Source organism: Kitasatospora sp. NPDC101801 (assembly GCF_044766665.1).
GTDB lineage: Bacteria > Actinomycetota > Actinomycetes > Streptomycetales > Streptomycetaceae > Kitasatospora.
Map to the genome: position 1 here is coordinate 1 of NZ_JBIWML010000041.1, position 57,671 is coordinate 57,671.

A 57,671-nucleotide genomic window follows, 5' to 3' on the forward strand; every position below is an offset into this window, starting at 1 on the left:
GAAAGTTGCACACGTGTCATGGAACACGGTCTACCGGATCAGGCCGTACCGCGAGGACAACTTCCCAGAATGATCACAACCGAATACGCACCCTAAGGGTGGTGGATGTCAGAGCCCTTACCCCGTAGGCTGTGGACCGCATGCCGGGCGACCGGCACGGTGCAGCTCCTTCCCGGATCGTCTAAGGGCAGGACAGCTGGTTTTGGTCCAGCTTATGGGGGTTCGAATCCTCCTCCGGGAGCGTCCGCGACAGCCCCCGGACCGCGACGGCGGTCCGGGGGCTGCCTGCTGTCCGGGCTAAGCTCGGGGCAGCCCGGGAGCGCGGCCGTGCGGAGTGCCGGCCTTCGGGCATCCCTCCCCTCCCTGCGCCGAACCGAGGAGCCTCCCGCGTGAGTGCCAACACCCCTGCTGCCGTGATCGTGCTCGCCGCCGGCGGCGGGACTCGGATGAAGTCCAAGAGCCTGCCCAAGGTCCTGCACCCGATCTGCGGCCGCACCCTGGTCGGTCACGCGGTGTCCGCCGCCCAGGAGTTGACGCCGGATCGGCTGCTGGTGGTGGTCGGTCACCAGCGCGAGCTGGTGCAGGCCCATCTGGCCGAGTGCCACCCCGGCGTACGGACCGCCGTGCAGCTGGAGCAGAACGGCACCGGTCACGCGGTGCGCATCGCGCTCGCGGCGCTGGCCGCCGAGGGCGGCGAGCCGGACGGCACCGTGGTGATCACCACCGGCGACGCCCCGCTGCTGACCGGCGGGACGCTGGCCGCGCTGGTCGCCGCGCACGTCGAGCAGGGCAACGGGGTCACCGTGCTGACCGCCGTGGTGCCGGACTCCACCGGCTACGGCCGGATCCTGCGGGACGACGCGGAGGCGGTCGCGGCGATCGTCGAGGAGAAGGACGCCACCCCGGCGCAGCGCGCGATCGCCGAGATCAACTCCGGGGTCTTCGCCTTCGACGCCAAGCTGCTGGCCGAGGCGCTGGCCAAGGTCACCACCGACAACTCGCAGGGCGAGGAGTACCTCACCGACACGCTCGGCATCCTCCGGACGGCGGGTCACCGGGTGGGCGCCGTGGTGGCGGCCGACTACCGGGACATCCTGGGGATCAACGACCGGGTCCAGCTGGCCGAGGCCCGCCGGATCCTGAACTCCCGGCTGACCGAGCGGGCGATGCGCGCGGGCGTCACCGTGGTCGACCCGGCCACCACCTGGATCGACGTCCAGGTCAGCTACGAGCCGGACGCGGTGCTGCTGCCGAACACCCAACTGCACGGCACCACCCACTTGGGCGAGGGCTGCCAGGTCGGTCCGAACTCGACCCTGACCGACACCCTGGTCGGCGCGGGCGCCACTGTGAGCAACACCACGGCGATCGGCGCCGAGATCGGCGAGCTGGCCGCCGTCGGCCCGTACGCCTACCTGCGCCCGGGCGCCAAGCTGGGCCGGAAGGCCAAGGCCGGCACCTACGTGGAGATCAAGAACTCCGAGCTCGGCGAGGGCGCCAAGGTGCCGCACCTGTCGTACATCGGGGACGCCACCATCGGCGAGCACAGCAACGTGGGCGCCGCCTCCGTGACGGTCAACTACGACGGTGTGAACAAGCACCGGACCACCATCGGGGCCCACTGCCGCACGGGTTCGGACAACATGTTCATCGCCCCGGTGACGGTCGGTGACGGTGCTTACACCGCGGCCGGTTCGGTGATCGTCAGCGACGTGCCGGCCGGTGCGCTCGGGGTCTCCCGGGCCCAGCAGCGCAACATCCCCGGCTGGGTGGAGCGCAAGCGTCCCGGCACCGACTCGGCGCGTGCGGCGGCCGAGGCGAACGGGGCCTGAGCGGCCCCCTGGGGATCTTGGGGAGTGGGCCCGGGGCGGACGCTTCGCGGCCCAGCGCGTAACCTGGAGTACATACGTGCGCCACTGGGCTCCCTGGCCCGTGTCTGGGCGTACTCCCCATCCCCGTTGACCACCGATCCCGGCCGAGCCGGGGTGCGGCGCAGCGGGTTCATGTGCGTCAGCAACACGAGGAGACGGTGCAGTGAGCGGGATCACGACGTCGGGTGAGAAGAAGCTCAAGCTCTTCTCCGGCCGTGCCCACCCCGAGCTGGCGGCCGAAGTCGCCGCGGCGCTCGGGACCGAACTGGTGCCCACCAAGGCGCTGGACTTCGCCAACGGTGAGATCTACGTCCGCTTCCTGGACTCCGCCCGTGGTGCGGACTGCTTCGTGATGCAGAGCCACACGGCTCCGATCAACCAGTGGATCATGGAACAGCTCATCATGATCGACGCGTTGAAGCGGGCCTCGGCCCGCAGCATCACGGCGATCCTGCCGTTCTACGGCTACGCCCGGCAGGACAAGAAGCACCTGGGCCGCGAGCCCATCTCGGCCCGTCTGGTGGCCGACCTGCTGGCCGCGGCCGGCGCCGACCGGATCATGGCGGTGGACCTGCACACCGCGCAGATCCAGGGCTTCTTCTCCGGCCCGGTGGACCACCTGTTCGCGCTGCCGCTGCTGGCGGACTACGTGGGCCGGAAGGTCGACCGGTCGAAGCTGACCATCGTCTCGCCGGACGCCGGCCGGGTGAAGGTCGCCGACCAGTGGTCGGACCGCCTCGGTGCGCCGCTGGCGATCATCCACAAGCGCCGGGACATGACCCAGGCCAACACCATCCTGTCCGCCGAGGTGGTCGGTGACGTCAAGGGCCGGGTCTGCGTCCTGGTCGACGACATGATCGACACGGCCGGCACCATCTGCGCCGCGGCCGACGCGCTCTTCGACAACGGCGCCGCCGACGTCATCGTGGCCGCCACCCACGGTGTGCTGTCCGGTCCGGCGGCCGACCGCCTGAAGAACTCCCGGGTCAGCGAGTTCGTGTTCACCAACACCCTGCCGACCCCGCAGGAGCTCCAGCTGGACAAGGTGACCACGCTCTCGATCGCCCCGTCGATCGCCGCCGCGATCCGCGAGGTCTTCGAGGACGGCTCGGTCACCAGCCTCTTCGAGGGTGTGCACTGACCCCGCGTCAGCTGTGATCCGGCCCCGGTGCTCAGTCGAGCGCCGGGGCCGATTTCGTGGTTGACGAGCCGTACGGTTAGACTCGTGAGACTGCTCGGCGAGGGATGCTGTGCGCCCATTCGGTGCCGTCTCCGTGATCGACGCGCTGCTGAAAAACCTTCAGCCGTCGTCTGCCGTCGAGCGAACCCCCAGGTATTTGAGGGTGTGGCTTCGGCGGTTTTCGCTTGTCTGCACCCGTTTTCCCCAAGAGGAGCAGACGTGTCCGAGATCCGCCTTGCCGCCGAGTCCCGCACCGAGTTCGGCAAGGGTGCCGCCCGTCGCGCCCGTCGCGCCGGCTTCGTCCCCGGCGTCGTCTACGGCCACGGCCAGACCCCGGTTCACCTGAACCTGCCCAGCCACGCCCTGATGATGGCGCTGAAGACCTCGAACGCCCTGCTGGTCGTGCCGATCGACGGCAAGGACGAGTACGTGCTGCCGAAGGCCGTCCAGCGTGAGGCCATCAAGCGCACCATCGAGCACGTCGACCTGCTGCTCGTGAAGCGCGGCGAGAAGGTCACCGTCGAGATCCCGGTCCTCACCGAGGGCGAGCTCGCCGCCGGTGGCAACCTGCTCGAGCACGTGCTGAACTCCCTCCCGGTCGAGGCCGAGGCCACCCACCTGCCCGAGTCGGTCACCGTCTCGGTCCAGGGCCTCGAGGCCGGCGCCTCCGTCCTGGCCAAGGACATCACCCTGCCGGCCGGCACCACCCTGGCCGTCGACGGCGACACCGTCGTCCTCCAGGTCATCGGCGCCCAGGCCTCGCAGGCCGACGCCGACGCCGAGGCCGCCGCGGCCCAGGCCTGAGCCGCACCCGTTGCCTGACCGCTGCCCCGGTCACTCCGTTCGGAGTGACCGGGGCAGCGGTGTGTCCGGGATGATGGCGGTATCCGAAGAAGGAGCGGTACATGAACGACTACGACGGTCCGTGGCTGGTCGTCGGCCTCGGCAACCCGGGCGACGAGTACGCCCGGAACCGGCACAACATCGGCTTCATGGTGGTCGACCTGCTGGCCCAGCGGATCGGTGCCAGGTTCAAGACCCACAAGAGCCGGGCCGGGATCGCCGAGGGACGGATCAGCGGGAAGCGGGTCGTGCTGGCGAAGCCGATGACCTTCATGAACCTCTCCGGCGGCCCGACCACCGCGCTGCGCGACTTCTACAAGGCGCCCACCTCGGCGATCGTCGCGGTGCACGACGAGCTGGACCTCGACTACGCCACCCTGCGGCTCAAGCTCGGCGGCGGCGACAACGGCCACAACGGCCTGAAGTCGATCACCAAGTCGCTCGGCCCCGACTACCACCGGCTGCGCTGCGGGATCGGCCGCCCGCCCGGTCGGATGGACGTCGCGGACTTCGTGCTCAAGGACTTCTCCTCGACCGAGCGCAAGGAGCTGGAGTGGTTCGTGGACCGCTCGGCCGACGCGGTGGAGGCCCTGCTCGCGGAGGGCCTGGAGCGGGCCCAGGGCACCTACAACTCCTGACGGCCCGTCAAGACGCCGCGCTGGGTTTGCACAACGGTCGTGCAACGCTTGCCCGATCGTTCCGGAAACCGTGTGGGAACGACCGGTCCGATCGGATAGCGTCAGCCGGGTACGCAGGGTTGAGGGGTTGGATCTGGGGGTAGGGACCGTGATTCGGTCACAGCGCGTCCGTGTCGGACGGGTGCTGGGTGGTACGACGCTGGTGCTGGTGGCCTCGGCGTTCGGGGCGACGGCCGCGCAGGCGGCCGACCCGACGGGGCGGCCCGCAGGGTCGCCGGAGCCGGCCGCCGCGCAGTTCCCCGCCCCGGAGGCGGGTGAGCTGGGCACCTCGTCCGGGCTGTACGCCGTGGGCGGCGGCCTGGTGGTGGTCGCGGGCGGGGCGGCGATGTGGCTGCGCCGCCGGAAGTCCGGCCGGGTGACGGTGCACTGAGCGGGCGTCGGCGGACGACGGAGGGGCGGTCCTTGCGGACCGCCCCTCCCCGCGTTCCGGCCGGGTCAGCCGGTGTTGCGCAGACCGGCGGCGATGCCGTTGACGGTCAGCAGCAGCGCCCGGGCCCGCAGCGGGTCCTCCTCGCGGCCCTGGGCGACCAGCTCGCGCTGGCGGCGGAGCAGCGCCACCTGGAGGTAGGAGATCGGGTCGAGGTAGGCGTCGCGGACCGTGAAGGTCTGCTTCAACACCTCGTTGTGCTCCAGGAGTTCGCTCTCGCCGGTGAGCCGGAGCACCTCCTTGAGGGTCAGCTCGTGCTCGGCCACGATCTGGTCGAACACGTGGTGCAGCTCGGCCGGGACCAGCTGCTCGACGTAGTGCCGGGCGATCCGCAGATCGGTCTTGGCCAGCGTCATCGCGACGTTGGACAGGAAGTTCTGGAAGAAGTGCCACTGGCCGTGCATCTCGGCCAGCACGTCACCCAGACCGGCCGCCCTGGCCGCCGCCAGGCCGGAGCCGACGCCGTACCAGCCGGGCACGATCTGCCGGGACTGGGTCCAGCCGAAGACCCACGGGATCGCCCGCAGACCGTCCAGGCCGGCGCCGGAGTCCGGGCGGCGGGACGGGCGGGAGCCCAGGTGCAGCGAGGCCAGCTGGTCCACCGGGGTGGCCGCGAAGAAGTACTTCGGCAGGTCCTCCTGCTCGACCAGCGCGCGGTACGCGGTGTGCGCGGCCTCGGAGACCTGGTCCATCACCTGGTCCCAGCGGGCCAGCTCCTCGGGCGCCTGGCGCGGGGCGGTGTGCAGCGCGGAGGCGGCCAGCGTGGCCGAGATGGTCAGCTCCAGGTTCTCCCGGGCCAGCGAGGGGAGCAGGTACTTGTCCGAGATCACCTCGCCCTGCTCGGTGACCTTGATCTCGCCCTCCAGGGTGCCCCAGGGCTGGGCCAGGATCGCCTCGTGCGAGGGGCCGCCGCCGCGGCCGACGGTGCCGCCGCGGCCGTGGAACAGCCGCAGCCGGATGCCGTACCGGTGGGCCACGTCGCGCAGCCGGCGCTGGGCCCGGTGGATCTCCCACTGCGAGGTGGTGATGCCGCCGAACTTGGACGAGTCCGAGTAGCCGAGCATCACCTCCTGGATGTCGCCGCGGAGCGAGACCAGCAGGCGGTAGGACGGGTCGGAGAGCATCTCGTCCAGGATCCGGTCGGCCTCCTGGAGCTCGTCGGTGGTCTCCAGCAGCGGCACGATGCCGATGGTGGCGATGCCCGCGTGCAGGTCGATCAGGCCGGCCTCGCGGGCCAGTACGGTGGCCGCGAACACGTCGTCGGCGCCCTGGCACATCGAGATGATGTAGCTCTCGACGATCTCGTCGCCGAACCGCTCGAAGCCCTCCCGGATGGTGTTGAAGACACCGAGCGTCTTGGTGCCCGCCGCGTCCAGCGGGGCCGGGGTGGGCGCCAGCGGGCGGCGCGAGCGCAGCTCCTTGGCGAGCAGCTTCTGCCGGTACTCGCGCGGCATGTCCGCGTAGCGCCACGCCTCCTCGCCGAGCCGGTCGAAGAGCTGGCCGAGCGCGTGGTGGTGCGCCTCGGCGTGCTCGCGGACGTCCATGGTGGCGAGCTGGAGGCCGAACGCCTCCACGGTGCGGATCGCCCGGGCCAGCCGGCCGTCGGCGATCAGCTCGCCCCGGTGGGCGCGCAGCGAGTCCTGAATGAGCTTCAGGTCGGCGATCAGCTCCCGGGTGCCCAGGTAGTCCCGGCCGGGGACGTGCGGGGTGCCGGCGGCGAGCCGCTCGCGGGTGTTCTCCAGCTTGAGCCGGACGCAGGTGGCCTTCAGCCGGTACGGCTCCTCGGCGTTCATCCGCTTGTAGCGCGGGCTCAGCTCGGGCAGCAGCTTGAGGTCGGCCTCCAGCGAGGCGAGCAGCTCCTCCGAGGCGCCGGCCAGCCGGACCGAGGTGGAGAGCGAGTTGCGCAGGTCGTCGACGGCGGCCAGGGCGTCCTTGATGCCGTACTCGTGCTGCAGGTTGAGCACGTCCCAGGTGACCTGCGGGGTGACGTTCGGGTTGCCGTCCCGGTCGCCGCCGATCCAGGTGCCGAAGGTCAGCGGGCGGACGCCCTCGGGCAGGCTCAGCCCGACCCGGGCCAGCTCCTCGTGCAGCTCCTCCAGCACCTCCGGGACGGCCTCGCGGTACAGCTCGTCCAGGTAGTAGACGGCGTTCCGGGCCTCGTCGGTGGGCTCCGGGCGGGCGATCCGCAGCTCATCGGTCTGCCAGAGCAGGTCGATCACCTCGGCGAGGCGGCGGTCGGCCTGCCGCTTGGCCGAGGAGTGCCGGACCGGGTCGGTGGTGGAGAGACCCGAGGCGGCGTGCTCGCGGTGGATCCGCTCCAGCAGCTCGCCGATCCGGCGCAGCTTGTTGAGCACGCTGCGGCGGGCGGCCTCGGTCGGGTGCGCGGTGAAGACCGGACGGACCGCCAGGTGCGCCAGCGTGTCGGCCAGGTGCTTCGGGTCGGCGTCGGCCAGCTGGTCGGCGGTCTGCGCCAGCAGCGAGCCGTGCTTGGCCCGGCGGGTGGCGAACTCGCGGCCGCGGTGCACCTGCTCGGTGACGTTCGCCAGGTGGAAGTAGGTGGAGAAGGCCCGGACCAGCTTGGCCGCCGTCTCCAGGTCGATCCCGGAGAGCAGCTCGGCGGTCGCCTCGCCGTCGGTCCGGCTGAGCAGGCGGACCTGCTCGACCAGGCCGAGCAGCTCGGCGCCCTCCTGGCGGACCAGGGTCTCGCCGAGCAGGTCGCCGAGGCGGCGGATGTCCGCGCGGAGCGCGGCGTTGTCGGCGATCGGCGTGGGGCTCTCCGCCGGAGTGGGGACCGGAGCGGTCACGGCTGGCTCCCTGTGGTGGTGGGGTTCGGCAACGGCTCTCGCCGCCTGGGTAGAGGCGGTGTGTGCGGACCGCGCTGTCCGACGCGACCAGCATAGGTGGCACCCGGTGCCGTCTCGGCGAGGTAACCGCATCGCGGACAGTCTTTAGGGGGTCCCCGGGGCTGCGCTGTAGGCAGGTGCTCGGGGTCCACGGTCCAGGGGCTCGGCGAACTGCGAGGAGATCTGGCGTTCGGGTCACTGCGAAAGTGCCTGACCACCTACGCACGCGTGACCTCTTCCGAGGCCGGCGTCGCAGTTCCCCGAGCCACCTGCAAAAGGGCGACGTCGCCCACGCGGCGGAGCCGCACACCAGCAGAGCCCCGAGCCCCTGACTCCGTAGCGGGCTGAGCACCTGCCAGAAAGCTGAGCACCTGCCGACGGTGCGGCGAAATGGCCCGTCGTGACGGCGGGCCGCTCGCATAGGCTGGCCTCCATGAGCAACTCGCCGGACGGGGGCGGGCCGGGCCGATCACTCTGGTGGTGGGGGCGGCGCCGCAGCGTGGTGCTGGATGTCGGACTGGCCGGGCTGGCCGGGTTGGAGTGTGCGTTCGGGGCGTTCTCGACCGTTCGGGTGCAGTTGGAGTGGGCGCTGCCGGTCGCGGTGCTGGCGGCGGTGCTGGGGGCGCTCTCGGGCGCGAGCCTGGTGGTGCGCCGCAGGTGGCCCGCCGTACCGGTGGTGGTGGCGCTGCTGTTCGTGCCGGGGTCGTTCGGCGTGGTGCTGCTGATGGTGTCGCTGTACACCCTGGCGGCGACCTGGGAGTGGCCGAGCCGGCGGTGGCGGGTGGTGGCGCTCTGGGCGGTGGCGTTCGTCGAGACCACCGTGGTGGTGCTGTTCTACATGTTCCTGCCGGAGGGCCGGACGGCCGATCAGCAGCTGCCGCCGACCTGGGTGTTCGTGGTGATGGCGGTGCTGATCGCGATCGGGGTGACCGTCCCGCCGGTGGTGACCGGGCTGTACCTGGGGGCGCGCCGTCGGCTGGTGGAGAGCCTGAAGGACCGGGCGCACGGCCTGGAGACCGAGCTCGACCTGCTGGCCGAGCAGGCGCAGGAGCGGGCCCGCCGGGCCCGGTTGGAGGAGCGCACCCGGATCGCCCGGGAGATGCACGACGTGGTGGCGCACCGGGTGAGCCTGATGGTGGTGCACGCCGGGGCGCTGGAGCGGGTGATCCCGAAGGACCCGGCAAAGGCCCAGCAGAGCGCCAAGCTGATGGGTGAGGTGGGCCGGCAGGCGCTGAACGAGCTGCGCGAGATCCTCGGGGTGCTGCGGATGTCGGAGGAGCCGGCGGCCGGCCCGGCCGGGCTGGCCGAGCTGACCCGGCTGGTGCAGCAGTCGGAGGCGGCCGGGATGCTGGTCACCCTGACGGTCAGCGGGGCCCGGCGGCCGTACGCCCGGGAGGCCGAGCAGACCGCGTACCGGGTGGTGCAGGAGGGGCTGACGAACGCTCACAAGCATGCCGGCGGGGCCCGGGTCTCGGTGCTGCTGGCGTTCGTGCCGAACGGTGTCCGGGTGGCGGTGCTGAACGACTGCCCGGGCGGCGGCGAGCGGGCGGCGGGTCTGCCGAGCGGGGGAAACGGGCTGGTCGGGATGCGCGAGCGGGTGGTCGCGCTGGGCGGCAGCTTCAGTGCCGGACCGGAGCCGGACGGGGGGTTCCGGGTGGAGGCGGTACTGCCGTCCCGGCTCGCGGTGCAGGACGGTCCGCTGGCGTAGCGTCAGGCGCCGGTGCCCGCCGCAGCAGCAGCCGGCCGACCGGCGGCTGCACCAGCGGGCCGAACAGCCGGACGCTGACCGGCAGGCTGAGCAGCACCGCGAGCCCGAGCGCGAACCCGCCGTAGACCGGCAGCGCCGTCCAGGAGTGCTGGAGCGAGCGGGCGTGGTAGACGCCGCTGGCCTGGAGCAGTTTGAGCGGCAGGCCGTGCAGCAGGTAGACGTACAGCGAGGCGGCGCCGAGCGAGGTCCAGCGCTGCCGGCCGGCCGGCAGCAGGGCCAGGAAGGAGGCGGCGGCGACCAGCGAGAGCAGGCCGAGGGCGGCCTTGACGGCCAGCCAGACCGGGTAGCCGACGCCGAGCTGGGCGGCGGTCTCGGTGTACTCGACCCAGGCGGTGTTCAGCAGCTTGGGGTAGGCCAGCCAGATCGTGGCGAACGCGGACAGCAGGCCGAACGGGGCAAGCGCGCGGACCGTCCGGTGCCGGAGCAGCTCGAAGTGCCGGGGCCGGAGCACCAGGCCGAGCACGAACCAGGGCAGGAAGCTCAGGGTGCGGCCGAGCGCGAGTTCGGCCGGGTAGGCGTGCACCGCACCGGAGCCGGCCGCGACCAGCACGGCGATCGGGAGTGGGTGGCGCAGCGCCGTCCAGAGCGGCACGCTGAGCCGCCAGATCAGCAGCGACAGCAGGAACCAGGTGAGCCAGCGCGGCTCCAGCAGCCGGATCGGCTGGAGGTCCCGTTCCAGGGCCATCCCGACCAGGTTGTAGAGGAGTTGGAAGACCAGGTAGGGCACCACGAGCTGGGTGATCAGCCGGCCGCCGTCGACCTGGGGGCGGCCGGTCCTGGGCCGGGAGAAGTAGCCGCAGAGCACGATGAAGACCGGCATCGAGAATGCCGCGATGGTCAGCACCACCGCGCCGACCGTGCGGTTCCGCTCCAGCAGCGGCATCCAGGTGTGGGCACAGACCACCAGCGCGACCGCCGCGAACTTGGCGTTGTCGAAGAGCGGTTGGCGTTCCAACGCGAATCCTCCTGCTGTTCCCCGCGAAAGCTCCACAATCGGGCTGGGGGTCAGTGTGGACTCAACGGGGGCTCAGCGGCAGTGGATTGGCGAAAGTGTCACGTGCCGGAGGGAGCCGTCAGACCGTGGGCGCGGGCAGCCGTTCGGGTTGCAGGCCGAGCACCAGGGTGGCCACCGCCTGGTCGACCGAACGTCCCAGGTACCACTCGCCGGTGTGGTCCAGGCTGTACACCCGGCCGTCCTCGTCGAGGGCCAGCAGCGCCTGGCCGTACGCCTCCTCGCCGAGCGGGGCGACCCGGCTGCCCAGCGCCCGGCCGAGGTCGGCCAGGGTGCGGGGCTGGTGCAGCCCGCAGCGCGGGTCGAGCAGGAAGGGTGTCCGGGCGATCTCCCGGCCGGCGCCGGTCAGTTCGACGGCCAGGCCGCCGAACTCGGCCCAGGCCTCGATCGCGGCCGGGAAGACCGCGTGCTGGACCCCGTCCGGAGCGCCGTGCGCGACCAGGGCGTCGGCCCACTCCTCGGCCTGCCGGATCTGCCACCGGCCCGGGTGCCAGCCGGCCTGCTTGAGCGCGGCGGCGACGTCGGCCGGGAAGCGAGGCTGGGTGCGGAGGGCGGAGTTCAGTGCGGGCTCCAGTCGTACGGGGTCGGGACGGGGGATGACGTGGTCAGGAGGCCGCGGGGCCGACCGCGACGCTGGCCACCTGGAGGTGGCCGAGCAGCGGCTCGCAGGAGCGGCAGGGTGGTGCGTGGGTGCCGTGCGCCGGGTCGCCCTCCTCCCGGATCCGGACGGTGGTCAGCCGGGAGCCCTTCAGCGCCTTGCGGGCGTCCGGCAGGGTGAGCGGCTTGCGGGCGGACCGCTTGGACCGGGTGGTGTCCACCTCGGTCAGGTACCGGGACAGCAGCTCCGCCTCGGGACAGCGGCCGACGAACCGCTCGCGCTGCTCGGCGGGCAGCCCGGCCAGGAAGTCGGCGACCAGCGGGTGCAGCTCCGGCACCAGGTCGGGCTTGTGCCCGGCCAGGGTGTGCACGGTGCCGTTCTTCAGGGAGAGCGCGGCCGCCACGGCGGGGAGCAGGCTGTCCCGGTGGTGGCGCAGCGCCGGAAGGGGCGACGGGTCGGTCTGCTCCATGGCGGCTGCTCCTCACCTGTGTCGACGGTCCGGCGGACGGTGCTGTCCGACGGTAGGGGTCAAGCCTGCCAAACGCCGCAGACATTGCCGAAACCGGGGGCTGATCGGGTGGCTGACCCGCCGTCCGCTGATCAGGCTTCACCATTCCCCCACGTTTTCCCGATTCGGCCCCCGCCCGCTGACGCCAGCCGATACCGTTCCGGCAGCAGGGCCGGGTCGACCGTGGGGGAGCGGGCGGAGTCGGCCGAATGCGGGGCAGCCGGCGGCGAAGGGGCCGCCGGTACCGAGCAAGGGGGGTCTTGCGATGACGTCGTCCGGAGCGGTCTCGTCCGACGCAGTGGCGCACGAGGCACCGGGTGAGCACGTACCGACGCCCGGGGTGCCCGAGCCCAGGGTGGCCGAGCGGATCGGCATGGCCGTGGTCGGCGCCGGGTACTGGGGGCCGAACCTGGTCCGGAACGCGCAGCAGACGGCCGCGCTGCGGCTGCACTGGCTCTGCGACCTGGACGAGGCCAAGTCCCGGCGGGTGCTGGGGGAGTACAGCACGGTCGGCTCCACCACCTCCTTCGAACAGGTGTTGGCCGACCCGCGGGTGCGGGCGGTGGCGATCGCCACCCCGGCGGCCGGGCACTACAAGCTGGTGCGGGCCGCGCTGGAGGCAGGCAAGCACGTCCTGGTGGAGAAGCCGATCACCACCTCCGCCGAGGAGGCCGCCGAGCTCTGCGAGCTGGCCGAGGCCCGCGGGCTGGTGCTGATGTGCGATCACACCTTCTGCTACACACCGGTGGTGCGCCGGATCAGGGAGCTGGTGCACGGCGGCGAGCTGGGCGACATCCAGTTCTTCGACTCGGTCCGGATCAACCTCGGGCTGGTGCAGCCCGACGTGGACGTGCTCTGGGACCTGGCCCCGCACGACCTGTCGATCCTGGACTTCGTGCTGCCGCCGGGCGTCGAACCGGTCGGGGTGAGTGCCCAGGGGGCCGACCCGATCGGGGCCGGCCGGGCCTGCGTGGCGTACCTGACGGTGCGGCTGAGCAACGGCGCGCTGGCGCACTGCCACGTCAACTGGCTCTCCCCGACCAAGGTCCGGACCACCATGATCGGTGGCTCCCGGCGCACCCTGGTCTGGGACGACCTCAACCCGCAGGCCCGCCTCGCGGTGCACGACCGGGGCGTGGACCTCACCCCGCCGGACGAGCTGACCGACGCGATCCGGCACCAGGCGCTGATCTCCTACCGGGTCGGCGAGATGGTCGCCCCCGCGCTGGTCGAGCAGGAGGCGCTGCGGAACGTGATGGCGGAGTTCGCGGCCGCGATCACCGAGGGCCGGGCCCCGCTCACCGACGGCCGGTCCGGGCTGCGGGTGCTGCGGCTGCTGCACGCCGCCTCGCGCAGCCTCGAACTCGGCGGCGCCACCGTGCCGGTGGAGACCACCGGCGACGTAGAACTGATCACTGCTCAGGAGAGGGCCACCGCCCGATGAACGCTGTCCCGATCGAGGGTTCCCGCTGTCTGGTCACCGGCGGTGCCGGGACCATCGGCTCGACCGTCGTCGACCAACTGCTGGTGGGCGGTGCCCGCGAGGTGGTCGTGCTCGACAACTTCGTCCGGGGCCGGATGGCCAACCTGGCGCACGCCGAGTCGATCGCCGCGCCCGGCCAACTCCGGGTGGTGGACGGCGACATCCGTGACCGCGCGCTGCTCCGCGAGCTGCTCGGCAGCGACACCGACCTGCTGTTCCACCTGGCCGCGATCCGGATCACCCAGTGCGCCGCCGAACCCCGGCTGGCCCTGGAGATCATGGTGGACGGCACCTTCGACGTGGTGGAGGCCGCCGCCGAGTGCGGGGTGCGGAAGGTGATCGCCTCCTCCACCGCCTCGGTCTACGGCCTGGCCGACACCTTCCCGACGCCGGAGACCCAGCACCCGTACCACAACGACACGCTGTACGGCGCCGCCAAGGTCTTCAACGAGGGTCTGCTGCGCAGCTTCCACGCGATGTACGGGCTGGACTACGTGGCCCTGCGCTACTTCAACGTGTACGGCCCCCGGATGGACGTGCACGGCCGCTACACCGAGGTGTTCATCCGCTGGATGGAGCGGATCAACGGCGGTGAACCGCCGCTGATCTTCGGCGACGGCGCGCAGACCATGGACTTCGTGCACACCGAGGACATCGCGCGGGCCAACCTGCTGGCCGCCGCCGCCCCGGTCACCGACCGGGTCTACAACATCGCCACCTCCACCGAGGTCTCGCTGCGCGGCCTGGCCGACGCCCTGCTGCGCGCGATGGACTCCGAGCTGGACGTCGAGCACGGCCCGGCCCGGGGCACCGCCGGTGGCGTGGTCCGCCGGCTGGCCGACATCTCGGCCGCCGAGCGCGACCTCGGCTGGAAGCCGGAGCTGGGCCTGGACGAGGGCCTGCGCCAGCTGGTCACCTGGTGGCGCGAGCAGTAGCGCCGCCCGTCGTCGTAGACCCCGGGGCAGCGAGCCCCGGGGTTCCGTACCGCCGCATCCGGGAGCAGCCCCGTGTCCACCATTCCCGTCATGATTCCCTGGCTCGGCGAGGAGGAGGCCCAGGCCGCGGCCGAGGCCGTCCGCTCCGGCTGGGTGGCCCAGGGCCCCCGGGTCGCCGCGTTCGAGCGGGCCTTCGCCGAGTACCTCGGGGTGCCGCACGCCGTCGCGGTCTCCTCCTGCACCACCGCGCTGCAGCTGGCGCTGATCGGCGCCGGGGTCGGCCCGGGGGACGAGGTGGTGGTGCCCTCGTTCTCCTTCGTCGCCACCGCCAACGCGGTCACCTATGTGGGCGCCGTCCCGGTCTTCGCGGACGTCGAGCTCGCCACCGGCAACCTGACCGCCGGGACGGTGGCGCCGCTGCTCACCGAGCGGACCAGGGCGGTGATCGCGGTGGACCAGGGCGGCGTACCGGTCGACCTGACCGCGATCGAGGCACTGGCCGGGCCGCGCGGCATCACCGTGATCGAGGACGCCGCCTGCGGGGCCGGGTCGCTGCTGCGCGGCCGCCCGGTGGGCAGCGGGGCGGCGATCGCGGCGTACTCGTTCCACCCGCGCAAGCTGCTGACCACCGGCGAGGGCGGCATGGTGACCTGTCAGGACGGTGAACTCGCGGCCCGGCTCAGGCGGTTGCGCGAGCACGGGATGAGCGTCTCGGCCGCCGACCGGCACGCCGCCAGTGGTGGCGCCGGGGTGGTCGAGACCTACGACGAGATCGGCTACAACTTCCGGATGACCGACATCCAGGCCGCGATCGGCCTGGTGCAGCTCGGCAAGCTGCCCGCGATGGTGGCCCGGCGGCGCGAACTCGCCGAGCGCTACCGGGCCCTGCTCGGCCCGCTGGGCGAGCGGCTGGTGGCCGACCCGGCGCACGGCAGCGGCAACTTCCAGGCCTGCTGGCTGCTGCTGCCCGAGGACGCGCCGGACCGTACCGAGGTGCTCACCCGGCTGGCCGCGGCCGGGGTGTCCGCCCGGCGCGGCATCATGGCGGCCCACCTGGAGGCCCCGTACAAGGACGCCGCCCGGGTGCCGCTGCCCAACACCGAGCTGCTGACCGGGCGTTCGCTGATCCTGCCGCTCTACCACACGCTCACCGAGCAGCAGCAGGACACCGTGGTCGGTGCGCTCCGGGTGATCCTCGGTTGACCGAGATCAGGCACCTCGGTCACGCGGGATTCGTGGTCGGGCACGCCGGTCTGCGCATCCTGATCGACCCCTGGTTCCACTCCGCCTTCCTGGACGCCTGGTTCCCCTACCCCGACAACCGGGAGCTGCTGCCCGAGGTGGTCGGGGGCCGGTACGACTTCCTGTACGTCTCGCACACCCACGAGGACCACTTCGACCGGCGGCTGCTCGGCCAACTCGACCGGGACGTCACGGTGCTGGTGCCGAGGTTCCGTTCGCAGGGGCTGCGCAAGCGGCTGAACCGGCTCGGCTTCGGCCGGCAGGTGCTGCTCGGCCACCGGGAGACGCACCGGCTCGGTCCCGACGCGACCGCCACCATGCTGCTGGACACCAGCCACAAGGAGGACAGCGGACTGCTGCTCGACCTGGGCGGTTACCGCTTCCTGGACCTGAACGACTGCAACACCCCGATGTCCGAACTCCCCGACGGCGTGGACCTGCTGGCCGCGCAGTACTCCGGCGCGATGTGGTACCCGAACGCCTACGACTACCCGCCCGAGGCGATGGCCGCCAAGACCGCCGCCGTCCGGGCCGACCTGCTGGACACCCTGGTCCGCAAGGTGAAGCTGACCGGTGCCCGGGCCTACCTGCCCTCGGCCGGCCCGGCCTGCTTCCTCGACCCGGAGCTGGACCGGTTCAACGACCGGGCGGCCACCATCTTCCCGCACTGGGAGGACGTGGCCGGGGCCTTCGCGGACGCCTGCCCCGACACCGAGGTGCTCCGGACCGCCCCCGGTGACCTGGTCGACTCCCCGTCCGAGCCCGGCGGTTGGGCCACCGACCCGGCCGGGTACCTGGCCGCGTACCGGGAGCGCCGCCGAGACGAGTGGGAGGACTACCACCGGGGTCCGGCCCCGACCGTGGACGCCGCCGAGGTGGCCGGGCACTTCGACCGCCTCCAGCGGCTGAACCGGCCGCTGCTCGCCGACTACCGGCGCGAGCTGCGGCTGGAGACCGACGGCACGGTCTGCGCCCTGCCGCTCGGTGAACTGGCCGAGCGGGTCGAGCTGGAGGAGGAGCCGGTCGACCCCGCCTACACCATCCGGGTCCCGGCCCGGGCGCTGCGCGCGGTGCTGGACGGCCGGGCCGGCTGGGAGGAGGCGCTGCTCTCCATGCGGCTCAGCCTGCACCGCGACCCGGACGTCTTCGACCTGACCCTGCTCAGCCTGCTCCGCTACGGCCACCAGCCCGCCCAGACCCGGCAGTTGGTCCGGGAGCGGACCGCCGCCGCCGAACAGCTGGTGGAGCGGGACGGCCTGCGGTTCCAGCGCCACTGCCCGCACGCGGGCGAGGACCTGGTGCACGCCGTGATCGCGGACGGCGTGATCGAGTGCCCCCGGCACCACTGGAAGTGGGACGCCCGGACCGGCCGCTGCCTGGCCGGCGGCTCCCTGCCCCTGCTCGTCGAACACCTCTCCCTGGAAGGGCCCGTCGGATGAACCCGATTCCGCTCGTCGACCTGCAAGCCGCCCACGCCGAGGTCGCCGAGGAGGTCCGGGCCGGTTTCGACCGGGTGCTCACCTCCGGCGCCTACATCAAGGGCCCGGACGTGACCGCCTTCGAAGCCGAGTACGCGGCCTTCTCCGGCGTCGCCCACGCGGTCGGCACCGCGAACGGCACCGACGCGATCGAGATGGCCCTGCGCGCCCTCGAACTCCCGCCCGGCGCGCGGGTGGTGCTGCCCGCCAACACCTTCGTGGCGACCGCCGAGGCGGTGGTCAGGGCCGGGCTGTACCCGGTGCTGGTGGACGTCGACCCGGACGCGCTGCTGATCGACCCGGCCCGGGCCGCCGAGGCCGCCGCCGACGCGTACCTGCCGGTGCACCTGAACGGCCAGCTCGCGCCGATGGAGCAGATCCTGGAGCTGGCCGAGGGCCGTCCGGTGATCGAGGACGGCGCCCAGTCCCAGGGGGCCACCCGGCACGGCCGTCCGTCCGGTTCCTGGGGCCTGCTCGGCGCCACCAGCTTCTACCCCGGGAAGAACCTCGGCGCCTACGGCGACGCGGGTGCGGTGGTCACCGACTCCGCCGAACTCGCCTCGCTGGTACGGGAGATCGGCGACCACGGGTCCAGCCAGAAGTACGTCCACGAGCGGTTCGGCTTCAACTCCCGGCTGGACACCCTGCAGGCCGTGGTGCTCCGGGCCAAGCTCCGCCACCTGCCCGGCTGGAACGTCGCCCGCCGGGCCGCCGCCGTCCGCTACCACCACCTGCTGGCCGGGCTGCCGGGCCTGACCCTTCCGGTCACCCTGCCCGGGAACGAGCACGTCTGGCACCTCTACGCGGTCCGGGTGCCCCGGGGGCGCGACGAGGTGCTCGGCGCGCTGCACGCGGCCGGCATCGGCGCGGGCATCCACTACCCCGTCCCGGTCCACCTCCAGCCGGCGTTCCAGTACCTCGGCCACCCCGAGGGTAGCTTCCCGGTCACCGAGCGCGCCGCCCGGGAGATCCTCACGCTTCCGTTGCACCCGCACCTGACCGAGGACCAGCAGACCTTCATCGCCGAGACGCTGGCCAAGGCCCTGGCCAGGGTCTGACCGGACGGGATCCGACGGAGCAGCAGCGGCCCGGGTGGTCCGCGTCCGGACTGCCCGGGCCGGGGCCACCCGTGCCCGGTCGCACCCCCTAGGCTGTCTGCAGCAATCGTCGCAGCAGCCAGTGGGGGCACCCAGATGACGACAGGTCGGCCCGGTACTGCCGCCGCGCCCAACGGGGCGTACGCGGGGCAGGTGGTGCAGTTTCCCGATCCGGTCCGGGCCGGGAAGTACCCGGCCGGGGTGCGGGTGGACGAGGCGGGGCTGCCGGACTTCGGGCCGTACGCCGCGGCGGTGGCCGAGGTGGCCGACCCGCCGGACGGCTTCGGCGTGGACGAGCTGCGGCTGACCGACTACGTGTCGGCGAACGCCGCGCTGTACACCCTGGGGCACGAGCTCTGGGCCGACCAGGACACCGCCGTGGCCACGCCGCCCGGCTGGACCTGGCACCACGTCAGCGGCCGGGCCGCACCCGGCTGGCGCCGGATGGAGCTGGTCCCGGTCGAGGTCAAGGCGCTGCTCCGGCACCACGGCGGGCTGGCCCACTCCGGCGCCGACCACGGCCGGCGCGGCACCAGGCCGCTGCAGGAGCACCGCCCCGTGCACTTCCCGCTGGCGCGGGACGGCGGCGACCCGCTGGCGGTCACCGAGGACCTGGTGCAGCGCGCCGAGCAGCGGCTCGGTCACCCGCTGCCGCCCGCCTACCGCGACTTCCTCAAGCTCGCGGGCGGCCGGGCCCCGGTCGGCGTCGCCCTGGACACCGAGCTCGGACTGCTGCTGGACCAGCCGTTCCTGACGCTCAGTGAGGAGTACGGCGTCCACGACCTGGTGTACGCCAACAAGTGCCTGCGCGACCACCTGACCAAGGACTACCTCGGCATCGCCTACGTGCAGGGCGGCCTGCTGGCGCTCAAGGTGCGCGGCGCGGACGCCGGTTCGGTCTGGTTCTGCCTGTACGACGACGCCCGGGACGCGGGCGACCCGGGCGAGCCGCCCGAGCAGCGGGTGGCCAGGCTGCTGCTGCCCTGCGGAGCGGACTTCGACCAGTTCCTGCTCCGACTGGCGGGCAGCCCGCAGGAGTTGGAGACGGTGGCGGCGATGATGGTGGACGGCGGCTTCGTCCGCGCCGTCCCGGTGACCGGGGAAGGGGCGCAGCGGGCGTGGTGACGTACGCGCAGGCGCAGGAGCTGGCCGAGAACTGGATCAACGCCGGGGTGCCGCGCGCCCTGCAACGCGAGGCCCGGGTCCGGGAGTTCGACCTCGGCTTCGTCTGCTGGGCGGAGCAGCGCGCGGAGGCGCCGTCGGCCGACCCCGGTGCGGCGCCCGGGCCCCGGCTGGTGATCGCCCGGGACAGCGGGGCCAGCACGCTCTGGCCGGCCCTGCCGGTCAACGAGGTGGTCAGCCGCTACGAGGCCGCCTACGGCAGCCCGACCGAGCCCAACCCGGCGGGGGCGGCCAAGCCCGTGCCGGGTGCGGTGGAGGCCACCTCCTTCCTGCTCAGCCCGCCGCAGTGGCTCAAGGACGCGGGCGAGGCGGCGATCGCGGCCGAGCACGCCCGGCTCGGCGAGCCCGGTTCGGCCAAGGGCCCGGACCTGGTGAAGGGCTCGGCTCCGGAGGCCGTCGCCCCGACCCCGACCCAGACCCAGCTTCCGACCCCGCCGGTGCCGGCCGGGGCGACCCCGGTCGTCCCGGTGGCGTCCCTGCCGGAGCCGGGAGCGGCCGACGGCCCGTCGACCCCGCCGCCCGCCGTGTTCACCACCCCGGCGGCCTCCGGCCGGCCGGTCGGCGACGCCCCGACCATGCTCGCCCCGCCGCCGCCCGGGACGCCGCCGTACGGCGGCCCGCCGGTGCCGCCGCCCGCCTCCCCGTACGCGCCGACCATGCTGGCCGCCGACGGCGTGCCCGGGCTGCACGGCCTGCCCGGCGCGCCGCCGGTGCCGCCGCCCGCCGCCGTCCCGCCGCCGGGGCACCCGGCCGGGCCGCCGCCCCCGCCGCCGGTCGAGCTGCGCGGCCCGGCGACCCCGCCGCCCGCCGCGCCCGGCGTCGGCCGTGCCCCGAGCGCCCCGCCGCCGCCCCCGCCCGCCGAGCTGCGCGCCCCGCAGGCCCCGCCCGGCCGGCCCGGGCCGGGCTCGGTGCCGGTCCCCGGGGCACCGCCGGTCGGCTACGGCTACCCGGACGCCGCCTCGCTGGGCGCCCCGGCCCCGGCCGCACCCCCGGCGCCGGCGCCGGTGCCGGTCGCACCGCCGGTGAACCCGGGCGTCCCGTCGATCGGCCCCGGCAGCAGCGCGGTGGTCCGTTACCGGGGGCCGGACGGCTCCGAGCAGACCCTGATCCAGCGCAGCGAGCCCGGCACCCCGCACCCGGAGTGGAAGGCGCTCCAGGAGCTCCGCCGGCTCAACGTCCCGCCGGACCAGGTGCTCGAACTGCACACCGACCTGGAGTGCTGCGACCTGCCCGGCGGCTACTGCCTGCGGATGGTCCGGGCGGCCTGGCCGAACGTCCGGCTCAGCCACACCGCCCCGTACGGCCGCGACCAGCAGGCCCGGCAGGCCGGCATGGCGGTGCTGCTGGACCACGTGGACCAGCTGCACCAGCTCGCGGCCGCCCCGCAGCGCCCCCGGCCGGTCCGCGCGCCGCTGCCGCAGCCCGGTGCGCCCTCGGGCGCGCCGGTGCCGCTGCCGCCGGCCGCGCCGCAGCAGCTGGCGGCCGAGCTCGGCCAGGTGTTCGGGCCGGGTGTGTTCCGGTTCGAGCAGCGCGCGGTCTCCCGGCAGGGGGTGCCCGAGCCGGTCGCGCAGACCCTGATGTGGGCCGGGCTGCCGCGCGACTTCGCGCCGTTCTTCTGGGCCCAGGCCCAGGAGGGCCGCCCGATCCCGACGCTGGCCGAGCTGGCCGCCGAGCGCGGGCTGCCCGCCGGCCCCGACTTCGGCGGCTACCTGGTGCTGGGCAACGACTACGGCCGCCAGCTCTGCGTCCAGTACGGCACCGCCGCCGTGGTGGCGGTGGACCTGGAGAACCCCGGCGAGACCCCCCGGTTCGTCAACACCGGCGTGCCGGAGTTCGTCCGCTCGCTCGCCCTGCTGGGCCGGATGTGGCGCCTGCGCTACGGGCTGACGCCCGATCAGGCGGGCCGCTGGACCACCGACTTCCAGGCCCAGCTGCTGGCCGTCGACCCGGCCGCGCTGCAGTCCCCGGAGACCTGGTGGGCGGTGCTGCTGGAGCAGTTCTGGGACGGGCTGTTCTGATCTTCCCGCGCGCCCGAATGTGTACCGCGACCGAGTGAGCAGGGTCACGGAAGCCGGGGTACGACGACGACTGTCGGACGTACCCCGGCTCTGTCTTGTTTGGGTTTCGATCCCATCTGCGCAAAATAGGTCAAGAGGAACGTCGTACCGGCGCTCCTCCTTCAGGTCCGCCACCGGGGCTCCGCAGCCCGCGAGCACGAGGGGAAGAGCCCATGAGCGACGCAGTCTCCCAGCACGGCTTCACCGCTGCCCGACGGGGCTACGCGCCCGAGCAGGTCGATCGGGCGCTGGCCGCGCTCACCGCCGAACGGGACCACGCGTGGGAGCAGCTCAGCGTGCTCGGCGCCGGCCTCCGCGAGATGGAGAAGCGGCTGGACGAGGTCACCCGGGCCGCCGCCGACGCGCCCGATCCGGACTTCGCGCTGCTCAGCGAGCAGGCCGTCAAGCTGATGGGCATCGCCCAGGCCGAGGCGGTGGCCGTCCGGGAACTGGCGGAGCGGGCCGCCGAGGACGCCCGGGACGACGCGTACGAGGCCGGGCAGGCCGCCGCCGCCCAGGCCAAGGAGTTCGCCGCCACCACCCGGGGAGAAGCCGACCAGGCCGCCCGCCGGACCGACGAGCGGTCCAGGGCCGAGGCCGAGTCGCTCCGCGCGGCCGCCGACCGGGAGGCCAGGAGCACCCGGGACGGCGCGACCGCCGAGGCGGCCAAGATCCGGGTCGCCGCCGCCGAGGCCGAGGAGCAGGCCGAGGACAAGCTCGCCGAGCTGCGCCGCCGGGCCGACGAGAGCTTCGCCGCCGAGAAGGCCAAGGCGGACGCCGAGGACGCCAAGATCTCCGCGACCGCCGAGCGCCGGCTCAAGGAGGCCGAGCAGCACCGCGAGTCGGTGCTCGCCCAGATCAAGCAGGCCGACGCCCAGGCGAACGCCAAGGCCGAGGAGCTGATCGCGGGGGCCCGGCGCGAGGCGGAGAAGATCCACGCCGAGAGCGAGCGCGGGCAGCGGGAGTGGGCGGTCGAGATGGAGCAGGTGCAGCAGCACCTCGACCACATCAAGCAGACCCTGGCCGCGCTGACCGGTGCGGTGGTCGGCCAGATCGAGAAGCCGCCGGTGACCCCTGAGCCCGAGGCCGAGCCGAAGGTGGCGGCCGAGGCCGCAGCACCGCAGGACGCGCCCCGGGACCGGCCCACCGAGGTGCCCACCGCCGTGCTCCCGGTGACCCCGGCCGTCCCGCCGAAGCCGCCGGCCCCGCCGGCCGCTCCGGCCGGTCGGCCCGGCGAGGCCGAGACCCGGGTCATCCCGAAGATCGTGATCGTGGACGAGGGCCACGAGTACCCCAGCGAGGTGATCCGCCGGGGCTGACGGACCGTCGGCACGGACGACGGTGCCCCGGTCTCCGCAGCGGAGACCGGGGCACCGTGCCGTCCGGGGCCGACCGGGTCGGGCTCAGAGCACCTCGACGGTCGCACCCGTGAGCCGGCGGCGGCAGTCCAGGATGTAGCGGGCGTGCGTGGTGACCGCCTCGTAGTCGAAGTCGTCGTGGTCGGCGAGCAGCACCACCGCGTCGGCGGCGGCCAGCTCCTCGGGGGTGGCGTCCACCCGGCGGACGGCGGCGAACGGGTCACCGTGGCTGTCCGGCTCGGCGGCCCGCTGGCCGGGGATCACCGGGTCGGGCACGTGCACGCCGACCACCACGTGCGGGTCGGCGGCCCGGACCTCCGCCCCCATCCGGACCAGCAGCTCGGCCACCCGGGCGGCCGGGGTCTCCCGGGCGTCCCCGGTGTTCTTCTTGTACGCCAGGCCGAGCAGCAGCACCCTGGAGCCCTTGACCGACCGCTGACGGTCGTTCAGCGCCTCGGTCAGCCGCCGCACCACGTAGTCCGGCATGTGGCTGTTCACGTCGTTGGCCAGCTCGACGAACCGGAAGGACTGGCCGAGTGCCCGCTCCACCCGCCAGGACAGGTAGGACGGGTCGATCGGCAGGCAGTGCCCGCCGACGCCCGGCCCGGGGGTGAACCGCAGATAGCCGAACGGTTTGGTGGAGGCGGCATCGATCGCCTCCCAGACGTCGATCCCGAGGTCGTGCGCGAACATCGCCAGCTCGTTCACCAGGGCGATGTTGACGTGCCGAAAGGTGTTCTCCAGCAGCTTGGTCAGCTCGGCCTCCTTGGTGGAGGAGACCGGGACGGTGCGCTCGACCAGCTGGGCGTAGAAGCCGTCCACCGCCGCCAGCCCGGCCGGCGAGGTGCCGGAGACCACCTTGGGGGTGTTCTCCAGCTTCCAGGTCGGATTGCCCGGGTCGATCCGCTCCGGGCTGTAGCCGAGGTGGAAGTCCTGACCGGCCGTCAGCCCCGAGCCCTGCTCCAGCAGCGGGGCGAGCAGTTCCTCGGTGGTGCCGGGGTAGGTGGTGGACTCCAGGACCACGGTGGCGCCGGGCCGCAGGTGGCGGGCCAGCAGCCGGGCCGAGGACTCGATGTACGAGAGGTCGGGCACCCCGTCCCGCAGCGGCGTCGGCACGGTGATCACCGCGATGTCGAAGCCCGCCACCTCGGCCGGGTCGGCGGTCGGCTGGTAGGCCCCGCTCTCCAGCAGCGGCCGCAGCCGCGCCGCCGGGATGTCCTCGACGTACGACTCGCCGAGGGCCAGCCGCTTGATCCGCCTCTCGTCCACGTCGTAGCCGACCACCTGGTGCCCGACCTCGGCGGCCCGGACCGCCAGTGGCAGCCCCACGTACCCCTGGCCTGCGATCACGACGCGCATGACGAAGTACCCCCTCCATCGCGATTCACGGTGTCCCCACACCGCCTTCACACGAGAGAGTACGGAGCCCGGCCGGGCCGCGTGGGCCTTCGGGCAAAGTGGCGGGAACGGGTCCGGCCCGGCGAAAAGCCCCCGGAAAAGCCAGGTGCCGTGGCGCCCTTCAGGAAAGGGCACCACGGCTCCTCGAATGGGCGCGGGCGCCCCCACCCAGGGCCGCCCGGCCACGCACTCCGACCCCCATCGGGGTGCGTCTGCGCCACCACAGCCATCCCCCACGGTTGGGTGCGGCGGGCACGAACACCATCCTGCTCGACCACCATGGACGTGCAGTGACAGCAATATGTCGAGTTCGTGATCTGTGGGGCTCGGGCACCTGCGCTCCGGGCTCCGCCATCAGGGGCTCGGGGCTCTGCTGTCGTGCGGCTCCGCCGCGCGGGCGACGCCGACCCTTGCACGGTGATCCGTGCGTGGGTGGTCAGGCACTTTCGCAGGGATACCCGCCGGCCACGAACCGTCGCAGATCCCGAGCCCCTGGACCGTGGACGGCTGAGCACCTGCCCCGAGCCCCTGGCCCACCCTGGTTGCGCACCTGCAAAAGGTTGGTCACGGCGTAGTGTGGACACCCCCGGGCGCTCCGCGTTTCGGGCCGTTCGCGTTGCCCGGCCGGTCGCTCCGGTGCCGGGGCATTCCAGCCGTGGAGCCGAGAAGTATGAGCCTGTCCGGACTGCTCGATGTCGTCGTACGGGACGCCGCCCTCGCCGAGGCGATCGAGGCCGCGGCCGCCGGGCAGCGGCACCACCTCGACCTGGTGGGACCGCCCGCCGCCCGCCCGTTCGCGATCGCCGCGTTGGCCCGGTCGCTGGCCGGGAAGGCCGGGGAGCGGGGTCGCCCGGTGCTCGCGGTGACCGCCACCGGGCGGGAGGCGGAGGACCTGGCGGCCAGCCTGCGTTCACTGCTGCCGCCGGACGCGGTGGCGGAGTTCCCGGCGTGGGAGACGCTCCCGCACGAGCGGCTGTCGCCGCGTTCGGACACCGTCGGCCGCCGCCTCGCGGTGCTGCGCCGGATCGTCCACCCGCGGGCCGACGACCCGGCGGCCGGCCCGGTGCAGGTGATCGTGGCGCCGGTCCGCTCGGTGCTGCAGCCGCAGGTGAAGGGCCTGGCCGAGCTGGAGCCGGTGGCCCTGCTGCGGGGCGAGCAGCACGACCTGGAGCAGGTGGCCCGCAAGCTCGCGGCGGCCGCCTACTCCCGGGTCGAACTGGTCGAGAAGCGCGGCGAGTTCGCCGTCCGCGGCGGGATCCTGGACGTCTTCCCGCCGACCGAGGAGCACCCGCTGCGGGTGGAGTTCTGGGGCGACGACGTCGAGGAGATCCGGTTCTTCAAGATCGCCGACCAGCGCTCGCTGGAGATCGCCGAGCACGGGCTCTGGGCGCCGCCCTGCCGCGAACTGCTGCTCACCGACGAAGTGCGGCTCCGGGCCGCCGAACTGGCGGAGCGTCACCCGGAGCTGGCCGAGATCCTGGACAAGATCGCCCAGGGCATCGCGGTCGAGGGCATGGAGTCGCTGGCGCCCGTCCTGGTGGACGAGATGGAGCTGCTGCTCGACGTGCTGCCGCAGGGCTCGGTCGCGGTGGTCTGCGACCCCGAGCGGGTCCGTACCCGGGCCGCCGACCTGGTGGCGACCAGCCAGGAGTTCCTGCACGCCTCCTGGGTGGCGGCGGCGAGCGGCGGCGACCGTCCGATCGACATCGAGATGATCGACGTCTCGGCGGCCTCGCTCTGGTCGCTCGCCGACGTCCGGGAGCACGCGGCCGAGGTCGGCCTGCCCTGGTGGTCGGTCAGTCCCTTCGCCACCAGCGACTCGTCGGTGACCGAGATCCTGGAGTTCGACGCCAACACGCTCACCCTCGGCATGCACGCCGTCGAGGCGTACCGGGGCGACACCGCGCGGGCGATCGCCGACGCCAAGGAGCGGCTGAACGCGGAGTGGCGGGTCGTCATGGTGACCGAGGGCCACGGCCCGGCGTCCCGGCTCGCCGAGGTGCTGAGCGGCGAGGGCATCCCGGCCCGGCTGGTCGCCGACCTGACCGAGGCGCCGACCCGGGACGTGGTGTACGTCTCCTGCGGCTCGATCGAGCACGGCTTCGTGGACGAGCAGCTCAGGCTGACCGTCATCACCGAGACCGACCTGTCCGGCCAGAAGTCCTCCACCAAGGACATGCGCCGGATGCCGTCCCGGCGCCGGAACGCGATCGACCCGCTGGCGCTGGCGGCCGGCGACTACGTGGTGCACGAGGCGCACGGCGTCGGCCGGTACGTGGAGATGGTGCAGCGCACCGTGCAGGGCGCCACCCGCGAGTACCTGGTGCTGGAGTACGCCCCCGCCAAGAAGGGGCACCCCGGCGACCGGCTGTTCGTGCCGACCGACCAGCTGGACCAGGTGACCAAGTACGTCGGCGGCGAGGCCCCGACCCTGCACCGGCTCGGCGGGGCGGACTGGGCGAAGACCAAGCAGCGGGCCAAGAAGGCCGTGCGCGAGATCGCCGGGGACCTGATCAAGCTGTACTCGGCCCGGATGGCCGCGCCCGGCCACACCTTCGGCCCGGACACCCCCTGGCAGCGCGAGCTGGAGGACGCCTTCCCGTACGCGGAGACGCCCGACCAGCTGACCACCATCGCCGAGGTGAAGTCGGACATGGAGAAGTCGGTTCCGATGGACCGGCTGATCTGCGGCGACGTCGGCTACGGCAAGACCGAGATCGCCGTCCGGGCGGCGTTCAAGGCGGTGCAGGACGGCAAGCAGGTGGCCGTCCTGGTGCCGACCACGCTGCTGGTGCAGCAGCACTTCTCCACCTTCGCCGAGCGGTACGCCAACTTCCCGGTGGTGGTGAAGGCGCTGTCCCGGTTCCAGAGCGACTCCGAGGCGAAGGCCGTGCTGGAGGGCCTGTTCGAGGGCTCGGTGGACGTGGTGATCGGCACCCACCGGCTGTTCTCCTCGGAGACCAGGTTCAAGGACCTCGGGCTGGTGATCGTGGACGAGGAGCAGCGGTTCGGCGTCGAGCACAAGGAGCAGCTGAAGAAGCTGCGGGCCAACGTGGACGTGCTGACGATGTCCGCCACCCCGATCCCGCGCACCCTGGAGATGGCGGTCACCGGCATCCGGGAGATGTCCACCATCACCACCCCGCCGGAGGAGCGGCACCCGGTGCTGACCTTCGTCGGCCCCTACGACGAGAAGCAGATCTCGGCCGCGATCCGGCGCGAACTGCTGCGCGAGGGGCAGGTGTTCTACATCCACAACCGGGTCGAGTCGATCGACAAGGCGGCCGCCCGGCTGAAGGAGCTGGTGCCCGAGGCGAGGATCGCCACCGCGCACGGGCAGATGGGGGAGAACCTGCTGGAGAAGGTGGTGGTCGACTTCTGGGAGAAGGAGTTCGACGTGCTGGTCTCCACCACCATCGTGGAGTCGGGCATCGACATCTCGAACGCCAACACCCTGATCGTGGAGCGCGGCGACACCTTCGGTCTGTCCCAGCTGCACCAGCTCCGGGGCCGGGTGGGCCGTGGCCGCGAGCGCGGCTACGCCTACATGCTGTACCCGCCGGAGAAGCCGCTCACCGAGACCGCGCACGAGCGGCTGGCCACCATCGCCCAGCACACCGAGATGGGTGCGGGCATGTACGTGGCGATGAAGGACCTGGAGATCCGCGGCGCGGGCAACCTGCTCGGCGGCGAGCAGTCCGGGCACATCGCGGGCGTCGGCTTCGACCTCTACATGCGGATGGTCGGCGAGGCGGTGGCCGAGTTCCGCGACTCGCTGGCCGGCGGCGGGGCGGAGCCGGAGGAGGAGCCGCTGGAGGTGAAGATCGAGCTGCCGGTGGACGCCCACGTGCCGCACGACTACGCCCCCGGCGAGCGGTTGCGGCTGCAGGCGTACCGGTCGATCGCGGCGGTCAACTCCGAGGACGACATCGTCCAGGTCCGGGAGGAGCTGACGGACCGTTACGGCAAGCTGCCGGAGGCGGTGGAGAACCTGCTGCTGGTGGCGGCGCTGCGGCTGTACGCCCGGCGGTGCGGGATCGGCGACATCACGCTGGCCGGGGCGAACGTCCGGTTCGGGCCGGTGGAGCTGCGCGAGTCGCAGCAGCTGCGGCTGAACCGGCTCTACCCGCGCAGCCAGGTCAAGGCCACCGCCCAGCAGCTGCTGGTGCCCCGGCCGTCCACCGGGCGGATCGGTGGCAAGCCGCTGGTCGGGCGGGAACTGCTGGACTGGTGCCGGGAGTTCCTGAGCACGATGTTCGACGACCTGGCGGGCGCGAGGAGGTAGGCCCCCGGCCGCCTCGGTCGTCGTACGGTCGGTCAGCCCTCGGCGCCGGTCCGGCGGCGGGTGGCCAGCACCAGCGCGGCGCCGGCCGCGAGGGCGGCCGCACCGCCACCGACCTGCCACGGGAGCCCGGCGCCGCCACCGGTGGCGGCCAGCTCGGCCTGCGGGGCGGTGGTGGTCGCGGTGGTCTCCGTCGTGGTGACGTTCGCGGGCGTGACGGTGCCGGCCTTGTCCTTGGCGGCCTGCTCGGCGGCGGCCCGGTCCTTCGCCGCCTGCTCCTCGGCGGCCTTGTCCGCAGCGGCCTTGGCGTCCGCCTTGTCCTTGGCGTCGGCCTTCGCCCAGCCGGTGTTCAGGAAGGCGGCGATCAGCTCGTACGGACCGTTGAGAGCCTTACTTGCTCCGGCCTGCACGGCGGGGCCGCCGACCCCGGAGCGGCGGGCGGTCTCCACCCGGTCGTCCAGCTCGGCCTTTTCCCGGCCGCCGTTGAAGAACGCGCCGATCGCCTGGTGGTCACCGGACTCCAGCGCGGCCAGGGCGGCCTTCCGGACGGCCGGCCCCTCGGTCTCGGCGAGCCGGCTGACCGTCACCCGGTCGGCGCTCCGGGCCTTTCCGAGGCCGGTGGTCAGGAACTCCTGGATGGCCGCGGCGGTGTTCAGGTCCAGGGCGGCGCGGGCAGCCGCCTGCACCGCCGGGCCGCCCTCGCCGAGGGCCCGGGAGGCCCGCACCCGGTCATCCGTCAACTGGGCCGCGTACCGGCCGGTCCCGAGGAACTCCACCCGGTCCGCCGGGGTGCCGTCCATGGCCTTCTGGGCGGCCGCCATCAGGTGGCGCCCGGTGTTCTTGTCGCCGATGATCCGCAGGATCGCGACCCGGTTGTCCTCGTCCGCCTGGTCCGGCGCCGAGATCCCGGCCGGGGCCGGGGTGTCGGCGGCCGAGGCCGTGGTCGGGAAGAGGATCGCCGGGGCGAGCGCCACTGCCGTCAGGACGGTCGAAAGACGGGACAACTTCATTGAGCGGAACCCCCACCTGCACAAGATGATCAGAGGATCGAATGATAGTTCGCCAACGGTTCGAGCCCGCAACCGGGATTCGGCATCCGGAAAGCCATGGAAAGAAGCCTTTTGGCCCGCGTCGACACCCTTGGCCAAACGCCCCGGAGCTTGGAGACTGAGCACCGTCAGGAGAACCACGCGCACCCCACAACTCCCGGGAGCCCCACGTGATCCGCACCCGCTCTGCGCTCCGCCACGGCCGAACCGCCGTCGGTGTCCTGCTCGCCGGGGCCGGCCTGGCCGCCTGCGGTGGGGCCCCCCACCAGGGTTCGGCGGCCGTGGTCGGCGGCGCGCAGATCACCATCGCCTCGGTGGAGTCCCGGGTGGCCGGACTCCGGGACGCCGTCGCGGCCGAGTCGGGCGGCGAGCAGACCACCGAGCGGGCCGGTCTGGTCCGGCGCACGGTGGCCGAGCTGGTGCTCAACCAGGTGGTGGACCGGGCCCTGGCGGACCGTCAACTCACCGTCACCGAAGGGGAGATCGACGAGGCCAGGGCGAGCGAGGCCAAGCTGCTCGGCGGCACGGCCGAGCTCGAACGCGAGCTGCTGTTCAAGCAGAGCGTCCCGGCCGGTGACGTCTCCGCCTTCTACCGTCAGCAGTTGGGCATCCAGAAGCTCGCCGCCGCCCAGGGCAAGGACGCCCGCTCCGCCGAGGGCGACGCGGCGATCCGGGCCGCCCTCACCGACGCCGGGGCCAAGCTGAAGATCGAGGTCAACCCGCGCTACGGCCGATGGGACGTCCAGCAGATCGGCCTCACCAACACCGTCTCCGACTGGCTCCGGCAGCCTGCGGCCGGCGGCGCCTGACGCCGGCCCGGCCAGGTAGGTTCGAAGGGTGGACACTCCGAAGCTGATCCTGCTCACCACCACCCACCGGGTCGCCCCCGGCCTGCTCTCCTGGCCCGCTTGGCAGGCACTGCACGGGGCGACCCGGGTCCTCGCCGGGGACCAGGACCACCCCCAACTCCCCGCCGTACGCCAGGCCGGCGTCGAGGTGGAACTCGTCGAGCGCGACACCGCCCCGGCACTGGCCCGGCTGTTGACCGGCGCCGAGGGCACCGTGGTCTGGCTCGGCAGCTCCGACGGCGACCCCGGGCTCACCGACGCGCTGGCCCGGATCGCCGTCGAGGAGGCCGGCCGGGTGCCGGAGATCGAGCTGCTGCCCGGCTCCTACGACCTGCCCGGCGCCCGACTCCTCGACCTGGTCTCGGTGATGGACCGGCTCCGCTCGCCCGGCGGCTGCCCCTGGGATGTCGAGCAGACCCACGACTCGCTGGTGAAGTACCTGGTCGAGGAGACCTTCGAACTGGTCGAGGCGATCGAGGAGGGCGACCGGGAGACCTTCCGCGAGGAGCTCGGCGACGTCCTGCTCCAGGTCTTCTTCCACTCCCGGATCGCCGAGGAGGACACCGAGGAGCCGTTCTCCATCGACGACGTGGCGGGCGACATCGTGGACAAGCTGATGTACCGCCACCCGCACGTCTTCGGTGACGTCGAGGCCACCGGGTCCGCCCAGGTCGAGGCCAACTGGGAGCAGCTCAAGGCCGCCGAGAAGCAGCGCGACTCCATCCTGGACGGCGTCCCCGCCGGGCTCCCCTCGCTCGCCTACGCGGCCAAGCTGGTCTCCCGGGTCCGCCGCGCAGGCTTCACCGCCGTCCCCGACGCCCCGTACGCCCTCCCGACCGAGCTCACCCCGGAGTCGGCGGGCCGACTGCTCCTCGCGGTCGCCCAACGCGCCTATGACGCCGACGTGGACATCGACGCGGCCCTCCGAGGGGCGGCTCGCGCCTACCGCGACGACATCCGCTCCGCCGAAAGGTAGGCGGCTGCGGCTCCGCCGCGTGGGCGACGCCGCCTTTTTGCAGGTGGTCAGCCCGCTACGGAGTCAGGGGCTCGGGGCTCTGCTGTTGTGCGGCTCCGCCGCGTGGGCGACGCCAACTTTTTGCAGGTGGCTCGGCATCTACGGTCAGGGGCTCGGGGAACTGCGACGCCGGCCCCGTGCAAGGTGATCGTCGCGTAGGTGGTCAGGGACTTTCGCAGTGACCCGAGCGCCAGATCTCCTCGCAGTTCCCCGAGCCCCTGACCGTAGATGCCCGGGCGCCTGCCTACAGCGCAGCCCCTAGCCCCTGGGTAGTCGACCGCTGAGCGTCTGCCAACAGCGCAGCCCCGAGCCCCTGGACCGTAGTTGCCCGGGCGCCTGCCTACAGCGCAGCCCCGAGCCGCCTGCCTAGTGCGGGACGTGGATCCCGCGCTGGCGCGGGATGACCTCGCTGATGGCGTCGCCGATCTGGGCCAGGAGTTCGGCCAGCGGGTCGAGGTGGTCGGGGAGTTCGGCCAGCGGGAGGATGCGCTCGCCGTCGGGGCCCGCCACGCAGAACAGGTCGATCGGGCCGAGGTGCTCCGCGGCGGTGGCCACCAGCGCGGCCACGTCACTGGGCTGCCGGGCGTCGCCGCTGACGCCGACCACGGGGCAGCCGGGCCGGTCGAGTTCGGTGGCGAGGTCCTCGGCGACCCCGGGGCGCTGGTCGGCGATCAGCATGCCGGCGGCCCCGGCCGCCGCGAACCGGCGGGCCAGCTCGATTCCCGAACCGCCTTCGAGCACCGCGATGACCACCACTGCCCCGGCTACCCGCATGGCCTGCTCCTCCCAAAGAGCTACGCCCGGTGGAGCACGCCGCACCGGCGTCCACCGAGACCGTATCGGAGGATCGTAAGCACGCCACGATCCTCCGCAAGAGCAATTACCCGCCAGGTGACCCAGCTCACTCCTCTTGTGGCAGGTTACGGTGCACGACATGCCGGACACGTACCGAACCACCCAGCCGGAACTCTTCACCTGGGAGTTCGCCGCCGACCCCTATCCCGCGTACGCGTGGCTGCGCGAGCACGCGCCGGTGCACCGCACCACGCTGCCCAGCGGGGTGGAAGCGTGGCTGGTCACCCGGTACGCGGACGCCCGGCAGGCGTTGGCGGACGGGCGGCTGTCGAAGAACCCGGCGCACCACAGCGGGCAGGCGCACAAGACCGGCCGGGTCGGCATCCCGGGCGAGCGGCAGGCGGATCTGATGACGCATCTGCTGAACATCGACCCGCCGGACCACACCAGGCTGCGGCGGCTGGTGTCGAAGGCGTTCACCCCGCGCCGGGTGGCCGAGTTCGAGCCCCGGGTGCAGCAGCTGACGGACCGGCTGATCGACGACTTCGCGGCCCGCGGGTCGGCCGACCTGATCCACGAGTTCGCCTTCCCGCTCCCCATCTACGCGATCTGCGACCTGCTGGGGGTGCCGCCGGAGGACCAGGACGACCTGCGGGACTGGGCGGGCGCGATGATCCGCCACCACGGCGGGCAACGTGGCGGGGTGGGCCGGGCGGTGAAGCGGATCCGGACCTACCTGCTGGAGCTGATCCACCGGAAGCGGGCCGACCTGGGCGACGACCTGATCTCCGGGCTGATCCGGGCGAGCGACCACGGTGAGCACCTGACCGAGAACGAGGCCGCGGCGATGGCCTTCATCCTGCTGTTCGCCGGCTTCGAGACCACCATCAACCTGATCGGCAACGGCACCTACGCACTGCTCCGCAACCCGGCCCAGCGCGCCCTGCTGCAGGAGTCGGTGCAGCGCGGCGAGACGGCGCTGCTGGCCACGGCGGTGGAGGAACTGCTGCGCTACGACGGCCCGGTGGAGCTGGCCACCTGGCGGTTCGCCACCGAGCCGCTCACCATCGGCGGGGTGGACATCCCGGTCGGCGACCCGGTGTTGGTGGTGCTGGCGGCGGCCGACCGGGACCCGGCCAGGTTCGCCGCGGAGAACACCCTGGACCTGGCCCGCAAGGACAACCCGCACCTGGGCTTCGGGCACGGCATCCACTACTGCATCGGTGCCCCGCTGGCCCGGCTGGAGGGTCAATTCGCCCTGGCCACGCTGCTGACCAGGCTGCCCGACCTCCAACTGGCCGCCGAACCGGAGGAGCTGCGCTGGCGGGGCGGGCTGATCATGCGCGGGCTGCGGGAGTTGCCGGTCTCGTTCACGCCGGAGGTCACCGACCCGCACTGACGGCGTGTCGGTCAGATCTGATCAGGCGTGATCTGAGTACGCATCAATCTGGACATACCAGTATGGTTTGTGGACGACCCACAGCGCAGCGTGATTTCTGTGTGATCTGTTCGACATAAGCTTGTGATCCATCGGGTCATCTGCTTACTCTCCCTGGTGTTCGCAGCTGCGAACCCCGAGCGCGGAACGCCGAGTCCTGCCCGCCGCGCTGCCGGGACACCGACCAGACCCTTGGGCAGGGGCGGGGGACCCAGGTAAGTCGCCGTCCCCCACGGCTTGGGGTGAAGCCGCCAGCAGTGGCGGCCGGGCCACCTCCCGGTCCGAACCCGACAGCTCACCTCGCAGGCGTGCGGAGAGGGACTTCTTCATGCTCTTCACCGGTTCGGGCCGTCATCGTCGTCGTACGCAGACCGAGAAGGCCATCGCCGTGGCGGGTGTCGCGGGCGTCGGCCTCGCACTCCCGCTGCTGACCGCCACCGGCGCGCACGCCGCCCCGGTCGACACCTGGGACAAGGTCGCCCAGTGCGAGAGCGGCGGCGACTGGGGCATCAGCACCGGCAACGGCTTCTACGGTGGCCTCCAGTTCACCCCGAGCACCTGGAAGGCGTTCGGCGGTCAGTCCTACGCCCCGCAGGCCAACCAGGCCAGCAAGGGTCAGCAGATCGCGGTCGCCGAGAAGGTGCTCGCCTCGCAGGGTCCCGGCGCCTGGCCGGTCTGCTCCGTCAAGGCCGGTCTGAGCAAGGGCGGTTCGGCCGCCCAGGTCGACACCTCGGCCGGCAAGTCCTCCCGCTCGGAGACCCGTACCCCGGCGCCGAAGGCCACCCCGAAGGCCGCCGCGCCGAAGCAGGAGACCGCACCGAAGCCCGCCACCCCGAAGGTGGACGCGCCGAAGGTCAGCACGCCGAAGCACGCCGCCCCGGCGCCCGCCACCGGCGGATACACCGTCAAGTCCGGCGACACGCTCTCGGACATCGCCGCCGCGCACGGCCAGGACTGGCAGCAGGTCTACCAGGCCAACCGGTCCACCATCGGTGGTGACCCCGACCTGATCCTGCCGGGCCAGCTGCTCAAGCTCGGCTGACGCGGAACTCCCGCGACACTCCGTCAGCAGGGGCCGTACCGCTTCCGGGTGGTACGGCCCCGTTTACGGTCATTCAGGTGAACTACCGATGAGTAGCCCGGCCACACGGTGAGACGGGACCAAGGTCAGCGTGGCCCCGGGCTCCGGTGCGGTTAGGCTCTGGTCGTAACGACAACAGATCCCGCTTCCGTCAAGGAGATGCCACGTGCCGTCCATTGATGTCGTCGTAGCCCGTGAGATTCTCGACTCCCGTGGCAACCCCACGGTCGAGGTCGAGGTCGGTCTGGACGACGGCAGCACCGGCCGTGCCGCCGTCCCGTCGGGCGCCTCCACCGGTGCCTTCGAGGCCCTCGAGCTGCGTGACGGCGACAAGAACCGCTACTTCGGCAAGGGCGTCGAGAAGGCCGTGCTGGCCGTCATCGAGCAGATCGGCCCGGAGCTGGTCGGCTACGACGCCACCGAGCAGCGGCTGATCGACCAGGCCATGCTCGACCTGGACGCCACCCCGGACAAGTCCTCGCTCGGCGCCAACGCGATCCTCGGTGTCTCGCTCGCCGTGGCGCACGCCGCCTCCGAGGCCAGCGACCTGCCGCTGTTCCGCTACCTCGGTGGCCCGAACGCGCACGTGCTGCCCGTCCCGATGATGAACATCCTCAACGGTGGGTCGCACGCCGACTCCAACGTCGACATCCAGGAGTTCATGATCGCGCCGATCGGCGCGGAGTCCTTCTCCGAGGCCGTCCGCTGGGGCGTCGAGGTCTACCACACGCTCAAGGGCGTGCTGAAGGAGCGCGGCCTCTCCACCGGTCTGGGCGACGAGGGCGGCTTCGCGCCGAACCTCGACTCCAACCGCGAGGCGCTCGACCTCATCGTCGAGGCCATCAAGAAGGCCGGTTACACCCCGGGCAAGGACGTCGCGCTCGCCCTGGACGTCGCCGCCTCCGAGTTCTTCAAGGACGGCGCCTACCAGTTCGAGGGCAAGGCGCTCTCCTCCGCCGAGCTGATCGCGTACTACGCCGAGCTGGTCGCCGCGTACCCGCTGGTCTCGATCGAGGACCCGCTGGACGAGCAGGACTGGGACGGCTGGAAGGCCATGACGGACGAGCTGGGCGACAAGGTCCAGCTGGTCGGTGACGACCTGTTCGTCACCAACCCGGTCCGCCTGGCCCGTGGGATCGAGACCGGCACCGCCAACGCGATGCTGGTGAAGGTCAACCAGATCGGTTCGCTGACCGAGACCCTGGACGCCGTCGAGCTGGCCCAGCGCAACGGCTACCGCTGCATGATGTCGCACCGCTCCGGTGAGACCGAGGACGTCACCATCGCCGACCTCGCCGTCGCCACCAACTGCGGCCAGATCAAGACCGGCGCCCCGGCCCGCTCCGAGCGCGTCGCCAAGTACAACCAGCTGCTGCGCATCGAGGAGATCCTCGACGACGCCGCCGAGTACGCCGGCCGCGGCGCGTTCCCGCGCTTCAAGTCGGCCGAGTAGTCACACCAGGACGTCGGGCCCGCCGGTCGGCGGACTGACACACAGGCGTCTGCACCGGTGCCCCGGCCCCCACCCCGTAGGGTGGAGGGCCGGGGCACCGGCGTGTGATCAGGAGGGGTACCAGCGATGTGGAAGATTCCGGGCTTGGCGGCGCGACCGCGCTTCACCAGCCGGGCCACCGTGCTGGTGCTCGTGCTCTGCTCGCTGGTGGCGATCCTCGCCTACCCGACCCGGCAGTACATCTCGCAGCGCTCGGAGATCTCCGCCCAGCGGGCGAAGGCCGAGCACGCCAGGCAGCAGGTCGAGCAGCTCCGCCGGGAGCGGGCCCGCTGGCAGGACCCGGAGTTCGTCAAGGCGCAGGGCCGGCAGCGACTGCACTACGCGATGCCCGGCGAGACCCCCTTCATCTCGGTGGACCCGAACCCGCCGAGCAGCAAGTCCTCCTCGGCCGACGCGGGGGCAGCCCCGCAGGCCAAGGCCGCCCAGCCCTGGTACGCCAGTGTCTGGGACTCGGTCGACCAGGCCGACTCCACCCCCGTACCCGCCAGAGGCAGCACATCCCCATGACTGAGAACCCGACCGTCCCGGACCAGGACGTCGCCGCGATCGCGGCCCAGCTCGGCCGCGTCCCGCGCGGCCTGCGCGGGGTGGCGCACCGCTGCCCGTGCGGCAACCCCGACGTGGTGGAGACCGCGCCCCGGCTGCCGGACGGCACGCCGTTCCCCACCCTCTACTACCTGACCTGCCCCAAGGCCGCCTCGCTGATCGGCACCCTGGAGGCGGACGGGGTGATGAAGGATCAGACCGCCCGGCTGGCCGAGGATCCCGAGCTGGCGGCGGCGTACCAGAAGGCGCACGAGGACTACATCGCGCGCCGGGACGCGATCGAGGTGCTGGAGGGCTTCCCGAGCGCCGGTGGCATGCCGGACCGGGTGAAGTGCCTGCACGTGCTGGTCGGCCACTCGCTGGCGGCGGGCCCCGGGGTCAACCCGCTCGGCGACGAGGCGATCGGGATGCTGGAGGAGTGGTGGGCCAAGGGCCCCTGCGTCTCGCCCGAGGAGGTCGAGGCGGCCGGTGGCCGGGTGGCCAGGAACCGGGCCAAGAACCAGGACCACGCGGCCGTGATCGCCGCCAAGGAGCAGCTGGCCGCGGAGCGCGCCGCGAAGAAGCGCGCCGAGGCGGAGCAGGACGCCGAGCAGACCGGGGAGTCCGCGTGAGCACCACCCGGGTCGGCGCGATCGACTGCGGCACCAACTCGATCCGGCTGCTGGTCGCCGACCTGGACCCGGAGACGGGGGAGATCACCGACCTGGACCGCCGGATGGTGATCAACCGCCTCGGCCAGGGCGTCGACCGGACCGGACGGCTGGCGCCGGAGGCACTGGAGCGCACCTTCGCGGCCTGCCGCGAGTACGCCGCCGTGCTGGCCGAGCACGGGGTCGGCCCGGACCGGCTGCGGTTCGTCGCCACCAGCGCCTCCCGGGACGCCGAGAACAGCGCCGAGTACGTCGCCGGGGTGCGGGAGATCCTCGGTGTCGAGCCGGCCGTGGTGAGCGGCGACGAGGAGGCCCGGCTGTCCTTCACCGGCGCCACCAAGGAGTTGACCGGCGGTCAGTTCCCCGGTCCGTACCTGGTGTTCGACCTGGGCGGCGGCTCGACCGAGTTCGTGCTCGGCGGTGAGCGGGTCGAGGCGGCCCGCTCGGTGGACATCGGCTGCGTCCGGCTGACCGAGCGGCACCTCGCCGGTACGGAGCTGCCGACGCCCGAGCAGCAGGACCGGGTCAGGGCCGACGTCCGGGCCGCGCTGGACGTGGCGGCCGAGGCCGTCCCGCTGACCACCGCGGCCACCCTGGTCGGCCTGGCGGGCACCGTCACCACGGTGGCGGGCATCGCGCTGGAGCTGCCCTCGTACGACTCCGAGGTCATCCACCACGCCCGGCTGACGGTGGACCAGGTCCGCGAGGTGTCCGGCCGGCTGCTGACCATGAGCCACGAGCAGCGGGCCGCGATCCCGGTGATGCACCCGGGCCGGGTGGACGTGATCGGGGCCGGTGCCCTTGTGCTGCTGGAGATCATGGAGCGGACCGGCGCCGCCGAGCTGGTGGTGAGCGAGCACGACATCCTCGACGGGATCGCCTGGAGCCTGGTCTCCTGACCCTCCGCCGACCCCCTCGCAGACCCCTGCCGGACCCCGTCCGGACGGCCCCGGGACGCCGCTGTGGCACCCGGGGCCGCGCGCTGCACGGCGTGCCGCGAGAAACTTCGTGAATTTCTTCACATGGCGATCCAGTCATTCGTCGCACTCCGACGCCCGCTCCGTCCGGAATGCGGGACCGAAGGTCGACTCCAGTGGGTGTCCATCGGATCGCAGGCAGGCTTCGGGGCCGGTAATGGAATCGAAACACCAGTGCGGGAACCCGCTCGTTCCGGGGATCGTTGCTGCTCAGGGCCGCCCGATCGGCGGGGTGCCCGGCGGGAGCCGGTCCGCCGGTGCGACCTGACACCCTGGCCGGGAAAGTGTGGCCGGGCAGTGTAGCAGGTGCTGTCCAGTGGCTTGTGACGGGCCTCACGAAGGTGCCCCCAACCGGGGGTGGATACTTTCGGATATGAGCACCACGGAGCGTCCTCGCATCCTGATCGTCGGCGGTGGTTACGTCGGCCTGTATGCCGCGATGCGCATCCTCAAGAAGATGCGCTACGGCGAAGCGACCGTCACGGTCGTCGACCCGCGGTCGTACATGACGTACCTGCCCTTCCTCCCCGAGGCGGCCGGCGGCAACGTCGCGCCTCGCAACCTCGTTGCCCCGCTGCGCAGCGCCCTCAAGAAGGCGGAGGTGCTCACCGGTCACGTGACCGGCGTGGACCACGCCCGCAAGGTCGCGACCATCCACCCCGCGGCCGGCGACGCCTACGAGCTGCCCTTCGACTACCTCGTCGTGGCCACCGGCTCGGTCTCCCGCACCTTCCCGATCCCCGGCCTGGCCGAGCACGGCATCGGCATGAAGACGGTCGAGGAGGCGATCAGCCTCCGCAACCACGTCATGGCGCAGCTGGACAAGGCCGAGTCCACCACGGACGAGGCGATCCGCCGCAAGGCCCTGACCTTCGTGGTGATCGGCGGCGGCTTCGCCGGCGTCGAGACCATCGCCGAGGTCGAGGACATGGCCCGGGACGCGGCGAAGATCTACAAGACCGTCAGCCGCGACGACATGCGCTTCATCCTGGTGGAGGCGGCCAACCGCATCCTCCCGGAGATGGGCCCGGACCTCGGTCTGTGGACCAAGGAGAAGCTCGAAGAGCGCAACATCGAGATCTACATCGAGACCTCGATGGACTCCTGCGTCGACCAGCACGTGGTGCTGAAGAACGGTGTCGAGGCGGACGCCTCCACCATCGTGTGGACGGCCGGCGTCAAGCCCAACCCGATCCTCAACCACTTCGGTCTGCCGCTCGGCCCGCGCGGTCACGTGGACACCGCCCCGACCCTCCAGGTCCAGGGCTTCGACTACGTCTGGGCGGCCGGCGACAACGCCCAGGTGCCCGACCTCGCCGTCGGCGAGGGCGCCTGGTGCCCGCCGAACGCGCAGCACGCGGTCCGTCAGGCGATCGTGCTCGCCGACAACGTGATCTCGGGCCTGCGGGGCTTCCCGCAGGCCCAGTACAAGCACAAGAACCTCGGTGCGGTGGCCGGTCTCGGCCTGCACAAGGGCGTGGCGATCCTCTTCGGCAAGTACAAGCTGAAGGGCCGTCCGGCCTGGTGGTTCCACCGCCTGTACCACGGCAGCCGGGTGCCGACCATGAACCGCAAGGTCCGGGTCTTCACCGACTGGACGCTGGCGATGTTCCTCAAGCGCGAGACCGTGGGTCTGGCCGAGATGGAGAAGCCGTTCGAGGCGTTCCAGGAGGCCGCGGCCCCCGCGCCGAAGCCGGTGGCGGTCGCCGCCCCCGCCGAGCCGGTGAAGGAGCTCGCGAGCAGCAAGTAGGACGACTGGCCCTGGGACGACCCGGGGTATGAGTCGGAGGCTCTCCGCCCGGCAGCGTCGCCGGACCACGACCTCCGTGGTGCTCAGCCGGCCGTGCGACCGGGCGGAGTACAGCAGTTCAGAGCGAAGCAGAGCGGGCCCCCACCGGAAACCCTCCCGGCGGGGGCCTGCTGCGTTGCCCGCACCGGCCCGTCGGGGCCGGGAGAGACGGCAGGCCCCCACCCGGGTCACGGGTGGGGGCCGGTGGCGTCCGACGGACCGTCAGTCGGTCTTGATGCTCTCCAGGATGTCCAGCTTGGACGCCCGGCGGGCGGGCCAGAGCGCGGCCACCAGGCCGACCAGGCCGGCCAGCAGCAGGAAGAGCAGCAGCTGACCGTACGGCAGCTCGGTGACCAGGCCGGGGATGCTGGAGCCCAGGGTGTCGTTCACCGCCCAGGCCAGGAAGACCCCGAGCAGCACGCCGATGGTCGCGCCGAACAGCGAGATCACCACCGACTCCAGCCGGACCATCCGCTTGATGCCGCTCCGGTCCAGACCGATCGCCCGCAGCATGCCGATCTCCCTCTTCCGCTCGAAGACCGACATGGCCAGGGTGTTGACCACGCCGAGCACCGCGACCAGGACGGACATCGCCAGCAGGCCGTACATCATGTTGAGCGCGAAGGAGATGATCTTGCTGAACTCCTCCTTCATGTCCTCCTGGCTCTTCACCTCGATCACCGGGTTCCGGCCGGTGGCGTCCTTGATGGACTGCTGGAGGGCGGCGGTGGCACCGTCGGTGCCGCGGACCAGGACGTCCCGGATGTCGGTGTCGCCCTTGGCGTGCTTGGTGATCTCCGCGTTGGACATCACCGTGCCGGAGAGCAGGTCGATCGGCTGGAAGACGCCGCCGACGGTGACCGTGCCGGTGCTGCCGTCGCCGTAGGCGATCTTCATCGTGCTGCCGACCGAGAGGTTGGAGCTCTTCGCCTGCTCGCTGCTGACCAGCACCTGACCCTGGCTCAGGGCGGCGGCCGAGCCGCTGTCCATGGTGAGGTCGAGCAGCTTGTCCAGGCTCTGGGCGTTGATGCCGCTGATCGCCCGGTTCCGGCCGTCCAGCTCCCAGTAGACGTTGGTCAGCGGGCTGGAGGCGGCCACCCCGGGAGCCTTGGCCACGTCGGCCGCCAGCTCGGGCGACATGCCCATCCGGTTGGCGGTGGTCACGTTGTAGTCCGCGACCATGCCCTTGGTGACGATCCGGTCCACCGCGCCGCCGACCGAGGCGCCGAGCACGGTCATCGCGGAGACCAGGGTCAGCCCGATGGTCAGCGCGGCGGCGGTGGTGGCCGTTCGGCGCGGGTTGCGGACCGCGTTGCGGCGGGCCAGCTTGCCGGGGGTGCCGAACAGCTTGGCCAGCAGCGGGCCGACCAGGGCGATCACCGGACGGGACAGCAGGGGCAGCAGGACGAAGATGCCGATCATGGCGAACGGTGCGCCGCCGCCGATCAGGTACCGGCCGTTCTCCCCGCCCGCGGACGCGCCGCCGAGGATCAGCGCGAAGCCGCCGGCCGCGATCACCGAACCGATGATGTTCCGGATCAGCAGGCTCTTGTGGGTGCTGGGCTGGTCACCGCTGCTCATCGCGGCCACCGGGGCGACCCGGGAGGCGCGGACCGCGGGCAGCACCGCGGACAGCACGGTCACCAGGACGCCGACCAGCAGGGCGACCGCGACGGTCACCGGGGCGACCACCAGCGACCCGGTGGGCATGCCGGTGTCCAGCGCGGTCATCAGCGTCTGCATCCCGGCGCCGATCCCGATACCGGCCAGCAGGCCGGCCACCGAGGCGGTCAGGCCGATCACCAGTGCCTCGATCAGCACCGACTTGGTGACCTGCCAGCGCCCGGCGCCGACCGCGCGGAGCAGCGCCAGCTCCTTGGTGCGCTGGGCGACCAGCATGGTGAAGGTGTTGGCGATGATGAAGATGCCGACGAACAGCGAGATCCCGGCGAAGGCGAGCAGCATGGTCTTCATGCCGGACATGCCGTCGGAGATCATCTTGGTCTCGTCGGCGGTCAACTGGTCACCGGTCTGGACGATGAACTGGGTGCCCTTCGGGAGCACCGTCTGCACCTGGTCGAGCAGCGCGCTCTGCGTCACCCCGGGCTTGGCCTGCACCGTGACGGTGCTGAACTGGCCGGGCGTCAGCAGGAACTGCTGGGCGCTGGCGGTGTCCATCAGGGTGAGGGTGCCGCCGGAGGTGACCTGCGGGTCGTCGGTGGTGAAGACGCCGGTCAGCTTCGCGTCCACCGCGGGGCCGTTGCCGGCGATCCGGACGTTGTCGCCGACCTTGTAGCCGCCGCTGCTCGCGGTCTCCTGGTCCAGCGCGATCTCGCCGGACTTCTGCGGGCCGCGGCCCTCGGCCATCGGGTAGCGGCTGTCCTTCCCGTCGGCGCCGGGGCTGAAGTTCGAGCCGCGGGCCTGGAAGGCCTGGCCGATCAGCACGCCCTTCCGGTCGGCCACGCCGGTGAAGCCGCCCACCACGCCCAGGGCCTTGGCGGTGCCCGGCAGGGCGGCGATCCGGTCCACCGTCGTCCTGGTCAGCTCGGCCTCGGTGGCGTCGCTCCGGTTCCGGGCCGAGGCGTCGGAGCCGGCGGCGTTGTCGGTGACCAGGACGGAGACGTCCGAGTAGCTCTTGGAGTAGCTGTTCTTCATGGCCTGGCCGAGCGTGTCGGAGAAGACCATGGTGCCGGCGACGAAGGCGGTGCCGAGCATGACGGCCAGTGCCGTCATGAGCAGTCGGCCCTTGTGGGCCAGCACATTGCGCAGTGCGGTGCGGAACATGGGGTGTCCTGGGGGGTGTTGGGTTCGGGCCGGTGGGTGGCGGAGCGTCAGCTCGTGCGGCCCTTGGCGTCGAAGCGGCGCATCCGGTCCAGGACGCTGTCGGCGGTGGGGTTGGCCAGCTCGTCGACGATGCGGCCGTCGGCGAGGAAGATCACGCGGTCCGCGTAGGAGGCGGCGACCGGGTCGTGGGTGACCATCACGACGGTCTGGCCGAGCTCGCGGACCGAGTTGCGGAGGAAGGAGAGGATCTCGGCGCCGGAGCGGGAGTCGAGGTTGCCGGTGGGCTCGTCGGCGAAGACGATGTCCGGCCGGGAGGCCAGGGCGCGGGCGCAGGCGACCCGCTGCTGCTGGCCGCCGGAGAGCTGCGAGGGGCGGTGCGAGAGCCGGCCGGAGAGGCCGACGGTCTCGACCACCTGGTCCAGCCAGGCCTGGTCGACCTTGCGGCCGGCGATGTCCATCGGCAGCGTGATGTTCTCCAGGGCGGTCAGGGTGGGCAGCAGGTTGAACGCCTGGAAGACGAAGCCGATGTGGTCGCGGCGGAGCTTGGTGAGCTGCTTGTCACGCAGGCCGACCAGTTCGGTGTCGCCGATCATCGAGGAGCCGGAGGAGACCGTGTCGAGGCCCGCCATGCAGTGCATGAGCGTCGACTTGCCCGAGCCGGACGGGCCCATGATCGCGGTGAACTGGCCCTGCGGGAACGCCACGCTGACGTTGTCCAGCGCGACCACCTTGGTCTCGCCCTCCCCGTAGACCTTGTTCAGGCCGGTGGCTCGGGCGGCCGCCTGGCCGGTCTTGACGGCGGATGCGGTCGTGGTGGTCACGGGGGACTCCTTGCGGACGGGACGTGCGGAAGTGGTGTGGACGGTCGGTGCACAGGGCGCCGACCGTGACTCCATCGTCCGCTGGACGATCATGGAATCCGTCGCCCCCGGGGACGGTTGGCAGCACCGCCGCTGGGCGTACGCGGGGTCCGGGCATCTCCTCCTGCGGTATGACACAACCCCTGAGACCGGTGCCGTGGCCGATTCCGGATCGGGGTTGGCCGAATCACCGACGATTCGTCAGATGGCAAGGAAACATGACAAATTAGCTGGCGGAGAGTGTGCGAAAGGGCGCACCGGGCGACTAGTCTCGGGGGGTAGCCCGACAGGGGCGGATGGGGTTCCCGCCCGGGTGGTGGAACGCAGACACGGGCAGCTTAAAACTGCTTGGCCGCGAGGCCGTGCCGGTTCGAGTCCGGCCCCGGGCACCACTCCGCGTACGTCGGTCGGCCGCGTGATCCACGCCGCGGCGACCGGAGAGATCATCCTCGCGGCGTAGGCCGTTCCCTTTGCCAAGGCATTACCCTGGAGTGGTGCGGGCGGCACCATGCCGCCCCGGAGGGAATGACATGAGAAGCAGTAACCCGGTCTTCTCGCGGGAGGGGTCCTTCACCCGCGACAACGGCACCGGCTACGCGGGGTTCAACACGGGCCAGCCGCAGGCCGGGGCGCCGAACGCGGGCAACCCGTACGGCAACAACCCTTACGGCAACAACCCCTACGCCCAGCCGCAGGCCGGTCCGGTGACGGACGAGCAGCTGGTCGAGATGTACCAGGCGCCGTCCGCCGGCCCGCTGCAGACCGGCCGGATGACCATGGACGACGTGGTCGCCCGGACCGCGCTCACCCTGCTCACCCTGGTCGCGGCCGGTGCGGTCGCCTGGTTCCTGCTGCCCGCGGCCAACTTCGGCCCGGCCATGGTCGCCGCCTTCGCCGCCTTCGCGGTCGGCATGGTGATCAGCTTCAAGCGCAGCGTCAGCGCCCCGCTGATCATCACCTACGCGGCGCTGGAGGGCTTCTTCCTCGGCGCCATCAGCCACGCCTTCAACGAGATGTGGCCGGGCATCGCGATCCAGGCGGTGCTGGGCACGGCGGCGGTCTTCGCGGCGATGCTGATCGCCTACAAGTCCGGCCGGATCCGGGTCACCCCGCGCTACACCAGGATCGGCATCGCGATCGCGATGGGCTTCGTGCTGCTGATGGTGATCAACCTGGTGGCCTCGCTGTTCGGCGCCGACATGGGGCTGCGCTCGGGCCCGCTCGGCATCCTGGTCGGCATCGTCGGCATCGCGCTCGGCGCCTTCTTCCTCTCGCTGGACTTCGCCGAGATCGAGGCGGGCATCCAGGGCGGCGCCCCGCAGCAGGAGTCCTGGCGGGCGGCCTTCGGGCTGACCCTCTCGCTGGTCTGGATCTACCTGGAGATGCTCCGGTTGATCGCGATCCTGCGCGGCGACGACTAGTCCCGGACGGCACTGCCGGACACCCACCTCCGGAGGCGCGGCGGACCACCAGGTCCGACCGCGCCTCCGGCGTTTCCGGGGGGTCGGCAGCAGGGCCTAGGCTCGCGGCATGGCAGATGCGCAGACCTTGCTGGCCGCCGTGGACCGGCTGGCCGACCGCTTCCGTTCGATGCCGCAGAGCCGGCTGCTCGGGCCGGTGCCCGGGCACCCGACCCGGGCCGCCGCCGTGCACGCGCTGGCCGCCCGGCTGGCCGGGCGGGCGCTGGCGGCGGCGGGGGAGCAGGACCGGGTGTTCCCGGACGCGGGGGCGTTCGCGGTCGGGGACCAACTGGCGGTGGCCGGGCGCGAGCTGGCGGCGGTGGCGGACGCCCCGGCCCTGGCCGAGGCGGTGGCCGAGGTCCGTGGCGTCGACGAACTGACCGGCTGAGACCGGAAGGTCGCCGAGGGCGACGATCCGGGGCACGCGAAAGGCCGGTCGAGTCGGCAACCCCGGGGACTCGACCGGCCTTCGGCGTCGGATCAGATGCTGGCGACCACCCGGTCGGCCAGCACGTAGACGGTCTCCTCGTCGGTGGAGAAGGTCAGCGAGTACGAACCGGAGAACCGCGAGCCGCCGAGCAGCCGGACGTCCTCACCGGCCCGGACGGCGTCGATCAGGCGGTAGGCCGCCTCCCGGTCGCCGGGGGCGACGCAGAGCGTGGTGCCGTCGGCGAAGGCGTACACGTCCAGGGTGCCGAGCGGGCCGGGCCGGACGTCGGTGAGCGCGACGGCCTCCTCGGCCAGCGAGGCCAGTCGGGTGTCGGTCCACTCACGGGACGGGGCCTGGCTCGGCACGAAGTCGGGGTGCGAGGGGTGGCGGCGCGGGTCGGGGGCGGCGACCGGCTCGGCGTCCCGGGCGGGCTCGGTGTCGAGCAGTCCGGCCTCCAGGCCGGTGGCCAGCAGGTCGGCCTCGCGGCGGGCCCGGGCCTCGCCGGCCGTCTCGCCGCCGAGGGCGGCACCGGCACCGGACGGGTGGCCGTCGGCGGGGTGGCCGCCGCCGAGGGGACGGGCCGGGGTGCCACCGTCCTCGTTGATCAGGTCCTCCAGCGCGGAGCGCAGTGCCTCGCCGAACCCCGGGTCCATCGTGCCGGAGTGGTCGGCCGCGTCCTGCGGGCCGGTCGGCCGCGGGAAGAACAGCGGCCACTCCTCGCCGGGGTCGACCCCGGCGCTGGTGAAGGGGGAGTCGAAGAGCGGGGCGTCCTCGGCCGCCCTGGCCTCCTGCTCGGCCCAGAACGCCCGGGCCTCGGCTATCTCCCGCTCACGGTCGGCGGCCAGCGCCTCGTTGACCGCGCGGCGGATCACGGCTTCGTCAACCGGCGCCGGGGCGGCAGCAGTTGAAGGTTCGGACGGGACGGCGAGCCGACGGGCCAGCCCGCGCAGCTGCAGCAACACAGCGGTGCAGAGGGCGATCAGGACCAGCAGCAGGGAGATGTACACGGCGCTCACGGAACGTACTCCTAGCGAGGAGTGGAACGGGGTTACCTCTCCACACTGCCGCATGGTGGGGAGTTGCTGCAGTGGCAGATGTCCGATTTGTCCGTGACTTTCGTCCTTGTCCTCAAATTGTTAGGTAGTACCGTTCTACGCTGCGGAGTTGACCGACTTCGGGGCGTCGACAAAACGGCCTCCGGAGGGCATCCGAAGGGCCGGATCACGATCGCGATGTGATCCGGCCCTCAGTCACACAGGGTCACTCCGAACGGGTGGTGCGGACCGCCGCCGTCACTCAGCTGAGTCGCTCGATCACCATCGCCATGCCCTGGCCGCCGCCGACGCACATGGTCTCCAGGCCGAACTGCTTGTCGTGCCACTGCAGCGAGTTGATCAGGGTGGTGGTGAGCCGTGCACCGGTCATGCCGAAGGGGTGGCCGACCGCGATCGCGCCGCCGTTCACGTTCAGCTTCTCCAGCGGGATGCCCAAGTCCCGGTAGGACGGGATGACCTGGGCCGCGAAGGCCTCGTTGATCTCCACCAGGTCGATGTCGTCGATGGTCAGCCCGGCCCGCTTGAGGGCCTGCCGGCTGGCCTCGACCGGGCCGTAGCCCATGATCTCGGGGGAGAGGCCGCTGACCCCGGTGGAGACCACCCGGGCGAGCGGGGTCAGGCCGAGCTCGCGGGCCTTGGTGTCGGACATGATCACCAGGGCGGCGGCGCCGTCGTTCAGCGGGCAGCAGTTACCGGCGGTAACCGTGCCGTCCGGGCGGAACACCGGCTTCAGGCCGGAGACCGCGTCGAGGGTGACGCCCGCCCGCGGGCCGTCGTCGGTGCTCACCACGGTGCCGTCGGGCAGCGTGACGGGGGTGATCTCGCGGGCCCAGAAGCCCGACTTGATGGCCGCCTCGGCCAGGTTCTGCGAGCGGACCCCGAATTCGTCCTGCTCGGCCCGGGTGACGCCCTTGAGCGCGGCCAGGTTCTCGGCGGTCTGGCCCATCGCGATGTAGGCGTCCGGCAGCAGGCCGTCCGCACGCGGGTCGTGCCACTCGCCGCCGCCCTTGGCGGCCCGGTCGGCGGTGCGCGCCACGGCGTCCGCGAACAGCGGGTTCTGGGTGCCCGGCATGCCGTCCGAGGTGCCGTTGACGCTGCGCGAGACGGTCTCCACCCCGGCCGAGATGAAGATGTCGCCCTCGCCCGCCTTGATCGCGTGCAGTGCCATCCGGGTGGTCTGCAGCGAGGAGGAGCAGTACCGGGTGACGGTGGCGCCGGGCAGGTAGTCCATGCCCATCTGGACCGCGATGATCCGGGCCAGGTTGTGGCCCTGCTCGCCGCCGGGCAGGCCGCAGCCGAGCATCAGGTCCTCTATGTCGCGCGGGTCCAGCTCGGGGAGCCTGGCCAGTGCGGCGCCGATGATCTGGGCGGTCAGGTCGTCCGGCCGGATGTCCTTGAGGGAGCCCTTGAAGGCCCGGCCGATCGGCGAACGGGCGGCGCTGACGATGACGGCTTCGGGCATGACGGGCTCCTCGCTGAGTGTCTCCGGGCTGCTGGGCCTGCACATCCGACCGTACTCCGGCCCAAGCGGTCGGCCCGGGAGGAAAGTTACCGCTTGGTAGCTCTGGCGTCACCCGTCTCCGGGTGTGAGTTGGCCGACGCCGACCCCGGTTCGGGGACGCGCGCGGAGCTCTCCGGCAGGCCCAGCCGCAGCCGCAGCTTGACCTGCGCCCAGCGCCGGCCGAGGTCGCCGAGCCGCTCGGCGGCGGCCACCTCGGTGCCGGAGCGCCCGGCGGCGGCCGCCGCGGCCACCGCCATCGGCAGCACCTGCTCGGCCTCGATCCGCGGGCCGGACTCCTCCGGCCAGAGGTCCAGCGCGGCGCAGAGCGAGGGCAGCAGGGCCATCGCGGCGGTCGCGTAGCCCTGCGCGGACGGGTGGTAGCGGTCGGCCGCGAACATCTCCGGGCGGGCCGCGAACTCCGGGCCGAGCAGTGAGCCGAGCGAGACCGTCCGGCCGCCCTGCTCCACCACCGCGATGGTCTGGGCGGCCGCCAGCTGCCGGCTGAGCCGACGGGCCACCCAGCGCAGCGGTGGCCGGACCGGCTTGATGGTGCCCAGGTCCGGGCAGGTGCCGACCACCACCTGGCAGCCGGCCGCGCGCAGCGCCCGTACCGTCTCGCCGAGTTGACGGACGGCCAGCGGGGCCGGGGTGTGCTTGGTCACGTCGTTGGCGCCGACGATGATCACGGCCAGCTCCGGCCGGTGCGGCAGGGCCAGCTCCACCTGCCCGGCCAGCTCCACCGACTGGGCGCCGGACCTGGCCACGTTCACCAGCCGGACCCGGCGCTCGGCCACCGAGGCGAGCCCGGTCGCGAGCAGTGCGCCGGGGGTCTCCTCGCCCCGGATCACGCCGAGCCCGGCGGCCGTCGAGTCACCCAGAAAGGCGAGCACCAGCGGCGGCTGGTCACTCGTGGGGTCGGCGAAGGCCGCCCCGTACACGCCGTCGGCCGGCGGTGGGTCGCCCTCCAGCAGCCCGACCGCGCGGACCGCCAGCCTGCTCTCGGTCACCAGCAGCCCGATCAGTCCGACCCCGAGCAGCCCGATTCCGCCGCCCCCGTACGCGGCCGCCGTGGCGATCTTGCGGGCCACCCGGGCCCGCGACACCTGTGACGCTGTCATCCCGGCCCCCCTTCACCCGGCCCCTGCCGGGGCACCAGCTGTGCTCTGTCCCTGTTAGGTACCCACCGCGCCGGGGGCCTATCGGGGCGGATCGTCCATCCGGTGGGTGAACGGCCGGGATCGAACCCGCCGGATCGGAGGCCCGGCGCGGGTGCGTCCATTCCTTGAGACGCCCTAGGCTTTGAAGTACTCATGACTGTCGTAGCGTCCCAGACCGGGAGGACCCCCGTGCGGTACCACAATTCGATCATCGACCTGGTCGGCAACACGCCGTTGGTGAAGCTCAACAAGGTCACCGAGGGCATCAGTGCCACCGTGCTGGCGAAGGTCGAGTACTTCAACCCCGGGGGGTCGATCAAGGACCGCATCGCGATGCGCATGATCGAGGCCGCCGAGGCGTCCGGCGCCCTGAAGCCGGGCGGCACCATCGTCGAGCCCACCTCGGGCAACACCGGTGTCGGCCTGGCGATCGTGGCCCAGCAGAAGGGCTACCACTGCATCTTCGTCTGTCCGGACAAGGTCTCCACCGACAAGATCAACACGCTCCGGGCCTACGGCGCCGAGGTGGTGGTCTGTCCGACCGCGGTCGCCCCCGAGCACCCGGACTCCTACTACAACGTCTCCGACCGGCTGGTCCGGGAGACCCCGAACGCCTGGAAGCCGGACCAGTACTCCAACCCGGACAACCCGGCCTCGCACTACCACTCGACCGGCCCCGAGCTCTGGGAGCAGACCGCGGGGAAGATCACCCATCTGGTCGCCGGCGTCGGCACCGGCGGCACCATCTCCGGCACCGGCGGCTACCTCAAGGAGGCCTCCGGCGGCGCGGTCAAGGTGATCGGCGCGGATCCCGAGGGCTCGGTCTACTCCGGTGGCACCGGCCGGCCGTACCTGGTCGAGGGCGTCGGCGAGGACTTCTGGCCGACCGCCTACGACCGGAACGTGGCGGACCAGATCGTCGCGGTCTCCGACAAGGACTCGTTCCAGATGACCCGCCGCCTCGCCAAGGAGGAGGGCCTGCTGGTCGGCGGCTCCTGCGGGATGGCCGTGGTGGCCGCGCTCGAGGTGGCCAAGGGCCTCGGCCCGGACGACGTGGTCGTGGTGATCCTGCCCGACGGCGGCCGCGGCTACCTGTCGAAGATCTTCAACGACGACTGGATGGCCGACTACGGCTTCCTGCCCTCGGGCACCGACGAGGCGCACATCGGCGAGGTGCTGGCCCGCAAGGACGCGATCGAGCACGAGGGCATCCCGCAGTTCGTCCACATGCACCCGAGCGAGACGGTCGCCGAGGCGGTCCGGGTGCTGCGGGACTTCGGCGTCTCCCAGATGCCGGTGGTCTCCGCAGGGGCCGCGCACCCCGACGTGATGGCGGGCGAGGTGATCGGCTCGGTGGTCGAGCGGGAGCTGCTGGAGGGCCTGTTCGCCCAGCGGATCGCGCTCACCGACACGCTGGAGAGCGTGATGTCCAAGCCGCTGCCGGTGGTCGGCTCCGGTGAGACGGTGACCAGCCTGATGACCGTCCTGGAGAAGGCCGACGCCGCGGTGGTGCTGGTCGAGGGCAAGCCGCAGGGCATCGTGACCAGTCAGGACCTGCTGGCCTTCCTGGCCAACCGGGCCGGTCACTGACCTGTCGTCAGCCGGAGGGTGGCGCCGGACGGGTGAGGATTCGTCTCCTCACGAAGTGGTACACCGGCGTCACCTCCGCGCATCACGCGCTTAACACGGCTCGGGCAATGTATGAGTCACGGCAAGACGCCGAGCATGGTGACAGCAACAGTCGGGAGCGGCTCCCCGGCACCGCCGTCACCACGGACACGTCGGTCGGCCCTGACCCGGCCCACCGTGTCCGCCCGTAGGGGTTGCCGTCGTCCCGCCCCTGGCACCGGTCTCGGCCGAGGTCAGGGTGCGGCGGCTCCTGCGGCACCTACCGCGCCGCGAGGCGCGTCTCCGTGACTCCCGGGTGGGGGAGTCTGACGGAGAACGGCAGGGCCGGTCCCCGGTTTCCGGGGGCCGGCCCTCCCTGTTTCCCGGGAGGGCCGCGACTCGCCTACGCTCGCACACATGACCAGCACTGACCTGCCCGAGCAGGACGCCCCGCGTTACGTACGCCTCAGCATCGAGATCATCGCCGAGATCACCGACGAGCAGGCCCTGAAGGCCGCCGCCCTCGCCCAGGTCGAGAGCGACGAGTACCTGGACGACGAGGAGCGCACCCAGTCGGTGGAGGCGATCGAGGTGGACCCGTCCGGTTCGCTCGCGCACTTCATCGACCCGGTGGCGCTGCTCGGCGAGGTGCCCGGCATCGAGCTGACCTCGGCCACCTGGGAGTCCGCCCAGACCGAGTTCGACCCGACCGACGAGAACTGGGACGAGTACGCCGTCGAGGCGGCCGAGTAGTCCCCTGCGCACCACCGATCGCCCGTCCGGCTCCCCGGGCGGGCGATTCGTCCGTTATGGCGGCATCTTCAGTAGTCTCATACGATCTCAACCGTTTGGTGACGGAACCGGTTCGTCCTGGATTGCGTTGTTTGTATCCGTAACGCCCGCAGGTGAAGAGCAGGGAGACCCACCGTGACGTCAGCCGATGAGCAGCGCCCCACCCCCGGCGGCAGCTGGACCCGACGCGGCGTGCTGGGCGGCCTGCTGGGCGCCCCGGTGCTGCTGCTGGCGGCCTGCAGCGGCGACTCCGACAAGGGCGGTGGCGGCGGCGCCAGTGGCAGCACCGGGGCCGGCGGCAGCGCCTCGCCGAAGACCTCGGTCGCCAGGATCACGGTGACCCCGGCCGACGGTGTGACGGACGCCTCCTTCACCGAGCCGGTGAAGGTCGCCGTGGCCGACGGCAGGCTCGGCTCGGTCAAGCTCACCGGCGAGGACGGCAAGGAGATACCGGGGCAGCTCGCCGCCGACGGCGCGAGCTGGGTCTCCACCGGGCCGCTGACCAGCGGCACCCAGTACACCGTGGCGGCCGTCGCGACGGACGCGGCCAAGCTGGAGGCGGACGCCAACACCAAGTTCGGCACCGCCTCGCCGGCCAACACCTTCATCGGCTACTTCACCCCCGAGAACGGCGCGACCGTCGGGGTCGGGATGCCGGTCTCGATCAACTTCAACAAGCCGGTCACCAACCGGAAGGCCGTCCAGCAGGCGATCACGGTGACCGCGCAGCCCGGCGTCGAGATCGTCGGCCACTGGTTCTCCAGCACCAGGCTGGACTTCCGGCCGCAGCAGTACTGGGCGAAGGGCACCCGGGTCACCCTGCAGCTCCGGCTGAAGGACGTGGAGGGCGCCAAGGGGGTCTACGGCACCCAGTCCAAGGACGTGAGCTTCACCGTCGGCCGCAGCCAGACCAGCGTCGCCGACCTCGCCGCGGACACCCTCACGGTCACCACCGACGGTCAGGTCACCGCGACCTACCCGATCATCGGCGGCGCTCCCGAGCACCGGACCTGGGCCGGCAAGCTGGTCATCTCCGAGCAGTACCAGCAGACCAAGATGGACTCCGCCACGGTCGGCCTGGGCGACGAGTACAACATCCCGGACGTGCCGCACGCGCAGCGGCTGACCACCTCGGGCACCTTCATCCACGGCAACTACTGGTCGCCCGCCTCGCAGTTCGGCAAGGCGAACACCAGCCACGGCTGCATCGCGCTCAGGGATGCCAAGGGTGCTTCGGACCCGAACACCAACGGGGCCAAGTTCTATGCGAGTTCGATGGTGGGCGACGTGGTCGAGGTGATCAACTCCGGCGACCGGACGGTCGATCCGTCGAACGGCCTGAGCGGCTGGAACATGGACTGGGCCAGCTGGCAGGCGGGCAGCGCGGTCTGACCCCCCACAGTCGGACTGTCGTAAGAACCGGATAAGTTATGGGGCACGTCCCGATTCCGCCACGAGCGGCGAAATCGGGGTGCCCCGGCGGGTGAAAGCTGCTTGTCTGGGGGCGTATCCAGCAGCTGTCAAACCTTGCGGCCCGGTTGCACACACCACCTGGGCGCAGCCTCACGGGGGAGAAGTTCCATCAACACCACCATGCGCCGCGCGGCCCGGGGGGCCCTCGCCGCGACCGCCTGCACCGTCGTCCTCGCCACCGGCCTCGCGGCCTGTGGCACCGTCAAGCAGCTGACCGCCGCCGAGAAGGTCTCCGACGCGTTCGGCAAGATCACCGACGGCAAGACCCTCAAGGCCGAGCTCTCCTTCGGGGCGACCGCCGACGAGATCATCGCGTTCGACAAGCTCGCCAGCGCCAAGGGTGACAACCTCGACCGCAAGACCGCCGAGCTGATGGCCGAGCTGAAGATCTCGGTCGCGGTCAGCGCGGACAAGCCGCTGAAGGACCTCGACTCCTTCAAGAACGCGCAGTCCGGCGCCGACCCGCTCAACTCGCTCGGCCAGGACCCGGGCTTCGACGTCGCGTACGCGCTGGCCGGCAAGAGCGGCAAGAGCTACGCCGAGCTGCGCTGGGTCGACGGCAACTTCTACCTCAAGGCCGACGTGGACGGCGTCGCCCAGCTGGCCGGCGAGGACGCCGGTGAGCTCAAGGACGCCGCCTCGGCCTTCCCGAAGGTGATCCAGGACGCCGTCGCCGGCAAGTGGGTCGAGGTCGAGGGCAAGGCCCTCAAGGACCTCGCCGAGCAGGCGACCAAGGCGGCCGGCAGCAAGGCCGGCGGCGCCTCGGCCGCTCCGTCGGTCGACCCCAAGGTCGCCTCCGGCCTGGTCAACACCGTCAAGGACGTCCTCTCCCGCAACGTCACCTTCGAGGACAAGGGCAAGCAGGACGGCGCCGAGCACATCTACGTCTCCGCCCCCGCCAAGGCCCTCGCCGACGACCTGCTGAAGAGCGTCAAGCCGGTGCTCAAGGACATCCCGGGCATGGAGAAGCTGCCCGGCAGCGCCCCGACCGACATCCCGGACAAGAAGGTCGGCCTGGACGTCTTCATCAAGGACGGCTCGGTCTCCGCGATCTCCCTCGACCTGGCCCAGCTCGACTCCAAGCTGCCGGCCGACGCGCACCTGCCGGTCAAGGTGACCTTCAGCAAGGACGCGGCCGAGGCCCCGAAGGCGCCGGACGGTGCCACCAAGTTCGCGATGGCCGACTTCGAGCAGATCGTCACCTCGATGATGGGCAGCAAGGCCGGCGGCAAGATCGGTGGCGGCAGCACCGCGGCCGCGCTGACCGACGCCCAGCTCAAGGAGCTGACGGCCAAGGGCATCCCGGAGGCGCAGATCAAGCTGCTGAACCAGAGCGGCATGACCTACGAGCAGATCAAGCAGCTGCTCGGCGCCACCAGCTGACACCCCGTACGTGACGAAGGCCCCGCCGGAACCGGCGGGGCCTTCGCGCGTGCTCAGCCCTGGGTGCGGGCCACTCCGATCGGGCAGCTGGCGCCGGTGCCGCCGAGGCCGCAGTAGCCGTTCGGGTTCTTGGCGTCGGACAGGTACTGCTGGTGGTAGGGCTCGGCCGGGTAGAACGGGCCGGCCGGGCCGGTCTCGGTGGTGATCGGGCCCAGGCCGATCGCGGTCAGCGCGGGCTGGAAGGCCGCCTGCGAGGCGGCCAGCTCGGCGGCCTGCGCCGGGGTGTGGGCGTACGCGGCGGAGCGGTACTGGGTGCCCTGGTCGTTGCCCTGCCGGAACCCCTGGGTCGGGTCGTGCGCCTCCCAGAAGGTCTTCAGCAGCGTCCCGTACGAGACCAGCGCCGGGTCGTAGACCACCCGGACCGCCTCGGTGTGGCCGGTCAGACCGCTGCACACCTCCTCGTAGGTCGGGTGCGGGGTGTGCCCGCCCTGGTAGCCGACCAGGGTGGTCCACACCCCGTCCAGCTCCCAGAACTTCCGCTCGGCGCCCCAGAAACAGCCCATCGCGAAGTCGGCCGTCTCCAGCCCTGCGGGGTAGGGGCCGGCCAGCGCGGTGCCGAGCACGGTGTGCGGCTCGGTCAGGGTGAACAGCGGGGCCGCCCGGCCGGGCAGGGCCTGCTCGGCGGTGACCAGCTCGCTCTTGTGACGGTTGAACAGCACGGCTGCTCCCAGTGCTCGGGGGACGGTGCCCTGTGCAACGCCCGGCGGCCGCCCGGGATTCCACCGGGACGGCCGCCGGGCGGCGGTCAGCGGGAGAGCGCGACCACGGTCCTGGCCCGGAGCTCGACGAACTCGTCCGGGTCGCCCAGGAACGGGGCGGGGATCACCGGTCCGAGCGCCTGGAACTGGGCCAGCGCCTCGGCGTGCCGGCCCTGGCCGGCCAGGAAGCGGACCACCCGGCCACGGGCGGCGGGCAGCTCCGGGTGGTCCGGCCGGGCGGCCGCGATGTCCGCCAGCACGGCGTCGACGGCGGCCCGCAGCTCGGCGGAGGTCCGGCTCGCGGCGTCGTCGTACTGCTCCTCGTACGCGTCCAGCTTGAGCGTGCCGAGCAGGCTGCCGGCCGGGGCGGCGGCGATCGCCTCGTCCACGAAGGCGTGCATCAGGTCGTTGCTGCCGTGCCACTTGCGGCACCAGTACTGCATCGCCTGCCAGTGGGCGTCCCGGTTCAGCGGGGCCCGCTTGACCGCCTTGGCCCAGAACATCCGGAAGTCGTCGTTCGACCAGTTGTCGCCCCGGGCCAGCGCGAGCTGGGCCAGGTACGGGCTCGGGTCGGCGGGTGCGGCCAGCGCGACGGCCTCGGCCGCGGCCTCGGTGGCCTGCTGGAGCTTGCGCCTGAAGCCGTCCCGCATCTCGTCGGTGACCGTGTTGGCGTAGCCGGAACCCCGGATCGCCCAGCCGGCGTGGACCAGTGCCTCCACGTGCAGCGCGGCGGCGTCGGAGTTCTCCGGCTGCTCCATCCGCCAGGCGTTCAGCCAACCGTCGTCGTGGGCGGCCTGGTTGACGAAGAGTTCGGTCCGGCTCCAGCGCTCGTCCCAGTCGGTGCCGGCCGCCTCGATGTAGGCGGCGGCCTCCCGCCAGCTGCCGTCCCGGACGGCGGACAGCGCGATTCGGGCGTCGTCGTCGACCGTGGTGCGGCCGAGCACCAGGCCCTGGTTGGGCACCAGCCCGAACTGGGAGGCGCGGGCCGGGTCGGCCAGCACCTCGGCGTGGCTCACGCCGGCGGCCCGCTTGGCCTTCAGCGACTTGAACAGGGTGAACAGCAACGCGCAGACGGCGATGGTGAGGAACAGCATGCGTGGGGACTCCGGTGGTTCAGTGAGCGGCCGGGACGGGCCCGGCGGTGGTGAGCAGGGTGCGCAGCGGCGCGGTGTCCGGGACGTCCGCGACCGCGGCGTCCAGGGCGGCGGAGAAGGTCTCGTCCCAGCTGTCGGGCAGGTGCAGGACGGCGGCGGTGGACCAGGAGAACTCCCAGTGCGCCCGGCCCGATTCGGCCAGCGCCAGCACGGTGAGCCGGCCCAGGGTGGACCGGAAGACCGGGCGGGCCGCCTCGCGGGCGGCCAGGCCGGTCGGGGCGACGGCCTGCTCGTCGCGCGGCAGCCGGCCGGCCAGCTCCCAGGTGCGGCCGGCGTCGATCGCGTCCAGCAGCGCCTCGACCGTGCCGGGCAGCCCGGCGGAGGTGAGCGCGGTCAGGATCGGCTGGCAGTCCTCCCGGCAGTCGGTCAGGCAGACGGTCTGCACCAGCTCCGGCCAGGCCACCCGGCGCTTGGTCGCGGCCTCGGGCACCAGGCAGACCGACTCCAGCGCGGCCAGCGTCCGTTCGGCCTCGTGCAGCAGCACCAGCGCGGGGCCGGAGCCCTCGGCGGCCCGGCCGTCGTCGGGCAGCGCCTCGATCGCGGCCACCCGCTGGGCGATCGGCGGGTGCGAGTCGTACGGGTCGGCCTCCTCCTCGGCGGGCTCCAGGGCCAGCTCGGCCAGCTCCTGACGGCGCTTCGGGTCGGCGAGCAGCTCGGCCAGCCCGCCGTACACCTGACCCGGCATCGGGAGCAGGCCGGCGGACCACCCGATGGTGGCGTACCGGTGCAGGTAGAAGCTCTCGGCGGCGTCCAGCAGCGGCAGCCGGCGCAGCGCGGCGGCGGTGGCGTCCCGCCCGGCGATCGCGGCGGCGGACCGGTCGGCGGCGTACTCCTGACGGCGGCTCACCGACTCGGAGACCCGGAAGTACAGCTTGGCGTACTGGGTGAAGAGCTTGGCCAGCGCCCGGTCGACACCGCCGCCGGCCTTCTCCTCGGTGACCTTCTTGCCCTTGGCCAGCCGCTTCGCGGCCTTCGCCCTGAGCTCGGCCTGCTGCTGGGCCTGGTGGCCGTCGGCCCGCGCGTGCAGGCCGTGGATGGTGTGCAGGATCGCGCTCCGCCCGGCCACCGTGACGCCGGCCAGCCGGACGTCGCGGTTGCTGTAGTGGCCGAACTCGTGGGCCAGCACCGAGTCCAGCTCGGCCTCGGTCAGGCCGATCAGCAGCGGGGCGCCGATCACCAGGTGCCGCTTGCCGGGGATCAGCCCGAGCAGCTTGGTGTCCTCCCGGACACCCGCGTTGACCTCGGGGATCAGCCGGATCTCGGCCGGTCCGCGGACGCCGGTCCGCTCGGCGATC

General features: G+C 72.3%; 45 protein-coding genes, 2 tRNA genes and 1 riboswitch (1 of these 48 running past the window's edge). Of the genes, 32 read left to right on the forward strand and 15 right to left on the reverse strand.

Annotated elements, in window-relative coordinates:
• The first annotated feature begins 170 nt into the window (after positions 1–170).
• From ACIRPK_RS30765 to ACIRPK_RS30790, 6 genes are all read left to right on the forward strand, one after another.
• Positions 171–241, forward strand: a tRNA-Gln gene (locus ACIRPK_RS30765).
• A gap of 148 nt (positions 242–389) precedes the next feature.
• Positions 390–1,832: a bifunctional UDP-N-acetylglucosamine diphosphorylase/glucosamine-1-phosphate N-acetyltransferase GlmU gene (glmU, locus tag ACIRPK_RS30770; protein WP_403044481.1), complete on the forward strand. Its 1,443-nt coding sequence runs from the start codon at positions 390–392 to the stop codon at positions 1,830–1,832.
• A gap of 202 nt (positions 1,833–2,034) precedes the next feature.
• Positions 2,035–3,012 (forward strand): ribose-phosphate diphosphokinase, encoded by a 978-nt coding sequence (locus tag ACIRPK_RS30775; RefSeq protein ID WP_403044484.1) that lies wholly within the window; start codon positions 2,035–2,037, stop codon positions 3,010–3,012.
• A 258-nt stretch (positions 3,013–3,270) separates the two neighbouring features.
• Entirely contained in the window at positions 3,271–3,855 is a 585-nt protein-coding gene (locus tag ACIRPK_RS30780) for a 50S ribosomal protein L25/general stress protein Ctc (protein WP_403044487.1), read from the forward strand.
• A gap of 101 nt (positions 3,856–3,956) precedes the next feature.
• Positions 3,957–4,532 carry an aminoacyl-tRNA hydrolase gene (gene pth, locus ACIRPK_RS30785; protein ID WP_403044489.1) on the forward strand — a complete coding sequence of 192 codons (576 nt, stop codon included), beginning with the start codon at positions 3,957–3,959 and terminating at the stop codon, positions 4,530–4,532.
• A 181-nt stretch (positions 4,533–4,713) separates the two neighbouring features.
• Positions 4,714–4,962, forward strand: coding sequence for a hypothetical protein (locus tag ACIRPK_RS30790; protein WP_403044492.1), 249 nt, complete (start codon positions 4,714–4,716; stop codon positions 4,960–4,962).
• A 65-nt stretch (positions 4,963–5,027) separates the two neighbouring features.
• On the opposite strand, the gene ppc is transcribed toward ACIRPK_RS30790, so the two are convergent.
• On the reverse strand, positions 5,028–7,823 hold the full coding sequence (gene ppc, locus ACIRPK_RS30795) for a phosphoenolpyruvate carboxylase (RefSeq protein ID WP_403044495.1): 2,796 nt from the start codon (positions 7,821–7,823) through the stop codon (positions 5,028–5,030).
• 472 nt (positions 7,824–8,295) lie between these two features.
• On the opposite strand from ppc, the gene ACIRPK_RS30800 reads away from it, so the two are divergent.
• On the forward strand, positions 8,296–9,570 hold the full coding sequence (locus ACIRPK_RS30800) for a sensor histidine kinase (protein ID WP_403044498.1): 1,275 nt from the start codon (positions 8,296–8,298) through the stop codon (positions 9,568–9,570).
• Here the strand turns inward: ACIRPK_RS30800 and ACIRPK_RS30805 are convergent.
• From ACIRPK_RS30805 to ACIRPK_RS30815, 3 genes are all read right to left on the reverse strand, one after another.
• Positions 9,482–10,585 carry an acyltransferase family protein gene (locus tag ACIRPK_RS30805; RefSeq protein WP_403044501.1) on the reverse strand — a complete coding sequence of 368 codons (1,104 nt, stop codon included), beginning with the start codon at positions 10,583–10,585 and terminating at the stop codon, positions 9,482–9,484. The two genes, ACIRPK_RS30800 and ACIRPK_RS30805, sit on opposite strands and share 89 nt — an antisense overlap.
• A gap of 118 nt (positions 10,586–10,703) precedes the next feature.
• Positions 10,704–11,216 carry an SUKH-3 domain-containing protein gene (locus ACIRPK_RS30810; protein ID WP_403044627.1) on the reverse strand — a complete coding sequence of 171 codons (513 nt, stop codon included), beginning with the start codon at positions 11,214–11,216 and terminating at the stop codon, positions 10,704–10,706.
• Between the two features lie 31 nt (positions 11,217–11,247).
• Positions 11,248–11,709 carry a YwqJ-related putative deaminase gene (locus tag ACIRPK_RS30815; protein WP_403044504.1) on the reverse strand — a complete coding sequence of 154 codons (462 nt, stop codon included), beginning with the start codon at positions 11,707–11,709 and terminating at the stop codon, positions 11,248–11,250.
• Positions 11,710–12,013: 304 nt separating this feature from the next.
• Between ACIRPK_RS30815 and ACIRPK_RS30820 the strand changes: the two genes are divergently transcribed.
• From ACIRPK_RS30820 to ACIRPK_RS30855, 8 genes are all read left to right on the forward strand, one after another.
• The gene (locus tag ACIRPK_RS30820; protein WP_403044507.1) at positions 12,014–13,192 is read left to right on the forward strand and encodes a Gfo/Idh/MocA family protein; all 1,179 of its coding nucleotides are present in this window, start codon (positions 12,014–12,016) and stop codon (positions 13,190–13,192) included.
• Positions 13,189–14,166 carry an NAD-dependent epimerase/dehydratase family protein gene (locus ACIRPK_RS30825; RefSeq protein ID WP_403044509.1) on the forward strand — a complete coding sequence of 326 codons (978 nt, stop codon included), beginning with the start codon at positions 13,189–13,191 and terminating at the stop codon, positions 14,164–14,166. Before ACIRPK_RS30820 ends, ACIRPK_RS30825 begins: the two co-directional genes overlap by 4 nt.
• A 90-nt stretch (positions 14,167–14,256) precedes the next feature.
• Entirely contained in the window at positions 14,257–15,369 is a 1,113-nt protein-coding gene (locus tag ACIRPK_RS30830) for a DegT/DnrJ/EryC1/StrS family aminotransferase (protein WP_403044512.1), read from the forward strand.
• Positions 15,366–16,847 (forward strand): MBL fold metallo-hydrolase, encoded by a 1,482-nt coding sequence (locus tag ACIRPK_RS30835; protein ID WP_403044514.1) that lies wholly within the window; start codon positions 15,366–15,368, stop codon positions 16,845–16,847. The genes ACIRPK_RS30830 and ACIRPK_RS30835 overlap by 4 nt, the downstream gene beginning before the upstream one ends.
• The gene (locus tag ACIRPK_RS30840; RefSeq protein WP_403044517.1) at positions 16,844–17,944 is read left to right on the forward strand and encodes a DegT/DnrJ/EryC1/StrS family aminotransferase; all 1,101 of its coding nucleotides are present in this window, start codon (positions 16,844–16,846) and stop codon (positions 17,942–17,944) included. Before ACIRPK_RS30835 ends, ACIRPK_RS30840 begins: the two co-directional genes overlap by 4 nt.
• 135 nt (positions 17,945–18,079) lie before the next feature.
• The gene (locus ACIRPK_RS30845) at positions 18,080–19,108 is read left to right on the forward strand and encodes an SMI1/KNR4 family protein (RefSeq protein ID WP_403044520.1); all 1,029 of its coding nucleotides are present in this window, start codon (positions 18,080–18,082) and stop codon (positions 19,106–19,108) included.
• Positions 19,102–21,183 carry an SUKH-4 family immunity protein gene (locus ACIRPK_RS30850; protein WP_403044522.1) on the forward strand — a complete coding sequence of 694 codons (2,082 nt, stop codon included), beginning with the start codon at positions 19,102–19,104 and terminating at the stop codon, positions 21,181–21,183. The genes ACIRPK_RS30845 and ACIRPK_RS30850 overlap by 7 nt, the downstream gene beginning before the upstream one ends.
• A gap of 212 nt (positions 21,184–21,395) precedes the next feature.
• Complete coding sequence (locus tag ACIRPK_RS30855) at positions 21,396–22,541, forward strand: hypothetical protein (protein WP_403044525.1); 1,146 nt, start codon at positions 21,396–21,398, stop codon at positions 22,539–22,541.
• Between the two features lie 84 nt (positions 22,542–22,625).
• On the opposite strand, the gene ACIRPK_RS30860 is transcribed toward ACIRPK_RS30855, so the two are convergent.
• The gene (locus ACIRPK_RS30860) at positions 22,626–23,939 is read right to left on the reverse strand and encodes a nucleotide sugar dehydrogenase (RefSeq protein WP_403044528.1); all 1,314 of its coding nucleotides are present in this window, start codon (positions 23,937–23,939) and stop codon (positions 22,626–22,628) included.
• A 709-nt stretch (positions 23,940–24,648) separates the two neighbouring features.
• On the opposite strand from ACIRPK_RS30860, the gene mfd reads away from it, so the two are divergent.
• Entirely contained in the window at positions 24,649–28,263 is a 3,615-nt protein-coding gene (gene mfd, locus ACIRPK_RS30865) for a transcription-repair coupling factor (RefSeq protein ID WP_403044530.1), read from the forward strand.
• 32 nt (positions 28,264–28,295) lie between these two features.
• Here mfd and ACIRPK_RS30870 read toward each other — a convergent pair whose 3' ends face one another.
• A complete protein-coding gene (locus tag ACIRPK_RS30870) occupies positions 28,296–29,270 on the reverse strand; it encodes an ALF repeat-containing protein (protein ID WP_403044533.1) in 975 nt (324 codons plus the stop codon).
• A gap of 209 nt (positions 29,271–29,479) precedes the next feature.
• Between ACIRPK_RS30870 and ACIRPK_RS30875 the strand changes: the two genes are divergently transcribed.
• Positions 29,480–30,118, forward strand: a complete 639-nt coding sequence (locus ACIRPK_RS30875; protein ID WP_403044535.1) for a hypothetical protein — start codon at positions 29,480–29,482, stop codon at positions 30,116–30,118.
• A 28-nt stretch (positions 30,119–30,146) separates the two neighbouring features.
• Entirely contained in the window at positions 30,147–31,133 is a 987-nt protein-coding gene (locus ACIRPK_RS30880) for a MazG family protein (RefSeq protein ID WP_403044538.1), read from the forward strand.
• Between the two features lie 405 nt (positions 31,134–31,538).
• On the opposite strand, the gene ACIRPK_RS30885 is transcribed toward ACIRPK_RS30880, so the two are convergent.
• Complete coding sequence (locus ACIRPK_RS30885; protein WP_403044540.1) at positions 31,539–31,946, reverse strand: SDR family NAD(P)-dependent oxidoreductase; 408 nt, start codon at positions 31,944–31,946, stop codon at positions 31,539–31,541.
• A 160-nt stretch (positions 31,947–32,106) separates the two neighbouring features.
• Between ACIRPK_RS30885 and ACIRPK_RS30890 the strand changes: the two genes are divergently transcribed.
• The 7 genes from ACIRPK_RS30890 (at position 32,107) to ACIRPK_RS30920 (ending at position 39,922) form a co-directional block, all read left to right on the forward strand.
• Positions 32,107–33,366 carry a cytochrome P450 gene (locus ACIRPK_RS30890; RefSeq protein ID WP_403044542.1) on the forward strand — a complete coding sequence of 420 codons (1,260 nt, stop codon included), beginning with the start codon at positions 32,107–32,109 and terminating at the stop codon, positions 33,364–33,366.
• 211 nt (positions 33,367–33,577) lie between these two features.
• Positions 33,578–33,728, forward strand: a riboswitch (cyclic di-AMP (ydaO/yuaA leader).
• Between the two features lie 5 nt (positions 33,729–33,733).
• Entirely contained in the window at positions 33,734–34,447 is a 714-nt protein-coding gene (locus tag ACIRPK_RS30895) for a transglycosylase family protein (protein ID WP_403044545.1), read from the forward strand.
• A 205-nt stretch (positions 34,448–34,652) separates the two neighbouring features.
• Complete coding sequence (eno, locus tag ACIRPK_RS30900) at positions 34,653–35,939, forward strand: phosphopyruvate hydratase (protein WP_403044548.1); 1,287 nt, start codon at positions 34,653–34,655, stop codon at positions 35,937–35,939.
• A gap of 126 nt (positions 35,940–36,065) precedes the next feature.
• Positions 36,066–36,506 carry a septum formation initiator family protein gene (locus ACIRPK_RS30905; RefSeq protein ID WP_403044551.1) on the forward strand — a complete coding sequence of 147 codons (441 nt, stop codon included), beginning with the start codon at positions 36,066–36,068 and terminating at the stop codon, positions 36,504–36,506.
• Positions 36,503–37,156, forward strand: coding sequence for a DUF501 domain-containing protein (locus ACIRPK_RS30910; protein WP_403044554.1), 654 nt, complete (start codon positions 36,503–36,505; stop codon positions 37,154–37,156). The genes ACIRPK_RS30905 and ACIRPK_RS30910 overlap by 4 nt, the downstream gene beginning before the upstream one ends.
• A complete protein-coding gene (locus ACIRPK_RS30915) occupies positions 37,153–38,094 on the forward strand; it encodes an exopolyphosphatase (RefSeq protein WP_403044556.1) in 942 nt (313 codons plus the stop codon). The genes ACIRPK_RS30910 and ACIRPK_RS30915 overlap by 4 nt, the downstream gene beginning before the upstream one ends.
• Before the next feature lie 451 nt (positions 38,095–38,545).
• Positions 38,546–39,922 (forward strand): NAD(P)/FAD-dependent oxidoreductase, encoded by a 1,377-nt coding sequence (locus tag ACIRPK_RS30920; protein ID WP_403044558.1) that lies wholly within the window; start codon positions 38,546–38,548, stop codon positions 39,920–39,922.
• A 261-nt stretch (positions 39,923–40,183) separates the two neighbouring features.
• Here the strand turns inward: ACIRPK_RS30920 and ACIRPK_RS30925 are convergent, their stop codons facing one another.
• On the reverse strand, positions 40,184–42,745 hold the full coding sequence (locus ACIRPK_RS30925) for an ABC transporter permease (protein ID WP_403044561.1): 2,562 nt from the start codon (positions 42,743–42,745) through the stop codon (positions 40,184–40,186).
• A 47-nt stretch (positions 42,746–42,792) separates the two neighbouring features.
• Positions 42,793–43,566: an ABC transporter ATP-binding protein gene (locus ACIRPK_RS30930; RefSeq protein ID WP_403044564.1), complete on the reverse strand. Its 774-nt coding sequence runs from the start codon at positions 43,564–43,566 to the stop codon at positions 42,793–42,795.
• A 346-nt stretch (positions 43,567–43,912) separates the two neighbouring features.
• Between ACIRPK_RS30930 and ACIRPK_RS30935 the strand changes: the two genes are divergently transcribed.
• The 3 genes from ACIRPK_RS30935 to ACIRPK_RS30945 all read left to right on the forward strand — a co-directional run bounded on the left by ACIRPK_RS30935 (position 43,913) and on the right by ACIRPK_RS30945 (position 45,453).
• Positions 43,913–43,997, forward strand: a tRNA-Leu gene (locus ACIRPK_RS30935).
• Positions 43,998–44,135: 138 nt separating this feature from the next.
• A complete protein-coding gene (locus tag ACIRPK_RS30940) occupies positions 44,136–45,026 on the forward strand; it encodes a Bax inhibitor-1/YccA family protein (RefSeq protein ID WP_403044567.1) in 891 nt (296 codons plus the stop codon).
• Between the two features lie 109 nt (positions 45,027–45,135).
• On the forward strand, positions 45,136–45,453 hold the full coding sequence (locus tag ACIRPK_RS30945) for a hypothetical protein (RefSeq protein WP_403044570.1): 318 nt from the start codon (positions 45,136–45,138) through the stop codon (positions 45,451–45,453).
• 92 nt (positions 45,454–45,545) lie between these two features.
• Here ACIRPK_RS30945 and ACIRPK_RS30950 read toward each other — a convergent pair whose 3' ends face one another.
• The 3 genes from ACIRPK_RS30950 to ACIRPK_RS30960 form a co-directional block, all read right to left on the reverse strand.
• Positions 45,546–46,511 carry a hypothetical protein gene (locus ACIRPK_RS30950; protein ID WP_403044573.1) on the reverse strand — a complete coding sequence of 322 codons (966 nt, stop codon included), beginning with the start codon at positions 46,509–46,511 and terminating at the stop codon, positions 45,546–45,548.
• Positions 46,512–46,791: 280 nt separating this feature from the next.
• A complete protein-coding gene (locus ACIRPK_RS30955; protein ID WP_403044576.1) occupies positions 46,792–48,012 on the reverse strand; it encodes an acetyl-CoA C-acetyltransferase in 1,221 nt (406 codons plus the stop codon).
• 86 nt (positions 48,013–48,098) lie between these two features.
• Positions 48,099–49,169, reverse strand: coding sequence for an SGNH/GDSL hydrolase family protein (locus ACIRPK_RS30960; protein WP_403044578.1), 1,071 nt, complete (start codon positions 49,167–49,169; stop codon positions 48,099–48,101).
• A 192-nt stretch (positions 49,170–49,361) separates the two neighbouring features.
• Between ACIRPK_RS30960 and ACIRPK_RS30965 the strand changes: the two genes are divergently transcribed.
• The 4 genes from ACIRPK_RS30965 to ACIRPK_RS30980 all read left to right on the forward strand — a co-directional run bounded on the left by ACIRPK_RS30965 (position 49,362) and on the right by ACIRPK_RS30980 (position 54,464).
• Entirely contained in the window at positions 49,362–50,798 is a 1,437-nt protein-coding gene (locus ACIRPK_RS30965) for a cystathionine beta-synthase (protein ID WP_403044581.1), read from the forward strand.
• 435 nt (positions 50,799–51,233) lie between these two features.
• Entirely contained in the window at positions 51,234–51,569 is a 336-nt protein-coding gene (locus tag ACIRPK_RS30970) for a hypothetical protein (RefSeq protein WP_403044583.1), read from the forward strand.
• A gap of 174 nt (positions 51,570–51,743) precedes the next feature.
• Positions 51,744–53,000 carry an Ig-like domain-containing protein gene (locus ACIRPK_RS30975; RefSeq protein ID WP_403044586.1) on the forward strand — a complete coding sequence of 419 codons (1,257 nt, stop codon included), beginning with the start codon at positions 51,744–51,746 and terminating at the stop codon, positions 52,998–53,000.
• A 201-nt stretch (positions 53,001–53,201) separates the two neighbouring features.
• Entirely contained in the window at positions 53,202–54,464 is a 1,263-nt protein-coding gene (locus ACIRPK_RS30980) for a hypothetical protein (protein WP_403044588.1), read from the forward strand.
• Positions 54,465–54,517: 53 nt separating this feature from the next.
• Here ACIRPK_RS30980 and msrA read toward each other — a convergent pair whose 3' ends face one another.
• The 3 genes from msrA to ACIRPK_RS30995 all read right to left on the reverse strand — a co-directional run.
• Positions 54,518–55,183, reverse strand: coding sequence for a peptide-methionine (S)-S-oxide reductase MsrA (gene msrA / locus ACIRPK_RS30985; protein ID WP_403044591.1), 666 nt, complete (start codon positions 55,181–55,183; stop codon positions 54,518–54,520).
• A gap of 86 nt (positions 55,184–55,269) precedes the next feature.
• The gene (locus ACIRPK_RS30990) at positions 55,270–56,316 is read right to left on the reverse strand and encodes a hypothetical protein (RefSeq protein ID WP_403044593.1); all 1,047 of its coding nucleotides are present in this window, start codon (positions 56,314–56,316) and stop codon (positions 55,270–55,272) included.
• Between the two features lie 19 nt (positions 56,317–56,335).
• Positions 56,336–57,671: the 3' portion of a M48 family metalloprotease gene (locus ACIRPK_RS30995; RefSeq protein ID WP_403044595.1), read on the reverse strand. 311 nt of this gene lie beyond the right edge of the window; the window shows 1,336 of its 1,647 coding nt (coding positions 312–1,647); its start codon lies off the right edge, out of view; it ends in the stop codon at positions 56,336–56,338.

What these genes read in the sequence shown, in the direction of transcription:
- pth (WP_403044489.1), top strand. Translation starts at nt 3,957, where the DNA reads ATGAACGACTACGACGGTCCGTGGCTGGTCGTCGGCCTCGGCAACCCG.
- ACIRPK_RS30800 (WP_403044498.1), top strand. Translation starts at nt 8,296, where the DNA reads ATGAGCAACTCGCCGGACGGGGGCGGGCCGGGCCGATCACTCTGGTGG.
- ACIRPK_RS30815 (WP_403044504.1), bottom strand. Translation starts at nt 11,709, where the DNA reads ATGGAGCAGACCGACCCGTCGCCCCTTCCGGCGCTGCGCCACCACCGG.
- ACIRPK_RS30820 (WP_403044507.1), top strand. Translation starts at nt 12,014, where the DNA reads ATGACGTCGTCCGGAGCGGTCTCGTCCGACGCAGTGGCGCACGAGGCA.
- ACIRPK_RS30825 (WP_403044509.1), top strand. Translation starts at nt 13,189, where the DNA reads ATGAACGCTGTCCCGATCGAGGGTTCCCGCTGTCTGGTCACCGGCGGT.
- ACIRPK_RS30830 (WP_403044512.1), top strand. Translation starts at nt 14,257, where the DNA reads ATGATTCCCTGGCTCGGCGAGGAGGAGGCCCAGGCCGCGGCCGAGGCC.
- ACIRPK_RS30840 (WP_403044517.1), top strand. Translation starts at nt 16,844, where the DNA reads ATGAACCCGATTCCGCTCGTCGACCTGCAAGCCGCCCACGCCGAGGTC.
- ACIRPK_RS30845 (WP_403044520.1), top strand. Translation starts at nt 18,080, where the DNA reads ATGACGACAGGTCGGCCCGGTACTGCCGCCGCGCCCAACGGGGCGTAC.
- ACIRPK_RS30855 (WP_403044525.1), top strand. Translation starts at nt 21,396, where the DNA reads ATGAGCGACGCAGTCTCCCAGCACGGCTTCACCGCTGCCCGACGGGGC.
- ACIRPK_RS30860 (WP_403044528.1), bottom strand. Translation starts at nt 23,939, where the DNA reads ATGCGCGTCGTGATCGCAGGCCAGGGGTACGTGGGGCTGCCACTGGCG.
- mfd (WP_403044530.1), top strand. Translation starts at nt 24,649, where the DNA reads ATGAGCCTGTCCGGACTGCTCGATGTCGTCGTACGGGACGCCGCCCTC.
- ACIRPK_RS30870 (WP_403044533.1), bottom strand. Translation starts at nt 29,270, where the DNA reads ATGAAGTTGTCCCGTCTTTCGACCGTCCTGACGGCAGTGGCGCTCGCC.
- ACIRPK_RS30885 (WP_403044540.1), bottom strand. Translation starts at nt 31,946, where the DNA reads ATGCGGGTAGCCGGGGCAGTGGTGGTCATCGCGGTGCTCGAAGGCGGT.
- ACIRPK_RS30890 (WP_403044542.1), top strand. Translation starts at nt 32,107, where the DNA reads ATGCCGGACACGTACCGAACCACCCAGCCGGAACTCTTCACCTGGGAG.
- ACIRPK_RS30895 (WP_403044545.1), top strand. Translation starts at nt 33,734, where the DNA reads ATGCTCTTCACCGGTTCGGGCCGTCATCGTCGTCGTACGCAGACCGAG.
- ACIRPK_RS30905 (WP_403044551.1), top strand. Translation starts at nt 36,066, where the DNA reads ATGTGGAAGATTCCGGGCTTGGCGGCGCGACCGCGCTTCACCAGCCGG.
- ACIRPK_RS30910 (WP_403044554.1), top strand. Translation starts at nt 36,503, where the DNA reads ATGACTGAGAACCCGACCGTCCCGGACCAGGACGTCGCCGCGATCGCG.
- ACIRPK_RS30920 (WP_403044558.1), top strand. Translation starts at nt 38,546, where the DNA reads ATGAGCACCACGGAGCGTCCTCGCATCCTGATCGTCGGCGGTGGTTAC.
- ACIRPK_RS30925 (WP_403044561.1), bottom strand. Translation starts at nt 42,745, where the DNA reads ATGTTCCGCACCGCACTGCGCAATGTGCTGGCCCACAAGGGCCGACTG.
- ACIRPK_RS30940 (WP_403044567.1), top strand. Translation starts at nt 44,136, where the DNA reads ATGAGAAGCAGTAACCCGGTCTTCTCGCGGGAGGGGTCCTTCACCCGC.
- ACIRPK_RS30945 (WP_403044570.1), top strand. Translation starts at nt 45,136, where the DNA reads ATGGCAGATGCGCAGACCTTGCTGGCCGCCGTGGACCGGCTGGCCGAC.
- ACIRPK_RS30955 (WP_403044576.1), bottom strand. Translation starts at nt 48,012, where the DNA reads ATGCCCGAAGCCGTCATCGTCAGCGCCGCCCGTTCGCCGATCGGCCGG.
- ACIRPK_RS30960 (WP_403044578.1), bottom strand. Translation starts at nt 49,169, where the DNA reads ATGACAGCGTCACAGGTGTCGCGGGCCCGGGTGGCCCGCAAGATCGCC.
- ACIRPK_RS30965 (WP_403044581.1), top strand. Translation starts at nt 49,362, where the DNA reads ATGACTGTCGTAGCGTCCCAGACCGGGAGGACCCCCGTGCGGTACCAC.
- ACIRPK_RS30970 (WP_403044583.1), top strand. Translation starts at nt 51,234, where the DNA reads ATGACCAGCACTGACCTGCCCGAGCAGGACGCCCCGCGTTACGTACGC.
- ACIRPK_RS30980 (WP_403044588.1), top strand. Translation starts at nt 53,202, where the DNA reads ATGCGCCGCGCGGCCCGGGGGGCCCTCGCCGCGACCGCCTGCACCGTC.
- ACIRPK_RS30990 (WP_403044593.1), bottom strand. Translation starts at nt 56,316, where the DNA reads ATGCTGTTCCTCACCATCGCCGTCTGCGCGTTGCTGTTCACCCTGTTC.